The sequence below is a fragment of the Brevundimonas sp. genome, assembly GCF_041688735.1.
Taxonomy (GTDB): Bacteria; Pseudomonadota; Alphaproteobacteria; order Caulobacterales; family Caulobacteraceae; genus Brevundimonas.
Map to the genome: position 1 here is coordinate 1 of NZ_JBDNHO010000005.1, position 44507 is coordinate 44507.

General features: G+C 67.7%; 46 protein-coding genes, 1 other RNA gene and 1 pseudogene. 24 read left to right on the forward strand and 24 right to left on the reverse strand.

What is annotated here, in order from left to right; all coding sequences use genetic code 11:
* Together ACESMO_RS00730 and ACESMO_RS00735 are read left to right on the forward strand one after the other, a co-directional pair.
* A partial coding sequence (locus ACESMO_RS00730) for a transposase (RefSeq protein ID WP_372706307.1) occupies positions 1-159 on the forward strand: 159 nt, incomplete at its 5' end.
* Between the two features lie 160 nt (positions 160-319).
* Positions 320-754, forward strand: a complete 435-nt coding sequence (locus ACESMO_RS00735; RefSeq protein ID WP_372706265.1) for a MucR family transcriptional regulator — start codon at positions 320-322, stop codon at positions 752-754.
* 64 nt (positions 755-818) lie between these two features.
* Here ACESMO_RS00735 and ACESMO_RS00740 read toward each other — a convergent pair whose 3' ends face one another.
* From ACESMO_RS00740 to ACESMO_RS00760, 5 genes are all read right to left on the reverse strand, one after another.
* Positions 819-1913, reverse strand: coding sequence for a DUF2336 domain-containing protein (locus ACESMO_RS00740; RefSeq protein WP_372706266.1), 1095 nt, complete (start codon positions 1911-1913; stop codon positions 819-821).
* On the reverse strand, positions 1910-2764 hold the full coding sequence (locus ACESMO_RS00745; protein ID WP_372706267.1) for a hypothetical protein: 855 nt from the start codon (positions 2762-2764) through the stop codon (positions 1910-1912). Before ACESMO_RS00745 ends, ACESMO_RS00740 begins: the two co-directional genes overlap by 4 nt.
* Before the next feature lie 103 nt (positions 2765-2867).
* The gene (locus tag ACESMO_RS00750) at positions 2868-3620 is read right to left on the reverse strand and encodes an ABC transporter permease (RefSeq protein ID WP_372706268.1); all 753 of its coding nucleotides are present in this window, start codon (positions 3618-3620) and stop codon (positions 2868-2870) included.
* Complete coding sequence (locus ACESMO_RS00755) at positions 3617-4372, reverse strand: ABC transporter ATP-binding protein (RefSeq protein WP_372706269.1); 756 nt, start codon at positions 4370-4372, stop codon at positions 3617-3619. Before ACESMO_RS00755 ends, ACESMO_RS00750 begins: the two co-directional genes overlap by 4 nt.
* The gene (locus ACESMO_RS00760; RefSeq protein ID WP_372706270.1) at positions 4365-5420 is read right to left on the reverse strand and encodes an ABC transporter substrate-binding protein; all 1056 of its coding nucleotides are present in this window, start codon (positions 5418-5420) and stop codon (positions 4365-4367) included. Before ACESMO_RS00760 ends, ACESMO_RS00755 begins: the two co-directional genes overlap by 8 nt.
* Before the next feature lie 125 nt (positions 5421-5545).
* On the opposite strand from ACESMO_RS00760, the gene ACESMO_RS00765 reads away from it, so the two are divergent.
* Positions 5546-6058, forward strand: a complete 513-nt coding sequence (locus tag ACESMO_RS00765; RefSeq protein ID WP_372706271.1) for a hypothetical protein — start codon at positions 5546-5548, stop codon at positions 6056-6058.
* 641 nt (positions 6059-6699) lie between these two features.
* Here ACESMO_RS00765 and ACESMO_RS00770 read toward each other — a convergent pair.
* The 4 genes from ACESMO_RS00770 to ACESMO_RS00785 form a co-directional block, all read right to left on the reverse strand.
* A complete protein-coding gene (locus tag ACESMO_RS00770; RefSeq protein WP_372706272.1) occupies positions 6700-6852 on the reverse strand; it encodes a hypothetical protein in 153 nt (50 codons plus the stop codon).
* Positions 6853-7135: 283 nt separating this feature from the next.
* On the reverse strand, positions 7136-7492 hold the full coding sequence (locus ACESMO_RS00775) for a type II toxin-antitoxin system HicB family antitoxin (protein ID WP_372706273.1): 357 nt from the start codon (positions 7490-7492) through the stop codon (positions 7136-7138).
* Positions 7489-7743, reverse strand: a complete 255-nt coding sequence (locus ACESMO_RS00780; protein WP_372706274.1) for a type II toxin-antitoxin system HicA family toxin — start codon at positions 7741-7743, stop codon at positions 7489-7491. The genes ACESMO_RS00775 and ACESMO_RS00780 overlap by 4 nt, the downstream gene beginning before the upstream one ends.
* 40 nt (positions 7744-7783) lie before the next feature.
* The gene (locus ACESMO_RS00785; protein ID WP_372706308.1) at positions 7784-9634 is read right to left on the reverse strand and encodes an ABC-F family ATP-binding cassette domain-containing protein; all 1851 of its coding nucleotides are present in this window, start codon (positions 9632-9634) and stop codon (positions 7784-7786) included.
* A gap of 36 nt (positions 9635-9670) precedes the next feature.
* On the opposite strand from ACESMO_RS00785, the gene ACESMO_RS00790 reads away from it, so the two are divergent.
* The 11 genes from ACESMO_RS00790 (at position 9671) to ACESMO_RS00840 (ending at position 21392) form a co-directional block, all read left to right on the forward strand.
* Positions 9671-10162 carry a YcgN family cysteine cluster protein gene (locus ACESMO_RS00790; protein ID WP_372706275.1) on the forward strand — a complete coding sequence of 164 codons (492 nt, stop codon included), beginning with the start codon at positions 9671-9673 and terminating at the stop codon, positions 10160-10162.
* 55 nt (positions 10163-10217) lie between these two features.
* Positions 10218-13385 (forward strand): PAS domain-containing protein, encoded by a 3168-nt coding sequence (locus tag ACESMO_RS00795; RefSeq protein WP_372706276.1) that lies wholly within the window; start codon positions 10218-10220, stop codon positions 13383-13385.
* Positions 13382-13777 (forward strand): response regulator, encoded by a 396-nt coding sequence (locus ACESMO_RS00800; protein ID WP_372706277.1) that lies wholly within the window; start codon positions 13382-13384, stop codon positions 13775-13777. Before ACESMO_RS00795 ends, ACESMO_RS00800 begins: the two co-directional genes overlap by 4 nt.
* Before the next feature lie 125 nt (positions 13778-13902).
* Positions 13903-14328, forward strand: coding sequence for a hypothetical protein (locus ACESMO_RS00805; RefSeq protein ID WP_372706278.1), 426 nt, complete (start codon positions 13903-13905; stop codon positions 14326-14328).
* Positions 14267-15487, forward strand: a complete 1221-nt coding sequence (locus ACESMO_RS00810; protein ID WP_372706279.1) for a DNA-packaging protein — start codon at positions 14267-14269, stop codon at positions 15485-15487. Before ACESMO_RS00805 ends, ACESMO_RS00810 begins: the two co-directional genes overlap by 62 nt.
* A gap of 50 nt (positions 15488-15537) precedes the next feature.
* On the forward strand, positions 15538-16698 hold the full coding sequence (locus tag ACESMO_RS00815) for a phage portal protein (protein WP_372706280.1): 1161 nt from the start codon (positions 15538-15540) through the stop codon (positions 16696-16698).
* Positions 16695-16970 carry a hypothetical protein gene (locus tag ACESMO_RS00820; protein WP_372706281.1) on the forward strand — a complete coding sequence of 92 codons (276 nt, stop codon included), beginning with the start codon at positions 16695-16697 and terminating at the stop codon, positions 16968-16970. Before ACESMO_RS00815 ends, ACESMO_RS00820 begins: the two co-directional genes overlap by 4 nt.
* An 89-nt stretch (positions 16971-17059) precedes the next feature.
* Positions 17060-17980, forward strand: a complete 921-nt coding sequence (locus ACESMO_RS00825; RefSeq protein WP_372706282.1) for a DnaJ C-terminal domain-containing protein — start codon at positions 17060-17062, stop codon at positions 17978-17980.
* Positions 17980-19131, forward strand: a complete 1152-nt coding sequence (locus tag ACESMO_RS00830; protein ID WP_372706283.1) for a phosphoserine transaminase — start codon at positions 17980-17982, stop codon at positions 19129-19131. Before ACESMO_RS00825 ends, ACESMO_RS00830 begins: the two co-directional genes overlap by 1 nt.
* An 82-nt stretch (positions 19132-19213) precedes the next feature.
* Positions 19214-20509, forward strand: coding sequence for an adenylosuccinate synthase (locus ACESMO_RS00835; protein ID WP_372706284.1), 1296 nt, complete (start codon positions 19214-19216; stop codon positions 20507-20509).
* A 76-nt stretch (positions 20510-20585) separates the two neighbouring features.
* Positions 20586-21392: a two-component system response regulator gene (locus ACESMO_RS00840; RefSeq protein WP_372706285.1), complete on the forward strand. Its 807-nt coding sequence runs from the start codon at positions 20586-20588 to the stop codon at positions 21390-21392.
* Positions 21393-21414: 22 nt separating this feature from the next.
* Here ACESMO_RS00840 and rpoH read toward each other — a convergent pair whose 3' ends face one another.
* Both rpoH and ACESMO_RS00850 read right to left on the reverse strand, forming a co-directional pair.
* Positions 21415-22302 (reverse strand): RNA polymerase sigma factor RpoH, encoded by an 888-nt coding sequence (rpoH, locus tag ACESMO_RS00845; RefSeq protein WP_372706286.1) that lies wholly within the window; start codon positions 22300-22302, stop codon positions 21415-21417.
* Between the two features lie 209 nt (positions 22303-22511).
* Positions 22512-23525 (reverse strand): RluA family pseudouridine synthase, encoded by a 1014-nt coding sequence (locus tag ACESMO_RS00850; RefSeq protein WP_372706287.1) that lies wholly within the window; start codon positions 23523-23525, stop codon positions 22512-22514.
* 130 nt (positions 23526-23655) lie between these two features.
* Here ACESMO_RS00850 and ACESMO_RS00855 point away from each other — a divergent pair, with 130 nt between their 5' ends.
* Positions 23656-24294 (forward strand): DUF2799 domain-containing protein, encoded by a 639-nt coding sequence (locus ACESMO_RS00855; protein ID WP_372706288.1) that lies wholly within the window; start codon positions 23656-23658, stop codon positions 24292-24294.
* A gap of 30 nt (positions 24295-24324) precedes the next feature.
* Here the strand turns inward: ACESMO_RS00855 and fba are convergent, their stop codons facing one another.
* The 3 genes from fba to gap form a co-directional block, all read right to left on the reverse strand.
* Positions 24325-25410, reverse strand: coding sequence for a class II fructose-bisphosphate aldolase (gene fba / locus ACESMO_RS00860; RefSeq protein WP_372706289.1), 1086 nt, complete (start codon positions 25408-25410; stop codon positions 24325-24327).
* An 83-nt stretch (positions 25411-25493) separates the two neighbouring features.
* Positions 25494-26693 (reverse strand): phosphoglycerate kinase, encoded by a 1200-nt coding sequence (pgk, locus tag ACESMO_RS00865; RefSeq protein WP_372706290.1) that lies wholly within the window; start codon positions 26691-26693, stop codon positions 25494-25496.
* Between the two features lie 205 nt (positions 26694-26898).
* Positions 26899-27918 carry a type I glyceraldehyde-3-phosphate dehydrogenase gene (gene gap / locus ACESMO_RS00870; RefSeq protein WP_372706291.1) on the reverse strand — a complete coding sequence of 340 codons (1020 nt, stop codon included), beginning with the start codon at positions 27916-27918 and terminating at the stop codon, positions 26899-26901.
* Positions 27919-28309: 391 nt separating this feature from the next.
* Between gap and ACESMO_RS00875 the strand changes: the two genes are divergently transcribed.
* On the forward strand, positions 28310-29506 hold the full coding sequence (locus ACESMO_RS00875; protein ID WP_372706292.1) for a S41 family peptidase: 1197 nt from the start codon (positions 28310-28312) through the stop codon (positions 29504-29506).
* Here ACESMO_RS00875 and purT read toward each other — a convergent pair.
* Both purT and tkt read right to left on the reverse strand, forming a co-directional pair.
* Positions 29503-30702: a formate-dependent phosphoribosylglycinamide formyltransferase gene (gene purT / locus ACESMO_RS00880; protein ID WP_372706293.1), complete on the reverse strand. Its 1200-nt coding sequence runs from the start codon at positions 30700-30702 to the stop codon at positions 29503-29505. The two genes, ACESMO_RS00875 and purT, sit on opposite strands and share 4 nt — an antisense overlap.
* A 30-nt stretch (positions 30703-30732) precedes the next feature.
* The gene (gene tkt / locus ACESMO_RS00885) at positions 30733-32682 is read right to left on the reverse strand and encodes a transketolase (RefSeq protein ID WP_372706309.1); all 1950 of its coding nucleotides are present in this window, start codon (positions 32680-32682) and stop codon (positions 30733-30735) included.
* Between the two features lie 143 nt (positions 32683-32825).
* On the opposite strand from tkt, the gene ACESMO_RS00890 reads away from it, so the two are divergent.
* From ACESMO_RS00890 to ACESMO_RS00910, 5 genes are all read left to right on the forward strand, one after another.
* A complete protein-coding gene (locus ACESMO_RS00890; RefSeq protein ID WP_372706294.1) occupies positions 32826-33083 on the forward strand; it encodes a hypothetical protein in 258 nt (85 codons plus the stop codon).
* Positions 33083-33394: a cell division protein ZapA gene (locus ACESMO_RS00895; RefSeq protein WP_372706295.1), complete on the forward strand. Its 312-nt coding sequence runs from the start codon at positions 33083-33085 to the stop codon at positions 33392-33394. The genes ACESMO_RS00890 and ACESMO_RS00895 overlap by 1 nt, the downstream gene beginning before the upstream one ends.
* Positions 33395-33480: 86 nt before the next feature.
* A non-coding RNA gene (gene ssrS / locus ACESMO_RS00900) (6S RNA) lies at positions 33481-33641 on the forward strand.
* Between the two features lie 181 nt (positions 33642-33822).
* Entirely contained in the window at positions 33823-34368 is a 546-nt protein-coding gene (locus ACESMO_RS00905; protein ID WP_372706296.1) for a 5-formyltetrahydrofolate cyclo-ligase, read from the forward strand.
* Positions 34365-35189 (forward strand): YmdB family metallophosphoesterase, encoded by an 825-nt coding sequence (locus tag ACESMO_RS00910; protein ID WP_372706297.1) that lies wholly within the window; start codon positions 34365-34367, stop codon positions 35187-35189. The genes ACESMO_RS00905 and ACESMO_RS00910 overlap by 4 nt, the downstream gene beginning before the upstream one ends.
* A gap of 37 nt (positions 35190-35226) precedes the next feature.
* Here the strand turns inward: ACESMO_RS00910 and ACESMO_RS00915 are convergent, their stop codons facing one another.
* From ACESMO_RS00915 to ACESMO_RS00935, 5 genes are read right to left on the reverse strand one after another with little or no spacing between them, the layout of a single operon-like run.
* Complete coding sequence (locus ACESMO_RS00915; RefSeq protein WP_372706298.1) at positions 35227-36798, reverse strand: alkaline phosphatase; 1572 nt, start codon at positions 36796-36798, stop codon at positions 35227-35229.
* A 50-nt stretch (positions 36799-36848) separates the two neighbouring features.
* Positions 36849-38249 (reverse strand): cytochrome P450, encoded by a 1401-nt coding sequence (locus ACESMO_RS00920; protein WP_372706299.1) that lies wholly within the window; start codon positions 38247-38249, stop codon positions 36849-36851.
* Positions 38250-38264: 15 nt separating this feature from the next.
* Positions 38265-38702: a DUF305 domain-containing protein gene (locus ACESMO_RS00925; RefSeq protein ID WP_372706300.1), complete on the reverse strand. Its 438-nt coding sequence runs from the start codon at positions 38700-38702 to the stop codon at positions 38265-38267.
* On the reverse strand, positions 38702-40906 hold the full coding sequence (purL, locus tag ACESMO_RS00930) for a phosphoribosylformylglycinamidine synthase subunit PurL (RefSeq protein WP_372706301.1): 2205 nt from the start codon (positions 40904-40906) through the stop codon (positions 38702-38704). The genes ACESMO_RS00925 and purL overlap by 1 nt, the downstream gene beginning before the upstream one ends.
* Before the next feature lie 11 nt (positions 40907-40917).
* Positions 40918-41715: a hypothetical protein gene (locus ACESMO_RS00935; protein WP_372706310.1), complete on the reverse strand. Its 798-nt coding sequence runs from the start codon at positions 41713-41715 to the stop codon at positions 40918-40920.
* Between the two features lie 174 nt (positions 41716-41889).
* Here ACESMO_RS00935 and ACESMO_RS00940 point away from each other — a divergent pair, with 174 nt between their 5' ends.
* Positions 41890-42141, forward strand: a complete 252-nt coding sequence (locus ACESMO_RS00940; RefSeq protein ID WP_372706302.1) for a hypothetical protein — start codon at positions 41890-41892, stop codon at positions 42139-42141.
* On the opposite strand, the gene purQ is transcribed toward ACESMO_RS00940, so the two are convergent.
* The gene (gene purQ / locus ACESMO_RS00945) at positions 42138-42800 is read right to left on the reverse strand and encodes a phosphoribosylformylglycinamidine synthase subunit PurQ (protein ID WP_372706303.1); all 663 of its coding nucleotides are present in this window, start codon (positions 42798-42800) and stop codon (positions 42138-42140) included. The two genes, ACESMO_RS00940 and purQ, sit on opposite strands and share 4 nt — an antisense overlap.
* A gap of 112 nt (positions 42801-42912) precedes the next feature.
* Between purQ and ACESMO_RS00950 the strand changes: the two genes are divergently transcribed.
* Positions 42913-43116 carry a hypothetical protein gene (locus ACESMO_RS00950; protein ID WP_372706304.1) on the forward strand — a complete coding sequence of 68 codons (204 nt, stop codon included), beginning with the start codon at positions 42913-42915 and terminating at the stop codon, positions 43114-43116.
* A 5-nt stretch (positions 43117-43121) separates the two neighbouring features.
* Here ACESMO_RS00950 and ACESMO_RS00955 read toward each other — a convergent pair whose 3' ends face one another.
* Positions 43122-43595, reverse strand: a complete 474-nt coding sequence (locus ACESMO_RS00955) for a YbhB/YbcL family Raf kinase inhibitor-like protein (RefSeq protein WP_372706305.1) — start codon at positions 43593-43595, stop codon at positions 43122-43124.
* A gap of 81 nt (positions 43596-43676) precedes the next feature.
* Here ACESMO_RS00955 and ACESMO_RS00960 point away from each other — a divergent pair, with 81 nt between their 5' ends.
* Positions 43677-44372, forward strand: a complete 696-nt coding sequence (locus ACESMO_RS00960; RefSeq protein WP_372706306.1) for a S66 peptidase family protein — start codon at positions 43677-43679, stop codon at positions 44370-44372.
* Positions 44373-44388: 16 nt separating this feature from the next.
* Here ACESMO_RS00960 and ACESMO_RS00965 read toward each other — a convergent pair.
* A pseudogene (locus tag ACESMO_RS00965) lies at positions 44389-44507 on the reverse strand (IS5/IS1182 family transposase); the annotation flags it as partial.

Genomic DNA, 44507 nt, shown 5'->3' on the forward strand with positions numbered 1-44507 from the left:
ATCGACTACGATAAAACGCTCTACCGACAGCGCCACCGGATCGAGAACATGTTCGGCAGGCTCAAGGACTGGCGACGCATCCATACCCGCTACGACCGATGCGCACACACCTTCATGTCCGCCATCGCCATCGCCGCCACGGTGATCTTCTGGCTATGATCAATGAGTCCTGAGCCTAGTGTTTCCGCCCGCTCGTCAATGCACTGGTTGGCTGCGAATACGATGTTGCGCGATTCGATTATCGTCTATATTTACTGATCTAAAGGCCGGGCACAAAGTTCGGTCGATATAAAATGTACAACAAGGTCAGGCCACACGAATGGAAGACAACGCCCAACTGCTCGAGATGACCGCCGACATCGTTTCGGCGTACGTCAGCAACAACAACGTCCAGGCCGTCGAGGTGCCGGCCCTGATCTCCAGCATTCACGCTGCGCTGATTCAGGTCTCGAAAGGCTCCGTGGAGCCGGAACCGGAGATCAAGGAACCGGCCGTGCCGATCCGCAAGTCGATCACGCCGGACTACCTGATCTGTCTGGAAGATGGTCGCAAATTCAAGTCACTGAAGCGCCATCTACGAACCAAATACAATCAGAGCCCCGAGGAGTACCGGGCCAAATGGGGTCTGGCCAAGGACTATCCGATGGTCGCGCCCAACTATGCCAAGGCGCGTTCGGACCTGGCCAAGCAGATGGGTCTCGGCCAAGGCGGTCGCAAACCCGCCCGCGCTCCGGTTCGCGCCGCCAAAAAGTAGGCGGCCGGCCAAGGCTGGATGAAGACGCCCGCTCCCGGAAACGGAGGCGGGTTTTTTCGTGGGTTCAAGCCGCCGCCGCGCCGCGCCGCATGCGCCAAAAGCGGATGGTCCTGAGCGCCGCCTCGCGCGTCAGCTCGGAGTACATGCGGGCATAGGAATGGGCCTTGGCCATGGCATCGCCGTCGTCGTTCAACAGCACCACGGCATTGGTCAGGAACAGGGCCCGATCGAGGTCGGCGGCCTTGCAGACCACGGCAAGGGCGTCCAGCTCGCGGCGTTCGACGATCTGGCGGGCGGTGTGGAAATCGATGTCCGCAAGCTGGGCCAAGGCGATCAGGAAGCTGGTCTGGCCGCCAGAACGCAGGAAGCGCGCGAGCATCTGCGGCGTCAGCTGGCCGGCGGCCTTCAGCTCCTCGACGTAGTTTCGGCACTCGGCATAGTCGGCGGGCAGGGCGCCGTCGTCGGCGGCGACGCGGGCGCGACCGGCGGCCAGGGCGCTTTCCAGCAGCGCCGGATCCATGCGGGCGTTCTGTTCCAGGATCTGTCGACGCAGTCGGGCCTCGACCACGAAATACATATCGTTCAGCAGGTCGGCCGGCAGGGTGGCGCGATAGACGGTGGCTTCGTGCAGCGCCGGATTGGCCTTGGCGCGTTCGACGGCGGTTTCGGACGCCTTGCGCGACAGGCGGGCGCCGTCGTTACGCAGCAAGGTTCCCAGCGTCTGGTCGTCGCCGCGTTCCACGATGACCTCGGCGACGGCTTCGGACACCGAGGCGCGGGTCGAGACGGCGCGCAGATGGTCCTGGCCGTGACGGCGGACGACGCCCAGCAGGTCGTCATCGGTCAGCACCGGAGACGAGGCCAGAACGGCGCCGGCGACGGAGGCCTCGTCGTCGGCGAGGCGGCGGATCAGGATGGCGGGCGCGTCTGGCGCGGTGGCGAAGCGAAGCGAAAGCTCGGCCCGGACCGCGGTTTCCATGTCTGCGGCCAGGCGCGCCAGAACCGTCCCGTAGAGCTCGTATTCCCTGGCGGTGCGTACGGTCGAGCCGAAGAAATGCCCGGTCAGTTCGCGCAGCAGGTCACGGCGCTTTTCGCTGGAGCCTTCTTGCGCGAGGGCGATCAGGTGGGGCAGGCGCGAGGCCGCTGCGACCGCACTCACTGATGGTCCCCGTCGGAGGCGGCCGGCGCGGCGCGCACCCGGCCCTGACTGTCGCGAATGAGGGTCGTAGCCTGATCGGGCTGGGCCAGGTCCTGCGACGCCGGGGTCTCGGGCAGGGTCAAGGTCAGGTCGTCGACGCAGGTCGGCTGAGGCATGACCATGGCGTCGGGCCGCCGGCCGTTCTGACGATGGACTGAATAGTAGCGCACGCCCTGCTGGGGCGGACGGTCGGCGGTGTTGCGCGCGACGGCCATACGTATGGGCTCGGGGCGGGTCGGCTCGGCGCGGGCGGCGACTTCGGCCGTCTCCTGGCCGGCGACCGGCTGTCGCGCGTCCTTCTGCATGCGGAAGACCGGCGCATCGCGGCGGGGCGCAATCGGGTCGGCGACCGCGTCAGGGGTCGATGGCGCGGCGCGGGCATAGCCGGTCGGAGGGGGCTGGATGACGGTTGAAGGGGGCGGCTCGAGCACGGCCATGGGGGCGGCGATCGGCGCGGCCTGGACCACGGCGGCCGGACGCATCCAGGCGTTGGCAGGCTTCAGTGGAACGGGCGTTCCGCCGGGAGCCGGCGTCAGCCCCGGACGCGGCGGGGTGGCGGCGGCCATACTGCCGTGTGGAATGACGGGATTGGGCCGGCGGCCTGCGCGGGCGGCGACGGGTTGGGTTGCAGTCCGGCTGGCCTCAATGCGTGCCTGCCATGACAGAGAGCGTGATCCCGGCGTCTGGCCCGAGGTGTGGCCCGAGGTCTGGCCCACGGTCTGGCCCGCCGTCTGGGCGACCGCGTTTCCCGCGAGCGCGACGGCTCCCAGCGCGGCGAGAGCGACCGGGATCAGGATCGGGGGGCGGCTCAACGGGCAGCTCCGGGACGCGGGGACAAGATGCGCAAGCTATGCGCCCGGGCTTAACCCGCCACTAACGGGAGGTTCGTGGTGGCGAACAATCTGGCGTATTCGACTATCGGAGCGTGTGGCGCGCTCGCCGTTCCACCGCGCCGACGGCCGCGTTAAGTAGCAGTCCCATGATCATCAAACAGACGAGCGCCGCCAGCATGTCGGCGGTGCGAAGCCGGTTTCCCGCCTCGAGCAGTCGCCAGGCCAGGCCTTGGGAGGCGCCGGAGCCGGACACGAATTCGGCCACCACCGCCCCGATCACAGCCAATCCCGAGGCGACGCGCAAACCCTCCAGCGCGAACGGAAGCGCGGCGGGAAGGCGCAGGCGGACCAAGCGCTGGAGCGGCGAGGCACCGTAGAGGTCGAACAGCCGCTCAAGGTCCGGATCGGCCGATTTCAGGCCTGTCAACATGCCCGAGAACAGGGGGAAGAAGGCGACGGTCGCAGCCAGGATGACAACGGCCCGATCGGCGTGATCCAGACCCGTCCAGATCAGCACCAGGGGGGCGATGGCGACCACGGGCGTGACCTGCAGCGCGACGGCGAGGGGTCGCACGGCCTGTTCCGCCGGACGGCTGAGCGACACGAGCAGGGCCAGGCCCCCACCGAGACCGCCGGCGACCATCAGGGCCTGAAGCGCCATCCAGAAGGTAACTGCGGCGGAGGAGGCGAGCAGGGGCGCGCGCTCGACCAGGGCCACCGCGACGGCGCTGGGCGGCGGCAGGAAGTAGACGGGCACGTCGAGCGCGCGGCAGGCGATCTCCCATGCGGCGAGCAGGAGGAGGGTCAGCAGCGTGGGGGGAAGGAAGCGGGTCATGACCCCGTTCCCGCAGTGGCCATGCTGCGGGCCAGTTCGGCGGCGAGCCTTTCGACGGCTTCTCGATAACCCGCCTCCGCTCGCCAGCCCTCCGGCCTCGGCAGCGCGCCGGGCGTGGCCAGTGCCATCGTCACCCGTCCCGTCGCGGCGTCCAGCACGAGGGTTTGTCCCGCCAGATAGACGGCCTCCTCCACGTCATGGGTGACGAAGACGATGGACGGGCGCGGGGCGCGGGACGCCCACAGGCGGTGAAGGTCCTCGATCAGGCGACGACGGGTGACGCTGTCGAGGGCGGCGAACGGCTCGTCGAGCAGCAGCAGGTCCGGCTCGGTGACCAGGGCGCGGGCCAGCGAGACGCGCATTGCCATGCCGCCGGACAGTTGGTGCGGCCGGGCCGTCAACCGCTCGCCGAGACCGACGGCGGCGAGGGCGTCCGCCGCGCGGGCGCGCGCCTCGGCGCGAGGCGTTCCGGCCAGTTCCAGCGGCAGGGCCACATTGGCCAGGGCGTCAGCCCAGGGCATCAGGGTCGGGGTCTGGAAAACGAAGCCCACGCGGCCGGGACGGGTCGAGGTGGTTCCCTCGGCTGGGCGTTCGAGCCCGGCGAGCAGGCGCAGGAGGGTGGACTTGCCCGCACCCGAGGCACCGACCACAGCGACGATCTCGCCCGGCGCTACGTTGAAGTCGACCGGGCCGATGGGCGCGCGTCCGGGATAGCGGACGACGACGCCGGACAGCGCCGCCGTCTCAGCCACGGCCGGGCAGATACTGGGTGGTGAAGGCTTGGCGCCAGTCGAGGTTGGCCGGATAGACGCCCGCCTCGGATGTGACCTGGAAGAAGGTCTGCCAGCGCTCGGCGGTCATGGCCCCGAGGCCGTAGAGAGCCGCGTCCCCGCCATCGACCATGCCGTTCGCCTTCAGCTTGGCCCGGGCCTGGTCGAGAATGGCCTGGGTCATCTCGGGGTTGGCCTTGCGGATCAGGGCGTCGGCGGCCCGATTCCAGGGCGTCTGGCCGTCGCCCTGGATATAGTCGCGCCAGCCCTCGGCCGAGGCGGCGATGAAGCTGCGCAGGGCGGCGGCGTTGTCGCGGGCGAAGGCGTTGGGGGCCAAGACCATGGTAGCGTAGGACGGGTAGCCCTCGTCGGCCAGCAGGAAGACCTTCGGAACTATGCCCGCCTCCTGCTCGATCGTGTACGGCTCCGAGGTCAGATAGCCCTGCTGCACCGCCCGCTCGTCGGCCAGGAAGGGGGCGAGGTTGAAGGTATATTTGCGGACCTGATCGTCGGTGAAGCCGTATTTGGACTTCAGCCAGACCCAGAAGGCGGTGACCGAGGCATCGGCCAGCAGGAAGGGACGGCCCTTAAGGTCGGCTATGGTCTCGAGCGCGGGATCAGGGTGGGCGATCAGGACCTGGGGGTCCTTCTGGAAGAAGGCGGCGACGGCCTTCACCGGTGCCCCCTCGGCGACGAGGTTCATCGGGATGAAGCTGTTGGAGCCCATGCCCAGTTCGACCGCGCCGGTGGCCAGCAGCTGGGGCACATTCACGCCCGGGCCACCCTGGATGATCTGGACGTTCAGCCCGCGCTTGGCATAGGCACCGGAGGCGATCGCCTGATAGAAGCCGCCTTGCTCGGCCTGGGCCCGCCAGTCGGTGGCGAAACGGAGCCGCACGCGGCCTTCCTCGTCGACGGGGGCTTCGGACCTGCCGCAGGCGGCGAGCGCAGTCATGGCCGCCACGGCACCGGCTCCGGCCAGAAGGGCGCGGCGATCGGGGAGGGCTGGACGATTCCCACGCAAGGTCATGACCTTGTGTAAGGCTCAGGTTGGCGGAGGGGAAGGGCGGCGATATCCCGCACCCATTGACCACGGTCGCAGGATGTCCTGAAGCTCGACCGGCGGGGCGTTGGCGGACGCGAGAGTGGGGCCCTATGGGCTGGATCGACCGGATATTCGAGAAGCGGCGGCTGCGGTCGCTGGTGGAGACGGTCGCCCTGCAGACGGGCGAGGCGCTGTCGCCTGCGCTTGAGACGGCGGTGATAGAGACGGCCGGCATCCTCAAGCCCGGTGCCCTTGGGCGACGGCTCAGGCCTTTTTACCCGCGGCTGGTGTTGATTTTTGCCCGGCAACGGGCAGACGGCGAAGCACGGCTGGCTTCCAGCCACTGGTCATCGGGCGGCGGTTGCAACGTCGGGAGGGACGTGCTGGAGGCGAAGGCGATTGCGCAGGGCCTGCTGGTCAGGTTGCTGGCGCGCCGCCCGGCCTCGAAGCGCCCGTTCTCGGAGATGGTCGAGGCGCTGGATACGCTGATCGACGCCCGGAGAAACAGTGACGGCGACCCGGACGGCTATGGTCTGGGGACCCTGCACGAGATCCAGCGCGACATGGCGGAACTGGCCCTGGCGGAATCCGTGGCCCGGTCTGCCGATCAAGTGGGGGGATGACGATTGACGGCGTTCAAGCAGCGAGCGGCCGCGCCGGGAGCGATAGCGCACTCCAGAATTGAGCGAGGGGACGAAGATCCCCGGCGAACCGGTTTTCCTCGTCCCCTCGCCAAGTCCGGGTTGGACTTGGCCGTTGAGGTTCAGAACCCTGGCTTTACAACGGCGGGGCGAACCCCGGCGGTGGTCAGCTGTATCCTGTCGCGCTCCGGGTCTCTGGCGTACCGCAGGTCGAACCTGCGTCGTCCGTCGATCCCGATCCGGTTCTCCGTGAACCCGCTCCGGCCGAAGCCTTCGTGAGTTCGGGAGCCTTGATCCTGCCCCTCGTGCCTCGCCTCCGAAGAGGTCCGGTCGCCTGGGTCAGAGAGCCGGGCCGGTCCGCTTTGATCCCCGGGTCTCCCCGGTTTTCCGCGCCGCCGTGTCCCTCGGCCTGATCAAGCTCGCTCCGATCCGCGGAACTGGCAAGCGGTCCGTAATGACCGTCTGTGGATGGTGTTGTGGATAAAGTTTGCAGGGGCGGGACAGCAGTGTGTGTTCCTGGCAATTTTCTGTGCTTTGTGAAGCTCTTGCGACTTCTGCACAGGGACGATGTTTCGAACGCGAATTCCGCCCGTATGGCCGGTCTTTCGAGCCGGGTCGTTGTCTCAGGCGGCCTCGAGAGCCGTCAGGCGGCGCTCCAGCCAGGCTTGAATCTCGGCCATTGACCGGGTCGCCAGCGGTCCGCCGAAGTGGATTAAGCCGTGCGGAGCCAGTGGCACCTCCAACAGTTCGGCATCGGTGGGCCAGGCGTCTGCCATCGGGCGGCTGTCGTCGCGCAGGGGATCGAGATCGCCGCTGACGAACGGGGCGGGCGGCAGGTCGCGCAGGTCGCCGTCAGCCGTCGGCTTTCAGACGCGGCAGCAACTCCAGCTTCCTCGCCCCGGACCAGATGGAAAACCTATCGATAGCTCACATCCAGGGTCGCATTGCCACGCACGGCGGCCCGGCGTTCGGCCGGGGTCAGGTCCAGGCGGCGGATGGTCAGGGTCATCAGTGGGTTGGTCGTTGCGCGCGATGCCGAGGATGCGGCTGAAGCCCTTGTCAGGGCGCCTTGTGTGAGCCGACGGCGTTATCGGCGGCCTGGCGCAGAGCTTCCTCGCCCCAGGCGTTCAGGCTCTTGCCGGCCAACTGGGCCGCCAGCGCTGCGCGGGCGTGGACCTGGGGGTCGACACGGAACATGACCTTGCCGGAATAGGGCTTCTGGGGGTCCTTGCCCAGTTTGGCGCAGAAATCGATGTAGTCATCGACCGCCTCGAAAAAAGCCGCCTTTAGATCGGCCACGGTGTCAGCGTGAAAGCCGACCCCGTCGCGGATGCCGGCCAGATGGCCGAAGAAGATCTCGTCCTCGGCGTCGTATTCGACGGCGGCGTAATAGCCCTTGTGGTGCATGGTGTTCATGGCCGAATTCCCAATCTGAGCAGGAAGGCGCGGGCCGCGCGAACCTGATAGCGTTTGGCCTCCCTGGCGGGGTGGGGGCGATGAAACACCTCCACCTCCAGACCGAATGTGAACTTCACCCGCGACCCGGCCCCTTCGGCCACGGAGCAGCCCGCCGCGACAAGAAGGCTCTCGATCGCCGCCCATTCGATCGTCGCCAACACCGGGTCGATGAAGACGGCCGCGAGCGTCTTTATCTGCTTGCTGTTCACGATAGCGGACTAAAGCATGATTGCAGTAATTGCAATCAGTCTAGCCGGCCAGCGCCTCGCGCCTCGCCTCCAGCTCCAGCCACTCCTCCTCCGCCGCCGACAGCAGCGCGCGGGCGCGGTCGGCGTTGGCGGTGGCGCGGTCGAAGGCCTTGCGGTCGCGGGCGAAGAGGCCGGGGTCGGACAGGGTGGCGTCGTGGCGGGCGATGTCGGCGGGGAGGGACGCCAGCTGGCCTTCCAGCTCTTTCAAGCGGTGGGCGTCCTTGAAGGTCATCTTGCCGGGCTTCTTTGTGAAGGCGCGGTCAGAAGGCTCCGCCTTCTCGATCCGACGCGCCTCGTCTGCGGCTGCGGCGGCGCGCTGGGCGGCGTCCTTGTCTTGTGGGCGGGGATTGGCGCCGGGACGGAGGAAGCCGGGGTTCTGGCGAATGAAATCGGTCCAGCCGCCGGGGGTCTCGACGATGTCGCCGCGGCCGTTCATGGCGATGGTCGAGGTGGCGAGGCGATCGACGAAGTCTCGGTCGTGGCTGACCAGGATCAGGGTGCCGTCGTAGGACTCCAGCAGCTCTTCCAGCTTGTCGAGCGTGTCCATGTCGAGGTCGTTGGTCGGTTCGTCGAGGACCAGCATGTTGGCGGGCTTGGCCAGGGCCCTTGCCAGAAGGAGGCGGTTGCGCTCGCCGCCCGACAGGGTCGAGATCGGCTGGCGCAGCTGGCCCTCCTGAAACAGGAAGTCCTTGGCGTAGGCGGCGACGTGTTTGGAGATGCCGCGCACAAGAATGGAATCGCCGCCGCCGGGGGTCAGGGCGTCCCAGAGCGTCATGTCGCTGCGCAGGCCGTCGCGGGACTGGTCCAGATAAACGGGTTCAAGATTGGCGCCCAGCTTGACGGTGCCTTCGTCGGGTTTGAGCTGGCCAAGCAGGATCTTGACCAGGGTGGTCTTGCCCGCGCCGTTGGGGCCGACGATGGCCAGCCGGTCGCCGCGGATGACGCGGGTGGTGAAGGGCTTGATGACCGCGCGTTCGCCGAACGACTTCGAGACGCCCTTTAGTTCTGCGACCAGCTTGCCGGACGTGGCCCCGGAATCGACTCCGAGGTAGAGCTCGCGCGGGACATCTTTGAGCCTTTCGTTGCGATCGGCCCGGAGGGCGTCCAGCGAGCGTGCGCGCCCCTCGTTGCGAGTGCGACGGGCGGTGATGGAGCGGTAGAAGGTCTCCGTCTCGCGCTCGATGGTCTTGGTCAGTTTTTGCAGGGACTGGGCCTCTTCCTCCAGCACCTTGTCGGCCCATTCGTCGAAGGCTGCGAAGCCCTTGTTGAGGGTGCGGACGCGGCGGCCTTCCAGCCAGTGGCAGGACTGGGTGACGCGGTTCAGGAAGGCGCGGTCGTGGCTGACGACGAGGACCGAGAAGCGGGCCGCCAGCAGTTCCTCTTCCAGAAGTTCGATGGCCAGGATGTCGAGGTGATTGGTCGGCTCGTCCAGCAGCAGCAGGTCGGGCTCTTCGGCGAAGGCCTTGGCCAGGGCGGCGCGGCGGATTTCACCGCCGGACAGGTTCACCGCGGGCTTTTCGGGGTCGAGGCCGAAGGTGGTCAGCCAGCTCTCGGCGGTCCACCGTTCCGCGCCTTCGGAGGCGGCATAGTCCAGCAGGGTGTCGCCGGTGACGACCGGTTCCTGGGAGACGTGGGCGAAGCGGGTGCCGGCCTGGACCGAGCGGTCGCCAGCATCGGGCTCGATCAGACCCATGACCATCTTCATCAGGGTCGACTTGCCGGCTCCGTTGCGACCGACGAGGGCGGCGCGGGTGCGCGGCTCGACGGCGATATCGACACCGTCGAACAGGGGACGCTGGCCGTCCTGGAGACGGACGGCCTTGAGGGCGACGAGGGGCGGACGGGGGGCCATGGTGCTTTCGGACGGGGACAGGCGTAAGGGGAGGCGGTGCATGTAGAGCGTCCCACCCCCCCGACCAAGCCCTTCTGGCAAACCAAACGCCTCGAGCAGATGACCCGCGAGGAGTGGGAGAGCCTGTGCGACGGTTGCGGCCTGTGCTGCGTGATCCGCTTCCAGGACGAGGACACCGGTGAGGTGACGCCGACCCGGGTGCACTGCAAGCTGTTCGATCCGGCCACCTGCGCCTGTTCGGACTACGCCAACCGGCGCGCGCAGGTGCCGGACTGCATCAAGCTGACGCCGTGGAACATCGAACAGCTGGCATGGATGCCGAAGTCGTGCGGCTATCGCCGGGTGTACGAAGGCCGGGGTTTGGCCGACTGGCATCCGCTGGTCTCGGGCGATCCCGAGAGCGTGCACGCGGCCGGGGTTTCGGTGCGGGGAGAGACGATCAGCGAACTGGCACTGGCCGAGGCCGAGGACGCGCTGGATTTCGAGGCACCCGAGTGGAATGAGGAGCGCGGCAAAGACCGGCGTTAATCGAACCTTTGAAGCTTGAAGCCAAAGGTATGACGCGCGGTTGGCCGGAGGTTTCATGAGCATTGCCCGTCAGGGTTCCGAGGTCCTTCCGACGCCCTTTGATCGTGTGACGGCGCTGGTCTGCGCGGCACTGGAGGTGCCGTTCGGGCTGTTGTCCGTGCTTGAGGACGACAAGGCGCTGTTTCGCGCTGTGGTCGGCCTGGACCAGAAATCGGTGCCTCGCGACGTCAGCGTCAGCGCGAGGCTGGTGGCCATGGGGCCTGACGCGACCCTGGTGATTCCCGACGCGCTGGACGACCCCGAGCTGCGCAATCACCCCATGGTGACCGACGGTCCGCGGATCAGGTTCTTCGCCGGCGCGACGATCTGTGACGCCTCGGGCACGCCGGTCGGTGCGGTCGGGGCCATGGATGTCGTGCCGCGGGAGCACCCGACCCCCCCGCAGATGGCCGTGCTGCGCCACGCCGCGCGGTTGGCCGGCGACCTGTTCGACCAGGTCCAGGCCAGTCGAGTCCAGGCCGAACAACTGGCGCTGCTGCGGCTGGCCGAGGAAATGGCTGGACTGGGCCCCTGGCGGCTCGACCTCGCGAACGGAAAGGTCGACTGGTCCGACGAGGTCTATCGCATACACGGCCGCGACCCGGCGACGTTCGACCCCGGCTATGCGGACGTGCTGTCGGACTATCATCCTGAGGACCGGGAAATATTGGCGGCCTGCGTCGAGCGTGCGATCGAGACGGGCCAGGGTTATAATCTGGAGCTGCGGCTGGTCAGCGCGACCTGCGGCGAGCGGCGGGTGCTAACCCGCGCCCGCACCGAAGTCGGCGAGGACGGGCGGCCGTTCGCCCTGTTCGGCGTGTTTCAGGACGTCACCGAGACCGTTCTGAGCCAGGAGCGCCTCAAGTCGGGAGAGGCGCTATTCCGCATGATGAGCGAGACGGCGACCGACGTGATCGCCCGCTACAGGCCGGATGGGACGTTTCTCTATCTGTCGCCCTCAGTTGAGACGATCCTGGGCTATAGGCCCGACCAGTTGGTCGGGCGCCTGTGCCGGGAGTTCATTCCGCCTGAAGACATACCGGCCATCGACGCCGTCATGCGGGCCTATTTCCGGGCCGGCCCCGGGGCACCGCCACCGCGATACGAATACCGCGCTATCCGGGCGGACGGTACCACGGTCTGGCTCGAGGCCTCGCCGCGCGCGGTCTGGGACGAGGCCGGGCGGACCGTGCTGGAACTGCACGACCATGTCCGCGACGTTACAGCGCGCAAGGCTGCCGAGCGGGTCCAGGCCGAGCTGGTCGAGACCCTGGGCATGGCCGAGGAATTGGGCGGCGTGGGCTGCTGGCGGCTGGATGTCGCCAGCGGTGTCGTGACCTGGTCGGATGAGGTTTACAGAATCCACGGCAAGAGCCGGGAGACGTTCGATCCCACCCTGGACGACGCGGTCGGCTGCTATCACCCCGACGATCGCCAGACGGTCGCGGACTGCTGTGCGCGGGCGATCAAGACCGGCGAGGGTGCTGGATTCCAGCTGCGGCTGATCCGCGATGACGGCGACGAGCGGATCGTGACGTCCCAGTGCCGGCCTGAACGCGATGAGACGGGCGCGACGACCGCGCTGTTCGGGGTGTTCCGCGACGTCACGGATGTGATGCGAAGCCAGCAGCGAATCGAGGCGAGCGAGGCGCGCTATCGCCTGCTGGCGGACCGGGCCAGCGACGTCATCGTGACCTATGGGGTCGATGGGCTGATCGGCTATATCTCGCCCAGCGTCGAGGCGGCGACGGGCATCTCGCCGGATGATCTGCTGGGCCGGTCGGTGACCCATCTGATCCTGGAGGAGGACGTTCCGGCGCTGGCGGAGCGCTTACGCGACATGGTCAAGGCCCCAGCGGGCGAGGCCATGCCGGGCCTCATCTATCGTGCGCGCGTTTCGTCGGGCGATGTGCGCTGGATGGAGGCCCGTACGACCCTGATCCGCGACCCGGCCGGACGGGTCATCGAGTTCCAGGACGTGGTCCGCGACATCACCGAAACCAAGCGTCTGGAAGAGGCCCTGATCACGGCTCGCGACACGGCCGAGGCCGGTGCCAGGGCCAAGTCCGAGTTTCTGGCCAACATGTCCCACGAGCTGAGGACGCCGCTGACCAGCGTGATCGGCTTCTCGGGCCTGTTGCAGGCCAGCGTGGATCTGCCCGAGACGGAGCGCAAATACGCCGACCGGATCGCCACGGCCAGCGACGCCCTGTTGAGCGTCATCAACGACATCCTCGACTATTCCAAGCTTGAGGCCGACGCGGTCGGGCTGGACGCCCAGGCGTTCGACCCGCGCGCCATGGCCTCCGCCGCCGCGGCCATGGTCGAGGACCAGTGCGAGAAGAAAGGGTTGAAGCTGGCCCTGGAGGTCGAAGCCGGCCTGCCCTCGATCGTCCTGGGCGATGAAGGGCGGTTGCGGCAAGTGACCCTGAACTTCCTGTCGAACGCCGTGAAATTCACCGGAGCCGGCGAGGTCCGGTTGGCGATCTCAATGATCGGCGGGCGGATTCGGGTGGCGGTCAGCGACACCGGCATCGGCATTTCGCCAGACAAGATCGACCAGCTGTTCGAGCGCTTCACCCAGGGCGACAGTTCGACGACGCGGGTCTATGGCGGCACCGGACTGGGGCTGGCGATCTCGCGCCGACTGATCGACATGATGGGCGGCGAGATCGGCGCGGAGAGCCTGAGCGGCGAAGGCTCGACCTTCTGGTTCGAAGTGCCGGTGATCGAGGGTGCCATGGAGGCCGTCGCGCCCGAAGTCGGCGACGCGGTCCTGCCCCGTGGCCTACGGATTCTGATGGCCGACGACGTGGCCGCCAACCGGGAACTGGGCGCGGCGATCATGGGCGCGCTGGGCATCGCGCTGGACACGGTGGCCGACGGTTCGGAAGCCGTGGAGGCCGCGCGCGAAGGGGGATACGACCTGATCCTGATGGACGTGCACATGCCGGTGATGGACGGCCTGGACGCGACGCGCGCCATTCGCGGCATGGGCGGCGCGGCGGGCGACGTGCCGATCGTGGCCCTGACAGCCAACGTCCAGCCAGGCCACATCGCACGCTGCCGCGAGGCGGGGATGGACGGTCACGTCGGCAAGCCCATACAGGTGAGCGTTCTGGTCGCGACGATGACCGAGGCCCTGAACCACGCACGGGATGAGCGACGGGCGAACGCGGCATGACGTCGGCCGTGCTGATCGTCGAGGACGAGGACATGATCCGGGAGATGATGGACATCACCCTGACGCAGGCCGGCTATCACGTGACCACGGTCGCCGACGGCGCGGCGGCGCTGGAGGTGCTGAAGCACCAGAAGGTGCAACTGGTCCTGCTGGACGTGCACATGCCGCGCATGAGCGGGCTGGAGGTGCTGGCCAATATCAAGCACCAGGTGCGACCGACTCCGCCAGTACTGATGGTGACGGCCAACCGGAACGCCGAGGCAGTGACCGAAGCCATGCGGCTGGGCTGCGCGGGCTATGTCGCCAAGCCCTTCAAGCCGTCCGATCTGGTCGCGCGGGTGAGGAGCGCGATGGCGCCGCCGAAGGTCGACGAAAACATCGTATGGCTGTGACGGTCTGCTGGACATTCGCGGATTCATAGTCGGGTTGGCGCGACGAAGGTCAATCCGATCAATCGGTTGACGGATTCTCGATGCGATCTGCCCGCCTGAGGGCGCTGGTCCGGTAGAGTCTGGGCATGACGGGACATCAGGACAGGCCGGCCGCCGCGCTGGCGTGGCAAGACACGCTCTTCGACGACCTCAAACCGGAAGTCGAGGCCGCGGTCGCCAATCTGAAAGCGAGCCGGCCCAAGGCCGGCGACCTGTTGCAGGTGCAGCGCTTCGTGCGCGCCATCGAGATCGTCGCGCGATGCGGTCAGCGACTGGTCAGCTTGCAGGTCGCCAGGCCAGCCAAGGCGGCGAGAACCACCGCACCGAAACCAGAGGACGACATGATCGACGATGACGCAGACGACAGCCCCGAGACGCTCGACCGGCTGCGCGCCGACCTTGAACGGCGTCTCGGTCGCGTCCGCGCTCTGCTCGACACCAAGGGACTGGTTGTCGAGCCTGGATGCTGGCCAACTGCACGCCCTCGCCCGGAGCCAATTCGATCTTCTTAATCACCAGTGGCCGAGCGACGAGGCCTGGCGGACCTGGGTTCTGCTGGGCGGGCGAGGGGCGGGAAAGACCTTCACGGGCGCGTTCTGGATCAACCATATGGCGCTGGTCTCGCCCAAGGCGTTCGCGCTGGTGGGGCCGACCCTGCACGATGTGCGCGAGGTGATGGTCGAAGGCCCGTCGGGCCTGCGCGCCCTGGCGGTGGGGGAGGAGAGACCGCGCTGGGAAGCGTCCAGGCGTCGCCTGATCTGGGACAAGTCCGGCAGCGTCGGCCATGCCTTTTCCGCCGAGGACCCGGACAGTCTGCGCGGGCCGCAGTTCCACCACGCCTGGGCGGATGAGTTCTGCGCCTGGAAGAAGCCGGAGGCGGTGCTGGATAATCTGAGGCTGGGGCTGAGGTTGGGGGACGATCCCCGATTGCTGGTGACCACCACGCCCCGACCGATTCAGGCGTTGCGGCGGCTGCTGGCCGAGGCCGGAACGATCGTGCGTCGGGCGGGGACGGCGGACAATGCCGGCAATCTGTCGCCGGGCTTTCTGACGCACCTGAGGAGCCTCTACGCCGGGACGCGGCTGGAGGCGCAGGAACTGGAAGGGCCCATCGTGGAGACGGACGGCGCCCTATTCCGGGCCGAGGATCTGGCGCGGGCGCGGGGCCATCGGCCCGCCGAGCTGGACAGGATCGTGGTCGCGGTCGATCCGCCGGCGAGCGCGGGCGGGGACGCCTGCGGGATCGTGGTGGTCGGGCGGCGCGGCGACCGGGCCTATGTGCTGGCCGACCGGTCGGAGGGAGGGCTGTCGCCCGACGGCTGGGGCCGCAAGGTGGCGGCGACGGCGACCGAATTCGGCGCCACGGAGGTGGTGGCCGAGAAGAACCAGGGCGGGGAGATGGTCCGGGCCGTGCTGGCGCATGGCGGCTGTCGCGTGCCGATCCGGCTGGTTCACGCCAGCCGAGGCAAGGCCGCGCGGGCCGAGCCGGTGGCCGCGCTGTATGAACAGGGCCGGGTCGTCCACTGCGGTGCCTTCCCGGCGCTGGAAGAGGAACTGATGGGGCTGGGCTGCGAGGGCGGGTCGAGCCCGGATCGCGCCGACGCCCTGGTCTGGGCCGTGACACGTCTGCTGCCGCCGCCGAAGGCGGGGCCGAGCGTGCGTATGTTGTGACGGTCGCTTCCTGCTGCCCATGACGGGGCGGAAAACCCATGGAGATCATCATGTTCGACTGGCGACGACCTTTTTACGGTCGCCCGCGCCCCGGCGCGCCCGAGATCAAGGACAGTCGGGCCGGGCCGTTGATCGCCCTGACGTCGGGAGGGCGGGCGCGGTGGACGCCGCGGGACTATACCAGCCTGGCGACCGAGGGGTTCGGCAAGAACGCCGTGGCCTATCGCTGTGTGCGGATGATCGCGGAAGGCGCTGCGGCGACGCCGCTGGTCGTGTTCGCGGACGGGATCCGGACGGAGGATCATCCGCTGGCAAGGCTGCTGGCGCGACCCAATCCGGAGCAGGGCGGGGCCGAGTGGCTGGAGGGGCTTTACGGCGCCTTGCAGACGGCGGGCAACGCCTATGCCGAAGCGACCGGGAACGACACGGTTGACGAGCTGTGGAGCCTGCGGCCGGACCGGGTCAAGGTCGCGCCGGGCCGGGCGGGATGGCCGGAAGCCTATGAGTACTCCGTGGACGGACGGTCGATCCGGATCGGGCGAGAGGCGGACGGCTGGATGCCGGTGATGCAGCTGAAGCTGTTTCATCCGACGGACGATCACTACGGCTTTTCGCCGCTGGAGGCGGCGGCCTTCGCCATCGATGTGCACAATGCCTCGGGGGCCTGGAACAAGGCCCTGTTGGACAATGCGGCGCGGCCGTCGGGGGCGCTGGTCTATGGTGCCAAGGACGGGGAGCGGCTGACAGCCGAGCAGTTTGAGGCCCTGCGGGCCCAGGTTAGCGAGAGCCATTCGGGCACGATGAACGCCGGGCGGCCGATGATTCTGGAGGGCGGGCTGGACTGGAAGCCGATGAGCTGGACGCCCGCCGACATGGACTTCATCGCCGGCAAGCATGCGGCGGCGCGAGAGATCGCGCTGGCCTTCGGGGTGCCGCCGCAGCTTCTGGGAATACCGGGGGACGCGACCTACGCCAACTATCGCGAGGCCAATGTCGCCTTCTGGCGCGGGACGGTCGTGCCGCTGGTGCGCAAGACGGCGGCGTCGCTCGGCAACTGGCTGGGGCCGCGCTTTCCGGGCTGCCGGATCGAGGCGGACCTGGAGGCCGTGCCCGCGCTTCAGCCCGAGCGCGAGGCGCTGTGGGCGCGGCTGAACGCGGCGACCTTCCTGACGGACGAGGAGCGGCGACGCATGGCGGGGGTGGGGGCGTGAAGATGTGGCGAGTGGTGAGTGGCGAGTGGCGAGTGAAGCGGTGGGACGGGGTCGAGCCGACTGGAGACGCGTCGCGGTTCCGGGTGAGGGTCATCGATGGTGCGACAGAGACGCGCGCTCTCGAGGTCGAGGGGGCCGTCGCGACCTATTTGGCGTCAGACGTGGTGGCTGACTTCCCCGGTGGCGTCGGCGAGGCGGCGAGGATCGCGGTGGCGCAGTGGGGCGAGGGATATGGTTGGGGAACCGAGGCGACGGTCCGCCTGATCGCATGACAGCCTTTGCGGAATCCCGGCGATGCCCTAACTGACGATATAACAAGGACCTGCGCGACGCGCGGGCCGAGGCTGGAGCGGCAATCGACGTGGCGGGTGATCCCTACAAGGAACTGGGCGTTTCGAGGGGCGCGAGCGCGGACGAGATCAAGAAGGCGTTCCGCAAGCTCGCCAAAGAACTGCACCCCGACAAGAACCCCGGCAATACGGTAGCTGATGAGCGGTTCAAGCGGATCACGGCTGCCTTCGACCTGCTGGGCGACGCCGAGAAGCGCGCCAAATTCGACCGGGGCGAGCTCGACGCGGACGGGCGGGAGCAGTCCCGCGGTTATGGCGGCGGCGCTGCGCCCGGCGGTTTCGGGCGTGGGGGTCAGCGCGGCGGGGCGCAGCCCGGGTTCGAGAACATCGACCTGGACGAACTGTTTGGCGGCATGTTCGGCGGCGGCGCGCGTCCTGGAGGCGCGCGGTCGGGCGGGTTCTCGGCCAAGGGCGCGGACGTCAAGGCGACGCTTGAGATCAGCCTCGAGGACTCCATCTCCGGCGCGACGCGTCGGATTCAGTTTTCGGACGGCCGGACGCTGGACGTGAACATCCCCAAGGGCGCGGCGGACGGCCAGACGATCCGGTTGCGCGGTCAGGGCGCGCCGGGCGCGGCGGGTCGCAGCGAGGCCGGTGACGCCCTGATCACTCTGAAGATCGCGCCGCATCCCGTGTTCAGCCGCGACGGCGCGGACCTGACCATGGACCTGCCGGTGTCGCTGCCCAATGCGGTGCTGGGCGGGAAGATTCCGGTGCGGACTCCGGAGGGGACGGTCAGCATGACTATCCCGAAGGGATCGAACTCGGGCAAGGTGCTGAGGCTGAAGGGGCGCGGGGCGTTCTCGGACGGCAAGCGCGGGGACCTGCTGGCCAAGGTGATGATCGTCCTGCCCGAAGAGGAAGACCAGGCGCTGACCCGACTGGCGCAGGACCTGCGCGACAGGGGGCCGATCCGGCCGTTCCGCGACTGATGGCGGGCAAGCCAACCGCCAAGCCGGCGCGGCCGTGGTTCTCGTCGGGGCCGACAGCCAAGAGACCCGGATGGTCATCGCAGTCTTTGCCGCACGACCTGCTGGGACGGGGCATACGCGCGCCCGAGGTTGTGGAGCGGTTCGCCCACGGGCTGCGGCTGACCAAGACCCTGCTGCAGGCGCCCGAGGATTGGGTGCTGGTCTATGTGCCGGGGTCGGACACCGGGGCGGTCGAGGCGGCCATGTGGTCGATGCTGGGCGAGCGGCCGGTGCAGGTCATGGCCTTCGAGAATTTCGGCAAGGTCTGGGCGACCGACGCGGTCGAGCACCTGAAGCTTGAGCCGGACCTGCTGACGGCGCCGTGGGGGCGGTGGCCGGACACGTCGCGGGTCGATCCGAAAAAGGATCTGGTGTTTCCGTGGAATGGAACGACGGCGGGGGTCAAGGCCCCCCATGCCGACTGGATCGCCGACGACCGCGAGGGGATCGTGATCTGCGACGCCACCTCGGCCGCCTTCGCCATGCCTTTGCCGTGGGGCAAGCTGGATGTGGTGACCTTCAGCTTCCAGAAAGCGCTGGGCGGCGAGGCGGGGCTGGGCGTCGCGGCGTTGTCGCCGCGCGCCGTCGAGCGGCTGGATCGCTATGCGCCGCCGCGCGCGGTGCCCAAGGTGCTGCGGCTCAGGGACGCGCACGGCTTCGACCGGATGCTGGCGTCCGGCTCCATGCTGAACACCTTCTCGGTCTGGACGATCGAGGACTGGATCGACGTGGTTGAGTGGGGGCTAGCGATCGGGGGGCTGGACACCTTGATCGCGCGGACGGACGCCAACGCCGCGGCGCTGGACGCCTGGGTGCGGCGGACGGACTGGGTCGAGTATCTGGCCGAGGACCCGGCGACGCGGTCAACGACCTCGGTGTGCCTGAAGCTGGTGGACGCGCGGGTCGTGGCCATGGAAGACGAGGCCCGCCGGGCCCTGGTCACGCGCATGAAGGCGCTGGTCGAGGACGAGGGCGCTGCCTTCGACATCGAGGGCCACAGGAACGCGCCGGCGGGTCTGAGAATCTGGTGCGGCTGCACGGTGGATGTGGCCGACGTCGAGGCGCTGACGCCTTGGCTGGACTGGGCGTTCGAGACGGCGCTGGCGGAATAATCATCCGATGGCGGGACACCCGCCGATTCCCCGTTTATAGGCTGCGCCCGCATTCCGAAATCCCGGACAGCGGAGACACACCTTGGCGAACGTGGCGGTGGTCGGAGCCCAGTGGGGCGACGAGGGCAAGGGCAAGATCGTCGACTGGCTGTCGAACCGGGCCGACATGGTCGTGCGGTTCCAGGGCGGCCATAATGCCGGCCATACGCTGGTGGTGGACGGCAAGGTCTACAAGCTGGCCCTGCTGCCCAGTGGCGTGGTGCAGGGCAAGCCGTCGATCATCGGCAATGGCGTGGTGGTCGATCCGTGGCATCTGGTCGGTGAAATCGAGAAGATCGAGGCGCAGGGTATCAGGATCACTCCCGAGGTCCTGATCGTGGCCGACAACGCCTGTCTGATCCTGCCGATCCATCCGGCGCTGGACTTGGCGCGGGAAGCGGCGGCGAGCGCGCCGGGCGCGCGGATCGGGACCACCGGGCGTGGGATCGGCCCGGCCTATGAGGACAAGGTCGGGCGGCGGGCGATCCGCGTCTGCGACCTGGCCAGCGCCGAAGACCTGAAGGTCAAGATTGACAGATTGCGGGCGCACCACGACCCGTTGCGGGCCGGGCTGGGGCTGGAGCCGATCGACCCGGAGGCGTTGTTGGGGCAGCTGCTGGAGATCGCGCCGAAAATCCTGCCCTATGTGAAGGCCGCCTGGCGGGTGCTGGATCAGGCGAAGCGCGCGGGCAAGCGAGTGCTTTTCGAGGGGGCGCAGGGCGCGTTTCTGGACGTGGATCACGGGACCTATCCCTATGTCACCAGCTCCAACACGGTGGCGGGGCAGGCGGCGGCGGGATCGGGCATCGGGCCGCGCGGCGTCGGCTATGTGCTGGGAATTGTGAAGGCCTATACGACGCGCGTCGGCGAGGGACCCTTCGCCTGCGAGCTGAATGATGACGTCGGCCGGCATCTGGCGACCGTGGGGCGCGAGGTCGGGGTCAATACCGGCCGGGCGCGGCGGTGTGGATGGTTCGACGCGGTGCTGGTGCGCCAGTCGGTGGCGATCAACGGGATAGACGGCATTGCCCTGACCAAGCTGGACGTGCTGGACGGATTGAAGACGCTGAAGATCTGCGTCGGATACCGGATCAATGGGCAGGTGCTGGACTATCTGCCGTCCAGCCTGAACGCCCAGGCGGCCGCCGAGCCGGTGTTCGAGGCGTTGGAAGGCTGGAGCGAGACGACGGCGGGGGCGCGCAGCTTCAAGGACTTGAACGCCAATGCGATCAAGTACGTTCGGCGCATCGAGGAACTGATCGGAGCGCCGGTGGCCCTGCTGTCGACCAGTCCCGAACGGGACGACACCATCCTGATCCGGGACCCTTTTCACGGCTGAAGACGCCCTGATCGGCGTTCAACGCGTTTTAACCGACTGTGGTTAAGCATGATCGTCGTTACCGGAGGTCAGCGTCTTGTTTGCACTCGATAGTCGCCTGAAAGCCCGGCTGAAGCCGGTGATTGGCCGCGTGCTGATCGTGGATTCCTACTCCCAGTCCGCGCGCCTGCTGGTCGACATCATGAAGGGCATGGGCTCCGGCCAGATCGTCGTCGAGCCCACCGAGGCCCGCGCCATGAAGACCGCCGTGGAGCTCGAGCCCGGGCTGGTTCTGACCGAGCGGGGCGGACAGGGCCTGAACGGAGAATCCCTGGCGAGGGCGTGGCGGCGTTCGCATATGAGCTGTCGACGTGTGCCGATCATCATGGTCACGGCAGACGCGACCGCGACCTCCATCATCGGCGCGCGCGACGCGGGTATTCACGAGTTCCTGCGCAAACCCTTCACCAGCGCGGACCTGCTGAAGCGGGTCGATAACGTCGCCCTGAAGCCGCGCGACTGGGTCGAGGCGGTGGGTTATGTCGGCCCGGACCGGCGAAGGTTCAACTCGGGCGAATTCTCTGGCTCTGGCAAGCGCAAGAGCGACAAGGCGGCGAAGGGCGCCGACTTGCTTGCCGAAAACAAGGATCAGGCGATGAGGATTCTCGCCTCCGCGCTGGACCAGTTCGACAGCGATCCCCCTCAGGCGACGCGCGCTATTCGCGAACAGGCCGCGAATCTGAAGGCCGTCGCCTTGAAGCTTTCCGATTCGCGTCTGGTGGCCGCCGTCGGCGTGCTGGAGGTCAGCCTGGCTACCGGACCGGCGAGCAAGGAGACACTGTCGGTGCCGATCGGCACACTTCTGACCATGCATCAGGCCGCGGCGCCGGCCGCAGCGGCCTGACAATTCTCATGGGCAAACGGCCTCAGGCGTCGACCAGATTGCGCTCTTCGGCGGCGGCCCGCATGGCCTTCTGCAGCTTTTCGAAGGCACGGACCTCGATCTGACGGACGCGTTCGCGCGACACGCCATACTGGCCGGCCAGCTGTTCCAGGGTGACCGGATCGTCCTTGAGGCGCCGTTCCGTGAGAATGTGCTTCTCGCGGTCGGTCAGCTCTTCCATGGCCTCCTGAAGCAGGCCCATGCGCAGGGATTTCTCCTCGCTCTCGGCCAAGGCGGTTTCCTGCGACACCGCCGTGTCGTCGGCAAGCCAGTCCTGCCACTCGCTCTCGCCGTCGGCGCGCAAAGGCGCGTTCAAAGAGGCGTCGCCGCCGAGCCGGCGGTTCATATTGGTGACCTCCTGCTCGGACACGCCCAGTTTGGTGGCGATGGCCGACAGGTGTTCTGGCCGCAGGTCGCCTTCCTCGAAGGCCGAGATCTGGCTCTTGGCCTTGCGCAGGTTGAAGAACAGTTTCTTCTGCGCGGCGGTGGTGCCCATCTTCACGAGCGACCAGCTGCGCAGGATATATTCCTGGATCGAGGCGCGGATCCACCACATGGCGTAAGTGGCCAGGCGGAAGCCCTTGTCGGGATCGAATTTCTTGACTGCCTGCATCAGGCCGACGTTGCCCTCGGAAATCACTTCGCCGATCGGCAGGCCGTACCCACGATAACCCATGGCGATCTTGGCCACGAGGCGAAGGTGAGAGGTGACGAGGCGATGGGCGCTTTCGGCGTCCTGGTGCTCGGTCCAGCGCTTGGCGAGCATGAACTCTTCGTCTTTCGCAAGCATGGGAAACTTGCGTATTTCAGTGAGATAACGCGACAGCCCCTGTTCAGGCGACATCACCGCGAGTGATCTGGCTACAGCCATAAGTCTGGTCCCTCCGAGAGTGAACGAGCGGGTTCTTCGGAAGCGGCCACCCGATGTGCGCCGACGCCTCACCCCTCAACTGATGAAATAGGGTCGGGTTTCCGGACTTGTCAGTGGCGGATAGTCACATGAAAGCGTGACCGTTGCCCCGGCGCCACTGCACCCAGTGACGCAGGTATAACCGATAGTGCGTCCTCAATCAAGACGGACTAAAGGGCGGCGAGGTTATCTTCCAGCGCCTTCATGTCGTCCGGCGGCGGGGTCTCGAATCGCAGCGTCTCGCCGGTCACGGGATGGATGAAGCCGAGGATGGCGGCGTGCAGCGCCTGACGGGTCAGGCCAGCCGCGGCGATCGCCGCCTTGACCGGATTGGCGGGGCTGCCGGAGCCATAGACCGGGTCGCCCAGCAGGGGCGCGCCTCTGGAAGCCATGTGAACGCGGATCTGGTGGGTGCGGCCGGTGTGGAGGGTACAGGAGACGCGGGCGGCCATGGGTGGTGCGCCGGGCTTGCCGGGCGCGCCAAAAACCTGGTCCACCTCATAATCAGTGATCGCCTCGCGGCCGCCGAATTTGAGCACGGCCATCTTCTTGCGGTCGCCGGTTGAGCGGCCAAGGTTGGACATGATGCGACCCTTCTCCGGCAGGGGCGTGCCGCGCGTGAGGGCGATGTAGGTGCGCTCGATGTCATGGGCGGCGAACAGGGCCGAGAGGCCGGCATGAGCCGTGTCCGACTTGGCGGCGACCATGACGCCCGAGGTGTGTTTGTCCAGGCGATGCACGATGCCGGGGCGGGCGACGCCACCGATGCCGGACAGGGATGTCGCGCAGTGATGCAGAAGGGCATTGACCAGGGTGCCGGTCTCGCTGCCGGGCGCGGGGTGGACGGCCATGCCGGACGGCTTGTCGATGACGATCAGATGGGCGTCCTCGAACAGGACTGTCAGTGGAATCGCTTCGGGTTGGGGCGTGGCCGAGACAATCGGCGGCATGGCGACGGCGTAAAGACCGGGCAGGGCCTTTGACGAGGCACCGGATACCGGAAGGCCGTCGCGGGTGACGACACCCTCGGCCAGCAGGGCGTGGAGGCGGGCGCGGGACAGGGCAGGAAAGATGTTGGCCAGCGCCTTGTCGAGGCGGGCGCCGCCGGTCTCGAGGCGCGCTTCCAGCACGGGAGCGTCGTCGTCGTCGGTCTCGAAGTCTTCGATCAGGGGGTCGTCGGACAAGGGGCGCTCCGCCGCTCGGGCCGGGCGGTGGCTGATCTAGCACGCCCGATCGGTGCGGGCGCAAGCCGCAAGCTTGGCAGCAGGGTCAAGTTAAACCATTCTCAAACTGGGCCGAACGGGGAGATGAACCATGAGACTGTTGATTATCGCCTTCGCCGCCGGTGGCGCAGTGCTGGCGCTGGGCAGTTGCGCGACCATGAGCGCTGAACAGTGCATGGTCGGAGACTGGTCGGGTCAAGGCTATGCGGATGGCGAGTCGGGCCTGAGCATGTCCCGGCTGAACGACCACGCCGAGGCCTGCGCCGAACACGGTGTGACGCCGGATGAGCCCTCTTATGCCGCCGGGCGCGAGCAGGGACTGGAGCGTTACTGCACGCCGGCCAAGGGTTTCGAGCACGGGCGCACGGGTTCGAGCTATGGCGGGGTGTGTCCGTCGTATCTGGAGGCGGACTTCATACTCGCCTATCAGGACGGACAGCTGGTGTATGAGGTCGTGACGGCGCTCGCCACGGCCCGGAGCCGGGTCGAGTCCCTGGGCGGCCGGCTGGAGGAGTTGGACGACAAGATCACCGCCAAACAGGCCGAGGCGCGGGCAGAGGGCCTGACCGAGACCCAGCGTGAGCAAGTCCGCGACCGCATTCAGGAAATCCGCCGCGAGCGCGCGGATACCGAGCGCGACTGGCACCGGGCTCAGGACGCGATCGATGACGCCGAGCGCGACGTCCGCGACGTCCGCTGGCGGTTCCGGAGCCAGTATGGGGGCTGGTGAGCCGACGGCTCGATCCCCGGATCGGAGGGGTCAGGCGGCCTTCGACGCAGCCGAACCAAAGTGCGGGTTCAGTTCGCCCTTGGCATAGCGTTGCGCCATCTGGGCGGTCGACAGCGGGCGGATCTTCGAGGCCTGGCCCTCGCAGCCGAACTGCACAAACCGCTCCTGACAGAGTTTGCGCATCGCCTCCTTGGCGGGCTTCATCCAGGCGCGCGGATCAAACTCGCCGGGCTTTTCCGCCAGCAGTTTGCGCACCGCGCCGGTCATGGCCATGCGGTTGTCGGTATCGATGTTAATCTTGCGCACGCCGTGTTTGATGCCGCGCTGAATCTCTTCAACCGGCACGCCCCAGGTCTGGGGCATCTGGCCGCCATAGGCGTTGATGATGTCCTGCAGGTCCTGCGGCACCGAGGACGAGCCGTGCATGACCAGATGGGTGTCTGGCAGGCGGCGGTGGATTTCCTCGATCACATTCATGGCCAGGACGTCGCCGTCAGGCTGACGCGTGAATTTGTAGGCCCCATGGCTGGTGCCCATGGCGATGGCGAGGGCGTCAACCTGGGTCTCGCGTACGAAATCGACGGCCTGATCCGGATCGGTCAGCAGTTGCGAGTGGTCCAGCTTGCCTTCGAAGCCGTGGCCGTCCTCGGCCTCGCCCATGCCGGTTTCCAGCGAGCCGAGCACACCCAGTTCACCCTCGACCGAGACGCCGCAGGAATGGGCCATCTGGACCACGCGGCGGGTGACGTCGACGTTGTAGTCGTAGCTGGCGGGGGTCTTGGCGTCCTCTTCCAGCGAGCCGTCCATCATCACCGAGGTGAAGCCGTACTGGATGGCGGTGGCGCAGGTGGCCGGACCGTTGCCGTGGTCCTGGTGCATGCAGACCGGGATATGCGGATACAGTTCGGCCAGGGCGTCGATCAGCTTGGCCAGGACGATGTCGTTGGCGTAACTTCTGGCCCCACGAGAGGCCTGGATGATGACGGGGGCGTTGACCGCCTCGGCCGCCTCCATGATGGCCAGGCCCTGCTCCATGTTGTTGATGTTGTAGGCGGGCAGGCCGTAGTCGTTCTCGGCCGCGTGATCGAGAAGTTGTCGCAGCGTGATGCGCGCCATGGGGTGTTTCCTGAGACCGTCAGTTTTGCCAGTGTTTTAGCCGCACCGCGCCCTGAAGTCACGCAATGTAACAACGCAGGCCGTCAGACCTGAAGGGCCTCGACGCCGGGCAGGGGCTTGCCTTCCATCCATTCCAGGAAGGCACCGCCTGCGGTGGAGACGAAGGTCATGTCGTCGGCCACGCCCGCGTGGTGCAGGGCCGCGACCGTATCGCCGCCGCCTCCGACCGCGACCAGAACACCGGATTTGGCCCGGGCCGCGACATGGCGGGCGACCGCGACGGTGGCGGCATCGAAGGGCGGCACTTCGAATACGCCCAGCGGGCCGTTCCAGATCAGGGTCTTCGAGGCGTCGATCGCGGCGGTCAGGCGCGCGACCGAGGCCGGGCCGGCGTCGAGGATCTTGTCGTCGGCGGACAGGGCGTCGCCGGCCTGCACGGTGCGGGCCGCGGCACCAGGCTTCACGGCGGTGGCGATGACAAGATCGACCGGCAGCAGGATTTCGCAGCCCTTGGCGGCCGCGTCGGCGAGGATTTCGCGGGCCGTGTCGGCCATGTCCTTTTCGGCCAGTGAGCCGCCGATATCGATGCCTTGGGCGAACATGAAGGTATTGGCCATGCCGCCGCCGATGGCGAGGCGGTCCAGCTTGCCGACGAGGTTCTTCAGCAGGTCGAGCTTGGTCGAGACCTTGGCCCCGCCGACGATGCCTATGACCGGCTTCTGCGGCTTGCCGAGCGCGGCATCGAGCGCGTCGAGCTCGCGGCGCATGGATTCGCCGGCATAGGCGGGCAGCAGCCGGGCCAGACCCTCGGTCGAGGCGTGGGCGCGGTGGGCAGCGGAGAAGGCGTCATTGACGTAGACGTCGCCGAGTTCGGCCAGCTGCCTTGCAAAGGTGGGGTCGTTGGCCTCTTCGCCGGGATGGAAGCGGACGTTTTCCAACAGTACGACGCCGCCGAGGGGCAGGTCGGCGATCATCGCCCTGGCCCCGCCACCCACGCAGTCGCTCGCGAACCGGACCGGGGCACCCAGCAGATGTTCGAGGTCGTCGACCACCGGCTCCAGGCTCATCGACGGCACGACCTTGCCTTTGGGCCGGTCGAAATGGGCCAGGAGGGCAACCCTGGCACCGGCGTCGCGCAGCCGGTTGATGGTCGGCAGGGCGACGCGCAGGCGAGTATCCTCGGTGACCTTGCCGTTCTCCATCGGGACGTTGAAATCCACGCGGACCAGGGCGGTCTTGCCGGCGAGGTCTTTGGCGTCGTCGAGGGTGCGGTATTGGGTCATGACCGCCCTATAGAATCCTTCTCCCATTGGGAGAAGGTGGCGCGCAGCGCCGGATGAGGGTCGGCTGGGTCAATCGGCGAAAGCCGTGGCGGGGTCGGAGCGGCATCTTACGCCGACGGCTATCACAGAACCCTCACCCTTTCGCGCAGCCGATCGCTTCGCTCTCGGGCGCTCAAGCCCTCTCCCGCTGGGAGAGGGAGCGACGTCAGATCAGCTTGCTCATCACCAGCGCTGTATCCGCCATCCGCGTCGCGAAGCCCCATTCGTTGTCGTACCAGGTCAGCACCCTAGCCAGCTTGCCGTCGACGACCTGGGTCTGGGGCAGGGCGGCGGTGCTCGACGCGGCGATATGGTTCAGGTCGGTCGAGACCAGCGGTTCGATCGTGGTGGCCAGCACGCCCTTCATCGGACCGTTGGCGGCGGCCTGGAGGGCGGCGTTGATCTCTTCCACCGTGACCTCGCGGCCGGCGACGACCTTCAGATCGACGACCGAGACGTTCGGCGTCGGGACGCGGATCGACGAGCCGTCCAGCTTGCCCTTCAGTTCCGGCAGGACCAGCCCCAGCGCCTTGGCGGCGCCGGTCGAGGTCGGGATCATCGACAGGGCGGCGGCACGGCCGCGGTACAGATCCTTGTGCATCGTATCCAGCGTCGGCTGGTCGCCGGTGTAGCTGTGGATCGTGGTCATATAGCCGCGCTCGATGCCGAACAGCTCGTGCAGCACCTTGGCGACAGGGGCCAGGGCGTTGGTCGTGCACGAGCCGTTGGAGACGATGACGTCGTCGGCGGTCAGGACGTCGTGGTTGACCTTGTAGACGATGGTCTTGTCGGCACCGTCGCAGGGGGCCGAGACCAGCACCCGCTTTGCGCCCGCGGTCAGGTGGGCCGAAGCCTTTTCCTTCGTCGTGAACAGGCCGGTGCATTCGAAGGCGATGTCGACGTTGAGGTCCTTGTGCGGGAGCTTGGCCGGGTCGCGCTCGGCCGTGACTCTGATCCTGCCGAGGCCGACGTCGATCCAGCTTTCGCCATCGGCGTCGCCAAACTCAACCGTGCCGGGGAAGCGGCCGTGGACCGAGTCGTATTTCAGCAGGTGAGCATTGGTGGCCACTGGGCCCAGGTCGTTGATCGCCACCACCTCGATGTCGCGACGGCCGTGCTCGACGATCGAGCGCAGGACGAGGCGGCCGATACGGCCAAAGCCGTTGATGGCGACGCGGACGGTCATGGGGCGGTCTCCGAAGAAGCGGTGTCAGGGTTGGCGCTTCAATGGAACCGGCGGCGGCGGGGATCAACCCCGCAGCCGTAACAAGGCGTGATGAACTGTAACGTCCATCTCGAGATCGGCAGGGACAGTCGGGCGACCAGTCCGCCCTTCGTTGAGGCGGGCGAGCGCCGCCGCGATGGCACGTGCGCGTCTTGAGCCACCGCGTCGAAACGCGTCGGGACGGTGAAGATTGATCCGTACCGGCGTCTTCGTGAGTTGATGCGCGAGCGGTTCGCGGCCTAACGTGGTCGCCATGACATTCCGCCGCCTCCTGTTCCGACTGACCGCGTCAGCAGCGATGAGCCTTGCGCTCGTCGCGGCACCGGCGTCGGCGTCCACGCAAGAGCCCGGCGTGGGCCCGACGCGTTCGTCGGCCGACAACGCCGCGCCGCCGTCGCGAGAGCGGGCGCGGATGAACCAGCGGGTCTTTGACCGCGTCTGGAGCGAGGTCAGGGGGCAATACTATGACCCGGCCCTGCACGGAGTCGACTGGAACGCGGCGCGTCGCACTTACCGGCCGCAGGCCCTGACGGCGGCGGACGACCGGACGCTGTACCGGACCCTGCGCCAGATGCTGTCCTTGCTGGACGACGATCACGCCGGTGCCGCGCCGCCCGCCATCGCCCGCCGTCAGGCCAGCCTGCGTCACACCCGGCCTGTCATCGGCCTGACCCTCCGGCTCAAGCCTGAGCAGGAAGGCCGGTATCTGGTGGAACAGGTCCGCGAGGGCTCGCCCGCCGCCGACGCGGGCGTTCTTCTGGGTTGGCACCTGGAGACCTCCGGTCCGGGCGTCTGGTATCCCGAGCAGGACGTGCTCGAAGGTCAGCCGGTCAATCTGGTTATTCTCGACGATCAGGATGAGCGGCGCGCCCTGGTCCTGACGCCGCGCGTGATGGCTCCCAAGCCCGCCTTCGTCTCCGACCGCAGCCGCGAAGGCGTGGTGGTGCTGCGCGTCGAGGGGTTCGAGGCGGGTCTGGGTCGCTGGATGGGCGAGCAACTGGCTGATCTGAAGCCCGACGACGACGTCGTGATCGACCTGCGCGGCAATCCCGGCGGGCGGCTGATGGAGGCCGATGCGGTGCTGAGCTGCTTCCTGCCGGCCGACCAGGCGTGGGCGACGCGCACGACCCGGTCCGGACAGCGCATCGTTCTCAAGACTGCCGGGGGATGCGGCGATCTTGCGGGGCCGTCCAGTCACGATGTCGCCGTTCTGGTCGACGGCCAGAGCCGTTCCGCCGCCGAACTGACTCCCGCCGCCTTGCAGGAGGCGGGCCGTGCTCTGGTGGTAGGCGAACGCACGGCCGGAGCCGTTTTGATTTCACAGGATTCTGTCCTGCCGGACGGCGGCCGCCTGACCCTCAGCCGCGCCGACTTCGTCACGTCCGGCGGCGTGCGTCTGGAGAAGCGCGGCGTCACACCCGACCTGAGCGCGACCCTGTCCGCCGAGGACCGCATGGCGGGGCGCGATCCCGCGCTGGCCGCCGCCATCGCCGCCCTGGCCATGCCCCGGGCCGAACAGGCGCTGGCGCATGCTGCGCCTGCGCTTTAGCCCTTCACGGGTCTGACGCACGAAGCGGCCAGCCGTGCGCGCTCTCGCGCCTCCTCCGTGGTCGCACCCCGCGCCGTGGCCACGCCCATGCGACGGCGCTCATAGCTCTCGGGTTTGCCGAACAGGCGCAGGTCGGCGGTCGGGACCGACAGCGCCTCGACGACGCCCTCGAAAGCGATACCGGTGGCGTCCATGCCGCCGTAGATGACCGCGCTGGCGCCGATGTCGCGCTGGCTCACGTCGACCGGCAGGCCGAGGATGGCGCGGGCGTGCAGGGCGAACTCGCTCATGGTCTGGGTCGCCAGGGTGACCAGGCCGGTGTCGTGCGGGCGAGGGGAGACCTCCGAAAACCAGACATCATCGCCCTTCACGAACAGCTCGACCCCGAAGACGCCGAGGCCGCTTAACGAGTCCGTGATCTTGCGGGCGATATCCTGAGCACTCGTCAGGGCGGCGGGCGTCATGGCCTGCGGCTGCCAGCTCTCTACATAGTCGCCCTTGACCTGGAGGTGGCCGATGGGGGCGCAGAAGTCGGTCCGGACCGCGCCCTCGTAGATCGAGCGGACGGTCAGCAGGGTGATCTCGAAATCGAAGTCGATGCGGCCCTCGACGATGACAGTCGCCGTTTCGACCCGGCCGGAGGACTGGGCGTGGGCCCATGCGGTTCCTGCCTCGTCGATGGAACCAATCATTGACTGACCCTTGCCCGACGACGACATCACCGGCTTGACGAAGACCGGCAGGCCGATCTTTGCGGCGGCCTCGGCCAGTTCGGAGGCGGAGGTCGCGAAGGCGTAGGGCGAGGTGGGTAGACCCAGTTCCTCGACCGCCAGACGACGGATGCCTTCCCGGTTCATGGTTAGCCGGGTAGCGCGCGCGGTTGGGATGACCATGGCATGGCCCGCCGCCTCGATCTCGGCCAGGACGTCGGTGGCGATGGCCTCGATCTCGGGCACGATGATGTGCGGCATCTCGGCGGCGATGACACCGGCCAGGACATGCGGGTCCGTCATCGGAATGACGTGGCTGCGGTGGGCGACCTGCATGGCGGGCGCGTTCGGATAGCGGTCGACGGCGATGACCTCGACGCCCAGCCGCTGCAGTTCAATCGCGACCTCTTTGCCGAGCTCGCCGGCGCCGAGCAGCATGACGCGGACGGCGGTGTCGGAGAGGGGGGTGCCGAGCTTCATCGTCATTCTCCATACCCGCGCCCGGCGGGAGCGGGTTCAGAGCCTCTGTTTGACCGCCGCGACGACAGCCTCGGCGGTGATGCCGAACTCGCGGTACAACACCTCGGCCGGGGCGCTGGCGCCAAAGCCGGTCATGCCGACGAAGGCGCCGTCCTCGCCGATGAATCGCTCCCAGCCCTGCTGAATTCCGGCCTCGACGGCGACGCGGACGGTGCCGCGACCGATCACCGAGGCCTGATAGGCGGCATCCTGCTGGAAGAAGAGCTCGAAACAGGGCACGGAGACCACGCGGGTGGGCGTGCCTTCGGCCTCCAGCGTTTCGGCTGCCTGCAGCGCCAGCGGAACCTCGGTGCCCGTGGCGAACAGACTGACCTTCGCCTTGGCCGAGGCGGGTTTCAGCTCATAGGCGCCACGCGCCGACAGATTTTCGGTCGCGGCCGCGGTCCGGACGGCGGCCGTCTTCTGGCGCGACAGAGCCATGGCCGAGGGCGCGGTCCTGTGCTCCAGCGCCAGGCGCCAGCACTCCATCGCCTCGACCGTGTCTGCGGGGCGGAACACCAGCAGGTTGGGAATGGCGCGCAGGGCAGACAGATGCTCGACCGGCTGGTGCGTCGGACCGTCCTCGCCAAGGCCGATACTGTCATGGGTCAGGACGTGGATGACCCTCACACCCATCAGGGCGGCAAGCCGGATCGCCGGACGGCTGTAGTCCGAGAAGACCATGAAGGTCCCGCCGTAGGGGATGACCCCGCCATGCAGGGCCATGCCGTTCATCGCCGCGGCCATGCCGTGCTCGCGGATGCCCCAGTTGACGTAGCGGCCCTCGTAGGTCGGCGCGTCGAAGATCGGCGTGCCCTTGACGAAGGTGTTGTTCGAGCCGGTCAGGTCGGCTGAACCGCCGATCAGTTCAGGGATGGCGGCGAACAGTTCGTCCAGCGCCGCGCCCGACGCCTGGCGGGTGGCTTGGGCCGGTTGGGTCTCGACCAGTTCGGCGATCTTCGCATTCAGGGCGTCGAAGGCACCGGCGGGCAGCTCGCCCCGCATGGCGCGGGTGAAGTCGGCGGACTGGGACGAGGCGTTCAGCCGGGCTTCCCACGCCTTGCGCTCTTTCGAACCCCGCTTGCCTACCTTCTTCCAAGCCTTGTCGACGGCCTCGGGCAGTTCGAACGGAGCGTGCGCCCACGTCAGACCGAGACGGGTGGCGGCGATCTCGGACGCGCCCAGGGCCGCGCCGTGGGTCTTGTGGCTGCCTTCCATAGTGGCGGCGCCGCGACCGATCTTCGTCTTGCAGGCGATAAGGGTCGGCTTGTTCTGCCGCGTCGCCCATTGCAGGGACGATTGAATGGCCTTCATGTCGTGGCCGTCGATGGCCTTCACGGCCCAACCGGCGGCCTTGAAGCGTGCCTTCTGGTCGGTGGCGTCGGACAGGGACACCGCCCCGTCGATGGTGATGCTGTTGTCATCCCACAGCACCGTCAGCTTGTTCAGTTGATATCGTCCGGCGAGGGCGATCGCCTCCTGCGAAACGCCCTCCATCAGGCAGCCGTCGCCCGCGACGACCCAAGTGCGGTGGTCGACCAGATCGGCGCCGAAGCGGGCGGCCAGATGGCGTTCGGCCATGGCGAAACCGATCGAATTGGCCAAGCCCTGGCCCAGCGGTCCGGTCGTGGTCTCGATGCCCGGCATATGGCCGTATTCGGGGTGACCCGCAGTCTTCGAGCCCCACTGGCGGAAGTTGGACAGCTCTTCCCTGGTCGCGGCCTTGTAGCCGGTCAGGTGCAGCAGGGCGTAGATCAGCATCGAGCCGTGACCGGCCGACAGGATGAAGCGGTCGCGGTCGGCCCAGTCTGGGCGGCTGGCGTCGAACTTCAGGAATCTGGAGAACAGAACCGTGGCGACGTCGGCCATACCCATCGGCATGCCCGGATGGCCGCTCTTTGCCTTCTCGACCGCGTCCATCGACAACACCCGGATGGCATCCGCCATCAGCTTGGGAGAGGCCTTTTCGGAGACGGTCTTGGCGTCGGTCACGGGGGGACCTTTCGTCGGGGGGGCGGAAAAAAGGAAGCGCGCCGCTTTACCCCGGCGCGCGCGCGGGTTCTATACGGATTCTGGAGGATTTGACCCGAATGGACGCAGCTTCGGCCGCCAAGGACCGTGTCGACCGCGCGCTGGCGTTGCTGGAGCGTCGCTTGCTGGACGTCAAGTCGCGGGCGACGGCAACCAGCCGGGTCGCGGACGACGACCTGTTCGCGCCCGAACCCTCCACCGAGACCGACCGCGTCCGCATCCACGAACTGGAATCTGCGGGCCGCGACGCAGCCGAGGCCCTGTCTCGCGCGGCCGACGCGATCCGCGACACGCTTGCCGAACCGGAGAGCCGCTGATGGCGACTGTGACGGTCGAAATTAACGGCCGGCCCTATGCCGTGGGCTGTGCCGACGGGCAGGAAGATCGCGTCCGCATTCTGGCCAATCAATTCGATGGCCATGTCCGACAGGTCGCGGGCGAGGTCGGCCACGTCGGCGACATTCGCCTGTTCCTGATGGCCGGGCTGATGCTGGCCGATGAGTTGCATGAGTTGCGCGCGAACGGCGGGGCCGCTCCGACGGCGTCCGCCGCGGCGGGCGGCGACGGCGTGGCCGAGGCGCTGAACGCCGTCGCCGCCCGGCTGGAAAAGATCGCCCAGGGTTTCTGAGCCTCCTTCTTGTCGCGCAGCGATGAGGAGGAAACGACACGGCCATTGTTACGCCCCGGCGGAAGGACTATCTTGCTACACGGCGGGTCCTGCTGCGGCCCTCGTCGAAGGCAACATTTCCTCGCGACCTTAATTCACTCGAAGGGAGCTGTCCCTGATCAGGCCCGTGGGCCTGGGCACACGGCGCCCACCTGGCTACCCAGGTCGAGAGGATTTAAACGCCCTTCACGGTTCTTGCGGCGCCGCCACCCTCTTCCTCCTTTGCGCTACCGCTCGCCGCGCCGCGGCTCGCTGCCTGAGCGCGGACCGGGCCTATCGTCACCCTCCGGCTTGACCGGAGGGTCGCGGCGCGGTCGCTCGCGGCTTGAGCGCGGTCGGCGTGCGCGCTACGGCTGGCCGGCGTGTTCGACGCGGCCCGGGCGTCTCCCATGATCGACAAGCGCGCACTCCGGGCGACCATGCGAGCCACGCGCAAGCGTCTGGCTGGCCTCGACGCAGGCGCGGCCGCGCGCGCCGCCGACCAGGCCGACGCCCTGCCGCCGGGGCGGATCATCGCCGTCTATCGCGCCATCGGCTCCGAACTGGGCGCGGACTTCCTGTCATTGGCCCTCAGCCGGGCTGGGCGCGAGTTGTGTCTGCCGGTGGTGATCGCGCGGGATGCGCCAATGGTATTCCGCCGCTGGTCGCCCGGCGAGCCGCTGGAACTGGACGAGGCCGGCGTGCCCGCCCCCTTCCCGCTGGCTGAGATCATCGACCCCGATCTGATCCTCGCACCGCTGCTGGCGTTCGACGCTGTGGGCAGGCGGCTGGGCCAGGGCGGAGGCTATTATGACCGGACCTTCGCGGCGCGGCCGAACGTCACGCGCATCGGCTTCGCCTACGCCGGTCAGGAGGTCGAGCATCTGCCGGTCGAGGCACATGACATCCGGCTGCATGGCGTTCTGACCGAGACCGGCTATAGACCCTTCGCATGAGACTGGCTTTTTTCGGTGATGTCGTCGGCAAGTCCGGACGCGACGGCCTGAGCGACCACCTGCCCGGCCTGAAGCGCGACCTGAAGCTCGATTTCGTGGTGGTCAACGCCGAGAACGCCGCCGGCGGGTTCGGCATCACCGAGAACACCGCACGCGAGCTGTTCATGGCCGGGGCCGACTGCCTGACGCTCGGCAATCACAGCTGGGACCAGCGCGAGGCCCTGACCTATATCGTGCGCGAGCCGCGCCTGATCCGGCCGGCCAACTACCCGCGATTAATGGACGCCCCCGGTGCGGGCGCCAATCTGTTCGAGACCCAATCGGGCAAGACGGTGCTGGTTATGAACGTCCTGGGCCGCATCCACATGGACTCGATGGACTGCCCATTCAGCGCGGTCGAAAAGGAGCTGGCCGCCTGTCCGTTGGGCGTGGCCGCCGACGCCGTCATCGTCGACATGCACTGCGAGGCCACGTCCGAGAAAATGGCCATGGGCCATTTCTGCGACGGCCGCGCCTCGCTGGTCGTCGGCACCCACACCCATGTGCCCACCGCCGACTGCCAGATTCTGCCCGGCGGTACGGCCTATCAGACCGACGCCGGCGGCTGCTGCGACTATGACAGCGTCATCGGCAACGAGAAGGAAGAGCCGCTGCGGCGCTTCACCACCCGGCTGTCGGGCGGGCGTTACGTCCCGGCGCACGGGCCGGCGACGATCTGCGGTGTCTATGTCGAGACCGACGACAAGACCGGGTTGGCCACGCGGGTGGAGCCGATCCGGGTCGGCGGGCGGTTGAGCCAGGCGGTGCCCGTCATCGGCTGACCCGCGTAACGGTCGCATCGCGCCCGGTCGCTGAGGATCAGGCTGCCACCACCCGTGCGTCGCCGCTGGCCACCGCAAATTTCGCGCGCGTGGTCAACGTGCCGCCGCGCTCCGAGACCTTGTCCAGCACCTTGAACTCGGTCTGCCAGCGCTCGGGCGTCACGTCGCAGACGACGTAGCCGCGCTGGGCGTTGTTGAACTTCAGGAACGGATTGTCGGCCTGGATGCGGCGGCCATCGGCCCGTTGATCCTGTCCGTTACCCGACGAGCTGATCGAGGTGGTGACGAACTCCGAGGCGATGGGCGCGCCCTCGGGATTGCGGCCGTCGATGTGCAGCTCACCCGCATAGTTCTGATGCTCGTCGCCGGTCAGGACGATGGTGTTGCCGATCCGGCGATCCTTCAGCCGGCGCAGCAGACGCGCGCGGGGGATGCCGTATCCGGCCCAGGTGTCCAGGTTGTAGCCCAGATCGGGGCCTTCCTTGCGATCCAGGTCCATGACCATGATCTGCTGGGCCAGCACCTTCCAGTGGGCGCGGCTGCGGTCCAGGTTCTGGTACAGCCAGGCCTCCTGCGCCTGACCCAGGACTTGGGCGTCGGCGGCCGAGACGCCGGCGCAGGTCGACGCCCAGGCGTCGTCGCATGGCTGGTTCGTGCGGTACTGGCGCGTATCCAGCAGGTTCAGGTCCAGAAGGTCGCCCCAGGCGGCGTGGCGATACAGCTGGGTCGCCGAGCCGCGCGGGAAGGCCGAGCGGCGCATGGGCATATGCTCGTAGAAGGCCTGCATCGCCGCCTGCTGGCGCAGCATGAAGATCTCGGGCGGCGTGCCGTCCTGATCCAGGGCGGAGACCCAGTTGTTGTCGATCTCGTGGTCGTCCCAGGTCACGTACCAGGCGGTCGAGGCGTGGCTGGCCTGAAGGTCGGTATCCATCTTGTACTGGGCGTAGCGGCGGCGGTACGCCTCCAGCGCATAGATCTCGCCACCAATGTGCTGGCGCGCATTCTCCGACGTGCCGGCCGGACCGTTGAAGGTGCGGTTGCCGCGCCCCTCGTAGATGTAGTCGCCATAGCAGTAGATGAAGTCGAGCCGTTCCTCGGCCGCCTTGCGGTGGGCGGTGTAGAAGCCCTGCTCATAGGCTTGGCAGCCCACCACGCCGAAGCGGGCCTGTGCCGTGGCCGCGCCGGCCGCCGGGGCGGTCTTCGCCCGGCCCGTGGCGGTGCGTTCGCGACCGGCGATGAAGCGATAGAAATATTCGCGGTTCGGCTCCAGCCCCCCGACCTCGACGTGGACGGCATGGGCCAGTTCGGGCCGGGCGATCACCTCGCCGGAGCGGGCGATGGTCCCGAAGCCCGGACTGGTCGCGACTTCCCATTTCACCGGCATTGGCGCCGACGGCATGCCGTTGCCAATCTCGAGCGGCCGGGGGGCCAGACGGGTCCAGATCACGAAGCCGTCGGACGAAGGGTCCCCGGCGGCGATGCCAAGCTGGAAAGGGTATTCGGCGAAGACCGGATCGGCCAGCGCCTGTCTGCCTGTGCCGATGACGGCACCGCCCGCGCCCAGACTCAAAAGCAGCCCGCGACGGGACAGGGACTCGAATGCGCGCATCGGGCTTCTCCAGAATGAGCGCCCGAACTAGCCCGGAAATGTGACAGCCGTCACGCGGTCTTGCGTCGCCTCAACTTCAGCCGGATCGGCCGGGCACTGCGCAGGGTGATCTGGTGGACGGGGCGAGGCTCCACGGTGGTGATGGCCTCGACGTCGGCGGCGCCCAGAATGGTGGCCAGGGCGATGGTCGCCTCCTGCAGGGCGAAGGCGGCGCCGATACAGACGCGAGGGCCCGCGCTGAACGGGATGTAGGCGTAACGGTCGATCGTCTTGCGGTTCGCGGGCAGGAAACGTTCAGGGCGGAAGGCGGCGGGGTCGTCCCACAGGCGCTCGTGCCGGTGCAGCACCCACGGCGAGATGATCACCGTCGTGCCGGCCGGGATGACTTGCCCGCCGATCTCGTCGGGCGCCAGAGCGATGCGAGCCAGGGTTGGGGCGGGTGGGAACAGGCGCATCGCCTCCTCGATCACTGCCTTCGTCCATGGCAGTCTGTCGGCCCAGCCGGCGTGGGTCGGATCGAAGGCGTCAGCCTCGGCCTTCAGGCGGTCGGCCACCTCGGGCGCGCGCGAGATCAGGTGCAGCGCCCAGCCCAGCGTCCGGGCCGTGGTTTCGTGTCCGGCGAGGATGAAGGTGAGAATGTTGGCCGCCACCTCGCGGTCGTTCAGCCCGCCGGCGCCAGGCTCCCGTGCGTCCTCGTCCCGCGCCGTCAGAAGGGCGCTGAGCAGGTCCGCCGGCAGCGTGTCGCCGGCATCCATGCGAGCGCGGCGCGTCTTCACCAGTCTCGCCACGCTCTGTTCGAAGAATCGCGCCGAGCGGAAACTGGCCAAGCGACCGAGGCGCGGTACCCAGTTCGGCGCATCCAGGACGTCCAGCGGATCGATCCGCGCCCCGACCGACAGATAGCGGTTGAGCGCCCGCTCGAACCCTTCGGCCTCGCCGCCCAAGTCATCTGAAAAGAGCGTGGCGGACAGGATGTCGAAGGTCAGGCCGGACATCTCGGTGTCGATGTTCAGCACGCGTGGGGCCGTCGACAGTCGCCACCCCTCGACCCTTGCGCGGCACACCTCCGCCATCCGCCCGCTCAGCGCGACGGTGCGGGCGGGGGTGAACAGCGGGGCGAGGATGCGACGGGCGCGGCGCCAGACTTCACCCTCGGTCAGCAACAGGCCGTCGGACAAGAGCGGCCCCAGCACGCGGCGCTGCAACGCCCCCTTTTCATAGTTGGCGGCGTTCTCGGTCAGGACCCGACGTACGCCTTCAGGGTGGCTGACGACGATGACAGCGCCGAGCGGCCCTTGGCCGAACTGCTGAGGTTCCTCGAAATGCCGCCGCGACCATGTCTGCAGCGGATCGCGCCAGCTCTGCCACAGGAAGGACACAAGCGGCATTGGGCGGTCGCGGCGCGGCGGTGTCCAGGGGCGGAAAGGCGGGGGCGAGAGGGTGTCCGTCATCGCCCCGCCTCGTCCTCAGTCCGCCGCCGCCGCGGGTCGCCACGCCCGCATCTCGGCGATCTCCTGGGTCTGGGCGGCCTTGACCCCTTCAGCCATGCGACGAACCTCGGGGTCTTTCGACTCTGACAGCGCGACGTCGGCCATCGCCACAGCGCCCTGGTGGTGGGCAATCATCTTGGCGATATAGGCCTGATCGACGGTGGCTCCCGACGCGGCCGACATGCCCGCGTGCATGGAGGCTTCCGAGGCCGCGAAGGCCTGATCGCCCGCCGTCGCCGACGCGCCATGACCCATGTCGGCGTGGTCCGGACTCGACACCGCGCCGTCCTGCACCGTTGCGGCCTGTCGTTCGGACGAGGCGTCGCGCATCGCCTGATTGACGGGGTCGCCACCGCCTTCGCAGGCAGCCAGCAACAGGGCGAGGGCGGGGAGGGCGATCAGGGCGTGGCGCATCAGACGTTTCCTTCGATCCAGGTCGGCATCCAGCTTTCATGCATCTCGCGCAGGTGGTCCAGCGGAAGCCGGAACAGGTCGCCGGACGAAAGGTCGCGGCCCACGGCGCGGCCGACAACCGAGGCGTGAACCCCGGCCTTTTGCGCCGCAGCTATAATGCTGGTCGCATCGGACACGGCGACCAGATAGCGGGCCTGGTCCTCGCCGAACAGGAAGATGTGGCCGTGGGTTTCGCTGGTGGCGTCCAGTTCAACACCGACGTCAGACGCCAGCGCCATGTCCGCCGCCGCCCCGATCAGGCCGCCGTCCGACAGGTCGTGGACGCAGGTCAGGTCGCCAGCCTCGATCAGGCCGCGCACGAAGTCGCCGGTCTTGCGCTCCAGGGCCAGATGGACCGGCGGCGGCGCCCCGTCCTCGCGGCCCAGCACTTCGCGCAGATAGAGGGACGAGCCCAGCTCGCCGACCGTCTCGCCGATCAGCACCAGCAAATCGCCCTCGACCATGCCGCCAAAGTCGACGACGACGTCATAGTTGGTCAACAGGCCTACCCCCCCGACCGTCGGAGTTGGCGGAATGGCCGCGCCGTTGGTCTCGTTATAGAGGCTGACGTTGCCACTCACGACCGGGAAATCCAGCACCCGGCAGGCCTCGGCCATGCCGTCGATGGCGCGCACGATCTGGCCCATGATCTCGGGCCGCTGCGGGTTGCCGAAATTGAGGTTGTCGGTGATGGCGATGGGCCGGCTGCCGACGGCGGTCAGGTTGCGCCAGGCTTCGGCCACGGCCTGTTTGCCGCCTTCATAGGGATCGGCCAGCACATACCGTGGCGTGCAGTCCGAGGTCATGGCCAGACCCTTGTCTGTGCCATGCACCCGCACCACGCCGGCGTCGGCGGCAGTGGCCGAGTCGTGCAGGGTGTCGGCCATCACGTGGCGGTCGTACTGCTCCCAGATCCAGCGCTTGGACGCCATGTCCGGACAGCACACCACCTTGATCACCGCATCGACCCAGCTGTCCGGCGCCGGCACGTCGGCGGGGGCGAGACGCGGCTGAAGCGCGGGCTGGACCCAAGGCCGGTCGTACATCGGCGCGTCGTCGAACAGCGGGGCCAGCGGCACGTCGCAGACGGTTTCGCCACGATGCTTCAGCACCAGACGGCCGGTGTCGGTGGTCACGCCGATGACGGCGGCGTCGAGGCCCCACTTCTTGAAGATGCGGCGGCCGTCTTCCTCGCGGCCGGGTTTCAGGACGGCCAGCATTCGCTCCTGGCTCTCTGACAACATCATCTCATAGGCGGTCATGCCGTCTTCGCGCTGGGGCACCATGTCCATGTTCAGCTCGACGCCCACGCCGCCCTTGCCGGCCATTTCCACAGAGGAGCTGGTCAGGCCCGCCGCACCCATGTCCTGAATCGCCGCCACGGCCCCTGAGGCCATCAGCTCCAGCGTCGCCTCGATCAGCAGCTTCTCTGCGAAGGGGTCGCCGACCTGGACCGTGGGGCGTTTCTCGTCCGAATCCTCGTCGAACTCCGCGCTCGCCATGGTCGCGCCGTGGATGCCGTCGCGGCCCGTCTTCGATCCGAAATAGACCACGCTAAGGCCCGGCGCGGGGGCGGCCGAATAGAACAGGCTGTCGGCCCTGGCCACGCCCACGCACATGGCGTTGACCAGGATGTTGCCGTTGTAGCCCCTGTGGAAATTGGTCTCGCCCGCCACGGTCGGCACCCCGACGCAGTTGCCGTAGCCGCCGATGCCCGAGACCACGCCCTTGACCAGCCGCCGGGTCTTCGCGTGCGACGGATCGCCGAAGCGCAGGGCGTTCAGCAAGGCCACGGGACGCGCGCCCATGGTGAAGACGTCGCGCATGATGCCCCCCACGCCGGTCGCCGCGCCCTGATAGGGCTCGATGAAGCTGGGATGGTTGTGGCTCTCCATCTTGAAGATGCAGGCGTCGCCGTCGTCGATGTCGATGACCCCGGCGTTCTCGCCCGGTCCGCAGATGACGCGCGGGCCCGTGGTCGGGAATTTGCCGAGGTGTATCTTCGACGACTTGTACGAGCAGTGCTCGGACCACATCACCGAGAAGACGCCCAGTTCGACGTGGTTTGGCTCGCGGCCCAGCCGGTCGAGGACGACCTGATACTCGTTCGGGGCCAGGCCATAGTCGGCGGCCAGTTCAGCCATGGTCTTCTGCGGAGCGCTCATGGGCGCGCCTTCTAGCCGTTAGAGGAAGTCGTGTCAGCCTCGCCTTGCGTCTGATCGCGCGTCACGCGTCGTCCGCCTTCGGGACGCAGGCGGAAAGCCAGGATCAAGGCGCTGACGACCGTGGCCACGGATGCGGCGAGGGCGAACATCGACAGCATCTGATTGCCCCTCTCCTGCTCGGCCACGAAGACGCCCAGCAGACCCCAGGCCACGGGCAGGGCGAAGGCGATGATGCGAAGCTGCCGCGTCACGAACAGCGCCACCAGAACCACCACGACGATGGCCAGCATGGCCCAGACCGTCGGCGCGAGAATCGGCGGCAGGTCGCCGTTTCCGGTCGCCACCGTCAGAAGGTTCACTGGCGCGGCGATGCTCAGCCACCCCGCCAGCAGACTGAGGGGCCAGACGGTCATCCAGCGGTCGCGGTCCTTTCCAGGCAAGGCCCGGATCGATCCGGCGTTGGCCAGCAAGGGAATAAGCAGCACGGCCAGAGACCCGAAGATCAGCACGATGGTCGCGAGTTCCCAATCGAAAGCGGCTGCGAAAAGCCATGTGCCTATGCCGACGAAGGCCAGCGCGGAAGGCACGCCGAAGCGGTTGATCGTGTCGCTTTCTCCCGTCTGCGGGAGCGCCTGTCGAACGGCGTAGACGAGCAGCCCCAGATAGATCGGCCCCCAGATCGAGAAGGCGTAGGAGGCGACTTTCAGCGTTGCGTCGCTGTCAGCAGAGAATTCGGCGGGCGACTGGCCGGGATTTGCAAATCCTTGAATGGCCCCCGCCAGAACCGCGAATGCGGCGGTTCCGATCACGATCAACCGGCGTGTCATTTGCTGTGGACTAGGGCGGACTATGGACGACATGACGGCTCCAGGGGCGGCGGCAAGGTAAGTTACGTTCGGCGACGGTGAAGGTTCACATTTGCGGCCCGGCGGAACCGCGACCCATCGCTGCGGTTCTCCCCGCGTAACTCACAGGAGCGCCTCATGGCCGACAATCCGAACCGCCCCGACGAAGACGCCCGTTTCGAAACCAATGAGGTCGACGCCACCCGCGGCCGCGAACAGGGTCTGGGTGTTGGAGCCCGCGAACTCCGGGCTCAGCGCGATCCGGGCGATGTCCAGTCCCGCGATGACGAGGATGCCCACGTCGGGGCGGCCGAGGACGACAAGGATGGTCTGGATCAGGTCGCGGGCAACAACGCGGATGGTGCCGAGGGGCCGGTCAAAAAGGCCTAGGCCGCGGCCATCACGCTGCGGAACAGGGTCGCACCGTCGGCGGACCCCAGTTCGGCTTCGAACGCCCGATCCGGATGGGGCATCATGCCCAGCACGTTTCCGCGCTCATTCTGGAGGCCGGCGATGTCCGCAACCGAGCCGTTGGGGTTGTCGACATAGCGGAACACCACTTGGCCCTCACCCTCGATCCGGGCCAGGGTCTCGGCGTCCGCGAAATAGTTTCCGTCGCCGTTGCCCTGGGTCATGACGACTTCGCCCTGACCCTGATAGCCCGCGGTGAAGCGGGTCTGGCCGTTGGCGACGGTCAGGCTGATCGGCTTGCAGACGTATTTGAGCCCCGCGTTGCGCAACAGGGCTCCCGGCAGCATGCCGGCTTCGCACAGGATCTGGAAGCCGTTGCAGATGCCCAGCACCGCCACGCCGTCGTCGGCGGCCTTCTTGACCGCCTGCATGATCGGCGACTGCGCCGCCATGGCCCCGCAGCGCAGATAGTCGCCATAGGAAAAGCCGCCCGGCAGCACGATGAGGTCCAGCCCCGACGGCAGCGCCGCCTCCTGATGCCAGACCATCTCGACCCGCTCGCCGGTGGTGCGTTCGACGGCGACCTTGCAGTCGCGGTCGCAGTTGGAACCCGGGAAGACGATGACGGCAGCGCTCATGGCGCGGGCGTTTAGCAGGGTTCGGAGACGATGTCAGCGGCGCGCCTGTTGCGGCCTGAATGACGCGGGTCTTCACAACAAGCTTGGTCGTCATGGCAGCGGAGCGAACCCCATGGCCAAGACGCCGAGTCCCGCGCCGGTGAAGACCCTCGTGCTCATCATGCAGGCGATCGCCGTGATCAGCATCCTGTACGGCATCTACCTCATGTGGGCTTCGGATGCGCCCAGCCTGCCGTTCCTTCTCGGCGGGGCCATCGCGTCCTCGCTGTCGACGGTCATCGCATCACAGCTTGGCAAAAAGGCCAAGGGTGACTGAGCCTGTCAGCCCCGGGTCTCATAGGTCGCCGTGATCGACGCCTTGGCCAAGGTGCGAAAATGCAGGTTGAAGCCGAACACGGCCCCTGAGTTGTCGGGCGTGACGGGCAACGCCGCCGTGTCGACCGCGAAGAGGGTGAAGACATAGCGGTGCGGTCCGTGGCCCTGCGGCGGGGCGGTGCCTCCAAACCCGGGCTCGCCGAAGTCGGTGCGGCCTTCGACCGCGCCCTTGGGCAGGCCGGAGGGCGAGGCCCCCTCTGCCAGTTCGGCTACGTCGGCGGGGATATTGGCCACGGTCCAGTGCCAGAAACCCGACCCGGTCGGCGCGTCAGGATCGAAACAGGTGATGGCGAAACTCTTGGTGCCCTCGGGCGCACCCGACCATTTCAGGTGTGGCGAGCGGTTGCCGTGGTCGTAGACCAGCTCGTCCGGCAGGGTCTCGCCGTCGCAGAAATCGTCAGAGGTCAGGATGAAAGTCATGGCGTCTCCTGCCTTCCGGACCACAATGCGCCCTTTTCCGCGCATGGTTTCGTCCCCTTGGTTATCCTGTATCTTCAACGTATGAAACGGCTTCAGTCCCTCGCCATCCCCAAGTCGCTCGCCCCGGGCGACACAGTCGCTGTCGTCAGCCCGAGCTGGGGCGGAGCGGCGCGCTTCCCGTACCGTCTGGACGCAGGTCTCAAGATCCTTCGTGACCGCTTCGGCTTCGTGATCCGCGAGACGCCCGGCATGCGCGCAGATCCGGATTGGCTGGCAGCCAACCCGCAGGCGCGTGCGGGCGACCTGATGGCCGCCTTCGCCGACCCCGAGGTCAATGGCATCGTGGCGGCGATCGGCGGCGACGACGCTGTGCGCCTTGAGCCCTTCCTGCGCCTGGACGTGATCGCCGCCAACCCCAAGGTCATGCTCGGCTATTCAGACACGACCGCCCTGCATTTCGCCTGCCTTAAGGCGGGATTGCGATCCTACTATGGGCCTTCCGTTATGTCGGGCTTCGCCGAGAACGGCGGGATCAGCCCCACGACCGAGCGGGGCTTCCGAGCCGCCGTGATGAGCGCTGAACCCTTCAACCTGCTGTGGGCCGCCGAGGGTTGGACCGACGAACATCTGGACTGGTCTGCCAGGGAACTCCAGTCTCGGCACCGCCGGCGCACCCATTCAACTGGCCCTCGGGTACTGCGAGGTCAGGGGCAACACGCTGGGCCCCTGATCGGCGGATGTCTGGAGGTGCTCGAAATGCTGAAGGCCACGCCCTAGGCTCAGGACTCATTGATCATAGCCAGAAGATCACCGTGGCGGCGATAGTGATGGCAGACATGAAGGTGTGTGCGCATCGGTCGTAGCGGGTGTGGATGCGCCGCCAGTCCTTGAGCCTGCCGAACATGTTCTCGA

What these genes read in the sequence shown, in the direction of transcription:
- ACESMO_RS00735 (WP_372706265.1), top strand. Translation starts at nt 320, where the DNA reads ATGGAAGACAACGCCCAACTGCTCGAGATGACCGCCGACATCGTTTCG.
- ACESMO_RS00750 (WP_372706268.1), bottom strand. Translation starts at nt 3,620, where the DNA reads ATGACCCGCTTCCTTCCCCCCACGCTGCTGACCCTCCTCCTGCTCGCC.
- ACESMO_RS00760 (WP_372706270.1), bottom strand. Translation starts at nt 5,420, where the DNA reads ATGACCTTGCGTGGGAATCGTCCAGCCCTCCCCGATCGCCGCGCCCTT.
- ACESMO_RS00765 (WP_372706271.1), top strand. Translation starts at nt 5,546, where the DNA reads ATGGGCTGGATCGACCGGATATTCGAGAAGCGGCGGCTGCGGTCGCTG.
- ACESMO_RS00770 (WP_372706272.1), bottom strand. Translation starts at nt 6,852, where the DNA reads ATGGCAGACGCCTGGCCCACCGATGCCGAACTGTTGGAGGTGCCACTG.
- ACESMO_RS00775 (WP_372706273.1), bottom strand. Translation starts at nt 7,492, where the DNA reads ATGAACACCATGCACCACAAGGGCTATTACGCCGCCGTCGAATACGAC.
- ACESMO_RS00785 (WP_372706308.1), bottom strand. Translation starts at nt 9,634, where the DNA reads ATGGCCCCCCGTCCGCCCCTCGTCGCCCTCAAGGCCGTCCGTCTCCAG.
- ACESMO_RS00795 (WP_372706276.1), top strand. Translation starts at nt 10,218, where the DNA reads ATGAGCATTGCCCGTCAGGGTTCCGAGGTCCTTCCGACGCCCTTTGAT.
- ACESMO_RS00800 (WP_372706277.1), top strand. Translation starts at nt 13,382, where the DNA reads ATGACGTCGGCCGTGCTGATCGTCGAGGACGAGGACATGATCCGGGAG.
- ACESMO_RS00805 (WP_372706278.1), top strand. Translation starts at nt 13,903, where the DNA reads ATGACGGGACATCAGGACAGGCCGGCCGCCGCGCTGGCGTGGCAAGAC.
- ACESMO_RS00815 (WP_372706280.1), top strand. Translation starts at nt 15,538, where the DNA reads ATGTTCGACTGGCGACGACCTTTTTACGGTCGCCCGCGCCCCGGCGCG.
- ACESMO_RS00830 (WP_372706283.1), top strand. Translation starts at nt 17,980, where the DNA reads ATGGCGGGCAAGCCAACCGCCAAGCCGGCGCGGCCGTGGTTCTCGTCG.
- rpoH (WP_372706286.1), bottom strand. Translation starts at nt 22,302, where the DNA reads ATGGCTGTAGCCAGATCACTCGCGGTGATGTCGCCTGAACAGGGGCTG.
- ACESMO_RS00855 (WP_372706288.1), top strand. Translation starts at nt 23,656, where the DNA reads ATGAGACTGTTGATTATCGCCTTCGCCGCCGGTGGCGCAGTGCTGGCG.
- fba (WP_372706289.1), bottom strand. Translation starts at nt 25,410, where the DNA reads ATGGCGCGCATCACGCTGCGACAACTTCTCGATCACGCGGCCGAGAAC.
- pgk (WP_372706290.1), bottom strand. Translation starts at nt 26,693, where the DNA reads ATGACCCAATACCGCACCCTCGACGACGCCAAAGACCTCGCCGGCAAG.
- gap (WP_372706291.1), bottom strand. Translation starts at nt 27,918, where the DNA reads ATGACCGTCCGCGTCGCCATCAACGGCTTTGGCCGTATCGGCCGCCTC.
- purT (WP_372706293.1), bottom strand. Translation starts at nt 30,702, where the DNA reads ATGACGATGAAGCTCGGCACCCCCCTCTCCGACACCGCCGTCCGCGTC.
- tkt (WP_372706309.1), bottom strand. Translation starts at nt 32,682, where the DNA reads ATGGCGGATGCCATCCGGGTGTTGTCGATGGACGCGGTCGAGAAGGCA.
- ACESMO_RS00890 (WP_372706294.1), top strand. Translation starts at nt 32,826, where the DNA reads ATGGACGCAGCTTCGGCCGCCAAGGACCGTGTCGACCGCGCGCTGGCG.
- ACESMO_RS00895 (WP_372706295.1), top strand. Translation starts at nt 33,083, where the DNA reads ATGGCGACTGTGACGGTCGAAATTAACGGCCGGCCCTATGCCGTGGGC.
- ACESMO_RS00905 (WP_372706296.1), top strand. Translation starts at nt 33,823, where the DNA reads ATGATCGACAAGCGCGCACTCCGGGCGACCATGCGAGCCACGCGCAAG.
- ACESMO_RS00910 (WP_372706297.1), top strand. Translation starts at nt 34,365, where the DNA reads ATGAGACTGGCTTTTTTCGGTGATGTCGTCGGCAAGTCCGGACGCGAC.
- ACESMO_RS00915 (WP_372706298.1), bottom strand. Translation starts at nt 36,798, where the DNA reads ATGCGCGCATTCGAGTCCCTGTCCCGTCGCGGGCTGCTTTTGAGTCTG.
- ACESMO_RS00920 (WP_372706299.1), bottom strand. Translation starts at nt 38,249, where the DNA reads ATGACGGACACCCTCTCGCCCCCGCCTTTCCGCCCCTGGACACCGCCG.
- ACESMO_RS00925 (WP_372706300.1), bottom strand. Translation starts at nt 38,702, where the DNA reads ATGCGCCACGCCCTGATCGCCCTCCCCGCCCTCGCCCTGTTGCTGGCT.
- purL (WP_372706301.1), bottom strand. Translation starts at nt 40,906, where the DNA reads ATGAGCGCTCCGCAGAAGACCATGGCTGAACTGGCCGCCGACTATGGC.
- ACESMO_RS00940 (WP_372706302.1), top strand. Translation starts at nt 41,890, where the DNA reads ATGGCCGACAATCCGAACCGCCCCGACGAAGACGCCCGTTTCGAAACC.
- purQ (WP_372706303.1), bottom strand. Translation starts at nt 42,800, where the DNA reads ATGAGCGCTGCCGTCATCGTCTTCCCGGGTTCCAACTGCGACCGCGAC.
- ACESMO_RS00950 (WP_372706304.1), top strand. Translation starts at nt 42,913, where the DNA reads ATGGCCAAGACGCCGAGTCCCGCGCCGGTGAAGACCCTCGTGCTCATC.
- ACESMO_RS00955 (WP_372706305.1), bottom strand. Translation starts at nt 43,595, where the DNA reads ATGACTTTCATCCTGACCTCTGACGATTTCTGCGACGGCGAGACCCTG.
- ACESMO_RS00960 (WP_372706306.1), top strand. Translation starts at nt 43,677, where the DNA reads ATGAAACGGCTTCAGTCCCTCGCCATCCCCAAGTCGCTCGCCCCGGGC.